This is a genomic window from Mesorhizobium sp. 1B3 (assembly GCF_050958605.1).
Classification (GTDB): Bacteria; Pseudomonadota; Alphaproteobacteria; order Rhizobiales; family Rhizobiaceae.
In genome coordinates this window covers 505,638-561,957 of the sequence record NZ_JBJHDO010000003.1, presented here as the reverse complement: position 1 = coordinate 561,957, position 56,320 = coordinate 505,638, and the positions used below count along the sequence as shown (strand labels likewise).

General features: G+C 62.5%; 52 protein-coding genes and 1 tRNA gene (2 of these 53 only partly in view). 33 read left to right on the top strand and 20 right to left on the bottom strand.

Annotated elements, in window-relative coordinates:
• The 7 genes from ACCO56_RS11805 to ACCO56_RS11775 all read left to right on the top strand — a co-directional run.
• On the top strand, positions 1–234 hold the 3' portion of the coding sequence (locus ACCO56_RS11805; protein ID WP_433640777.1) for a DUF2218 domain-containing protein. Its footprint begins 48 nt before the window's first position; only the last 234 of its 282 coding nucleotides appear in the window; its start codon lies beyond the left edge, outside the window; it ends in the stop codon at positions 232–234.
• Between the two features lie 78 nt (positions 235–312).
• The gene (locus tag ACCO56_RS11800; protein ID WP_433640775.1) at positions 313–783 is read left to right on the top strand and encodes a hypothetical protein; all 471 of its coding nucleotides are present in this window, start codon (positions 313–315) and stop codon (positions 781–783) included.
• A gap of 207 nt (positions 784–990) precedes the next feature.
• Positions 991–1,239, top strand: a complete 249-nt coding sequence (locus ACCO56_RS11795; protein ID WP_433640773.1) for a hypothetical protein — start codon at positions 991–993, stop codon at positions 1,237–1,239.
• 122 nt (positions 1,240–1,361) lie between these two features.
• Complete coding sequence (locus tag ACCO56_RS11790; protein ID WP_433640771.1) at positions 1,362–2,414, top strand: aldo/keto reductase; 1,053 nt, start codon at positions 1,362–1,364, stop codon at positions 2,412–2,414.
• 26 nt (positions 2,415–2,440) lie between these two features.
• On the top strand, positions 2,441–3,703 hold the full coding sequence (locus tag ACCO56_RS11785) for a cysteine desulfurase-like protein (RefSeq protein WP_433640770.1): 1,263 nt from the start codon (positions 2,441–2,443) through the stop codon (positions 3,701–3,703).
• A 57-nt stretch (positions 3,704–3,760) separates the two neighbouring features.
• A complete protein-coding gene (locus ACCO56_RS11780) occupies positions 3,761–4,009 on the top strand; it encodes a ParB N-terminal domain-containing protein (RefSeq protein ID WP_433640768.1) in 249 nt (82 codons plus the stop codon).
• Positions 4,010–4,108: 99 nt separating this feature from the next.
• A complete protein-coding gene (locus ACCO56_RS11775; RefSeq protein ID WP_433640903.1) occupies positions 4,109–4,579 on the top strand; it encodes an SRPBCC family protein in 471 nt (156 codons plus the stop codon).
• Between the two features lie 253 nt (positions 4,580–4,832).
• On the opposite strand, the gene ACCO56_RS11770 is transcribed toward ACCO56_RS11775, so the two are convergent.
• From ACCO56_RS11770 to ACCO56_RS11735, 8 genes are all read right to left on the bottom strand, one after another.
• Entirely contained in the window at positions 4,833–6,020 is a 1,188-nt protein-coding gene (locus tag ACCO56_RS11770) for a CAP domain-containing protein (RefSeq protein ID WP_433640767.1), read from the bottom strand.
• Between the two features lie 442 nt (positions 6,021–6,462).
• Positions 6,463–8,037 carry a class I adenylate-forming enzyme family protein gene (locus tag ACCO56_RS11765; protein WP_433640766.1) on the bottom strand — a complete coding sequence of 525 codons (1,575 nt, stop codon included), beginning with the start codon at positions 8,035–8,037 and terminating at the stop codon, positions 6,463–6,465.
• Between the two features lie 2 nt (positions 8,038–8,039).
• Entirely contained in the window at positions 8,040–8,960 is a 921-nt protein-coding gene (locus ACCO56_RS11760) for a MaoC/PaaZ C-terminal domain-containing protein (protein WP_433640764.1), read from the bottom strand.
• Positions 8,961–8,970: 10 nt separating this feature from the next.
• Positions 8,971–9,759 carry an SDR family NAD(P)-dependent oxidoreductase gene (locus tag ACCO56_RS11755; RefSeq protein WP_433640762.1) on the bottom strand — a complete coding sequence of 263 codons (789 nt, stop codon included), beginning with the start codon at positions 9,757–9,759 and terminating at the stop codon, positions 8,971–8,973.
• Between the two features lie 22 nt (positions 9,760–9,781).
• Entirely contained in the window at positions 9,782–10,744 is a 963-nt protein-coding gene (locus ACCO56_RS11750; RefSeq protein WP_433640760.1) for a cyclase family protein, read from the bottom strand.
• 31 nt (positions 10,745–10,775) lie between these two features.
• The gene (locus ACCO56_RS11745) at positions 10,776–12,092 is read right to left on the bottom strand and encodes a TRAP transporter large permease (protein WP_433640759.1); all 1,317 of its coding nucleotides are present in this window, start codon (positions 12,090–12,092) and stop codon (positions 10,776–10,778) included.
• The gene (locus ACCO56_RS11740; protein ID WP_433640758.1) at positions 12,092–12,607 is read right to left on the bottom strand and encodes a TRAP transporter small permease; all 516 of its coding nucleotides are present in this window, start codon (positions 12,605–12,607) and stop codon (positions 12,092–12,094) included. The genes ACCO56_RS11745 and ACCO56_RS11740 overlap by 1 nt, the downstream gene beginning before the upstream one ends.
• Positions 12,608–12,646: 39 nt before the next feature.
• On the bottom strand, positions 12,647–13,705 hold the full coding sequence (locus tag ACCO56_RS11735; protein ID WP_433640756.1) for a C4-dicarboxylate TRAP transporter substrate-binding protein: 1,059 nt from the start codon (positions 13,703–13,705) through the stop codon (positions 12,647–12,649).
• Positions 13,706–13,870: 165 nt separating this feature from the next.
• Between ACCO56_RS11735 and ACCO56_RS11730 the strand changes: the two genes are divergently transcribed.
• The gene (locus ACCO56_RS11730; protein WP_433640755.1) at positions 13,871–14,575 is read left to right on the top strand and encodes a TetR/AcrR family transcriptional regulator; all 705 of its coding nucleotides are present in this window, start codon (positions 13,871–13,873) and stop codon (positions 14,573–14,575) included.
• Positions 14,576–14,856: 281 nt separating this feature from the next.
• Here the strand turns inward: ACCO56_RS11730 and ACCO56_RS11725 are convergent.
• Positions 14,857–14,947, bottom strand: a tRNA-Ser gene (locus tag ACCO56_RS11725).
• 483 nt (positions 14,948–15,430) lie between these two features.
• Here ACCO56_RS11725 and ACCO56_RS11720 point away from each other — a divergent pair.
• Entirely contained in the window at positions 15,431–16,663 is a 1,233-nt protein-coding gene (locus ACCO56_RS11720) for a porin (RefSeq protein WP_433640754.1), read from the top strand.
• 131 nt (positions 16,664–16,794) lie between these two features.
• On the opposite strand, the gene ACCO56_RS11715 is transcribed toward ACCO56_RS11720, so the two are convergent.
• Complete coding sequence (locus ACCO56_RS11715; protein ID WP_433640752.1) at positions 16,795–18,894, bottom strand: lytic transglycosylase domain-containing protein; 2,100 nt, start codon at positions 18,892–18,894, stop codon at positions 16,795–16,797.
• 578 nt (positions 18,895–19,472) lie between these two features.
• Between ACCO56_RS11715 and ACCO56_RS11710 the strand changes: the two genes are divergently transcribed.
• From ACCO56_RS11710 to smpB, 6 genes are all read left to right on the top strand, one after another.
• Positions 19,473–19,730, top strand: a complete 258-nt coding sequence (locus ACCO56_RS11710) for a hypothetical protein (RefSeq protein WP_433640751.1) — start codon at positions 19,473–19,475, stop codon at positions 19,728–19,730.
• Positions 19,731–19,925: 195 nt separating this feature from the next.
• Positions 19,926–21,677, top strand: a complete 1,752-nt coding sequence (locus tag ACCO56_RS11705) for a tetratricopeptide repeat protein (protein ID WP_433640749.1) — start codon at positions 19,926–19,928, stop codon at positions 21,675–21,677.
• Positions 21,678–21,819: 142 nt separating this feature from the next.
• Positions 21,820–24,294, top strand: a complete 2,475-nt coding sequence (locus ACCO56_RS11700; protein WP_433640747.1) for an SH3 domain-containing protein — start codon at positions 21,820–21,822, stop codon at positions 24,292–24,294.
• A 107-nt stretch (positions 24,295–24,401) separates the two neighbouring features.
• Positions 24,402–24,761 (top strand): hypothetical protein, encoded by a 360-nt coding sequence (locus ACCO56_RS11695; protein ID WP_433640745.1) that lies wholly within the window; start codon positions 24,402–24,404, stop codon positions 24,759–24,761.
• A 297-nt stretch (positions 24,762–25,058) separates the two neighbouring features.
• Complete coding sequence (gene dapA / locus ACCO56_RS11690; protein WP_433640901.1) at positions 25,059–25,940, top strand: 4-hydroxy-tetrahydrodipicolinate synthase; 882 nt, start codon at positions 25,059–25,061, stop codon at positions 25,938–25,940.
• A gap of 25 nt (positions 25,941–25,965) precedes the next feature.
• On the top strand, positions 25,966–26,442 hold the full coding sequence (smpB, locus tag ACCO56_RS11685; protein ID WP_433640744.1) for an SsrA-binding protein SmpB: 477 nt from the start codon (positions 25,966–25,968) through the stop codon (positions 26,440–26,442).
• A 68-nt stretch (positions 26,443–26,510) separates the two neighbouring features.
• Here the strand turns inward: smpB and ACCO56_RS11680 are convergent, their stop codons facing one another.
• Positions 26,511–27,182, bottom strand: coding sequence for a uracil-DNA glycosylase (locus ACCO56_RS11680; protein ID WP_433640742.1), 672 nt, complete (start codon positions 27,180–27,182; stop codon positions 26,511–26,513).
• The gene (locus ACCO56_RS11675) at positions 27,182–27,763 is read right to left on the bottom strand and encodes an NYN domain-containing protein (protein ID WP_433640741.1); all 582 of its coding nucleotides are present in this window, start codon (positions 27,761–27,763) and stop codon (positions 27,182–27,184) included. The genes ACCO56_RS11680 and ACCO56_RS11675 overlap by 1 nt, the downstream gene beginning before the upstream one ends.
• 357 nt (positions 27,764–28,120) lie before the next feature.
• Here ACCO56_RS11675 and rpoZ point away from each other — a divergent pair, with 357 nt between their 5' ends.
• The 13 genes from rpoZ to ACCO56_RS11610 all read left to right on the top strand — a co-directional run bounded on the left by rpoZ (position 28,121) and on the right by ACCO56_RS11610 (position 44,133).
• The gene (gene rpoZ / locus ACCO56_RS11670; RefSeq protein ID WP_433640739.1) at positions 28,121–28,516 is read left to right on the top strand and encodes a DNA-directed RNA polymerase subunit omega; all 396 of its coding nucleotides are present in this window, start codon (positions 28,121–28,123) and stop codon (positions 28,514–28,516) included.
• 111 nt (positions 28,517–28,627) lie between these two features.
• Positions 28,628–30,856, top strand: coding sequence for a RelA/SpoT family protein (locus tag ACCO56_RS11665; RefSeq protein WP_433640737.1), 2,229 nt, complete (start codon positions 28,628–28,630; stop codon positions 30,854–30,856).
• A gap of 15 nt (positions 30,857–30,871) precedes the next feature.
• Positions 30,872–31,450: an orotate phosphoribosyltransferase gene (gene pyrE / locus ACCO56_RS11660; protein WP_433640736.1), complete on the top strand. Its 579-nt coding sequence runs from the start codon at positions 30,872–30,874 to the stop codon at positions 31,448–31,450.
• A 12-nt stretch (positions 31,451–31,462) separates the two neighbouring features.
• A complete protein-coding gene (gene acpS / locus ACCO56_RS11655; protein WP_433640734.1) occupies positions 31,463–31,864 on the top strand; it encodes a holo-ACP synthase in 402 nt (133 codons plus the stop codon).
• A 98-nt stretch (positions 31,865–31,962) separates the two neighbouring features.
• The gene (lepB, locus tag ACCO56_RS11650) at positions 31,963–32,712 is read left to right on the top strand and encodes a signal peptidase I (RefSeq protein WP_433640732.1); all 750 of its coding nucleotides are present in this window, start codon (positions 31,963–31,965) and stop codon (positions 32,710–32,712) included.
• 13 nt (positions 32,713–32,725) lie between these two features.
• The gene (gene rnc, locus ACCO56_RS11645; protein WP_433640731.1) at positions 32,726–33,442 is read left to right on the top strand and encodes a ribonuclease III; all 717 of its coding nucleotides are present in this window, start codon (positions 32,726–32,728) and stop codon (positions 33,440–33,442) included.
• Entirely contained in the window at positions 33,439–34,353 is a 915-nt protein-coding gene (gene era, locus ACCO56_RS11640) for a GTPase Era (protein WP_433640729.1), read from the top strand. Before rnc ends, era begins: the two co-directional genes overlap by 4 nt.
• A gap of 127 nt (positions 34,354–34,480) precedes the next feature.
• Positions 34,481–35,746: a metallophosphoesterase family protein gene (locus tag ACCO56_RS11635; RefSeq protein WP_433640728.1), complete on the top strand. Its 1,266-nt coding sequence runs from the start codon at positions 34,481–34,483 to the stop codon at positions 35,744–35,746.
• Entirely contained in the window at positions 35,743–39,246 is a 3,504-nt protein-coding gene (locus tag ACCO56_RS11630; RefSeq protein WP_433640726.1) for an AAA family ATPase, read from the top strand. The genes ACCO56_RS11635 and ACCO56_RS11630 overlap by 4 nt, the downstream gene beginning before the upstream one ends.
• A gap of 32 nt (positions 39,247–39,278) precedes the next feature.
• The gene (recO, locus tag ACCO56_RS11625) at positions 39,279–40,028 is read left to right on the top strand and encodes a DNA repair protein RecO (protein ID WP_433640723.1); all 750 of its coding nucleotides are present in this window, start codon (positions 39,279–39,281) and stop codon (positions 40,026–40,028) included.
• Positions 40,029–40,033: 5 nt separating this feature from the next.
• Positions 40,034–40,552: a PaaI family thioesterase gene (locus ACCO56_RS11620; protein WP_433640721.1), complete on the top strand. Its 519-nt coding sequence runs from the start codon at positions 40,034–40,036 to the stop codon at positions 40,550–40,552.
• Between the two features lie 15 nt (positions 40,553–40,567).
• Complete coding sequence (locus tag ACCO56_RS11615; RefSeq protein WP_433640718.1) at positions 40,568–43,261, top strand: DUF2339 domain-containing protein; 2,694 nt, start codon at positions 40,568–40,570, stop codon at positions 43,259–43,261.
• 236 nt (positions 43,262–43,497) lie between these two features.
• Positions 43,498–44,133: an outer membrane protein gene (locus ACCO56_RS11610; protein ID WP_433640716.1), complete on the top strand. Its 636-nt coding sequence runs from the start codon at positions 43,498–43,500 to the stop codon at positions 44,131–44,133.
• Positions 44,134–44,412: 279 nt separating this feature from the next.
• On the opposite strand, the gene ACCO56_RS11605 is transcribed toward ACCO56_RS11610, so the two are convergent.
• Complete coding sequence (locus ACCO56_RS11605) at positions 44,413–45,651, bottom strand: MFS transporter (protein ID WP_433640714.1); 1,239 nt, start codon at positions 45,649–45,651, stop codon at positions 44,413–44,415.
• 192 nt (positions 45,652–45,843) lie between these two features.
• Between ACCO56_RS11605 and ACCO56_RS11600 the strand changes: the two genes are divergently transcribed.
• The 4 genes from ACCO56_RS11600 (at position 45,844) to ACCO56_RS11585 (ending at position 49,328) form a co-directional block, all read left to right on the top strand.
• Positions 45,844–46,356, top strand: a complete 513-nt coding sequence (locus tag ACCO56_RS11600; RefSeq protein ID WP_433640712.1) for a sigma-70 family RNA polymerase sigma factor — start codon at positions 45,844–45,846, stop codon at positions 46,354–46,356.
• Positions 46,353–47,138 carry an anti-sigma factor family protein gene (locus tag ACCO56_RS11595; protein ID WP_433640710.1) on the top strand — a complete coding sequence of 262 codons (786 nt, stop codon included), beginning with the start codon at positions 46,353–46,355 and terminating at the stop codon, positions 47,136–47,138. The genes ACCO56_RS11600 and ACCO56_RS11595 overlap by 4 nt, the downstream gene beginning before the upstream one ends.
• A gap of 147 nt (positions 47,139–47,285) precedes the next feature.
• Positions 47,286–47,756, top strand: a complete 471-nt coding sequence (locus ACCO56_RS11590) for a GNAT family N-acetyltransferase (protein WP_433640708.1) — start codon at positions 47,286–47,288, stop codon at positions 47,754–47,756.
• Between the two features lie 108 nt (positions 47,757–47,864).
• A complete protein-coding gene (locus tag ACCO56_RS11585; RefSeq protein WP_433640706.1) occupies positions 47,865–49,328 on the top strand; it encodes a RimK family protein in 1,464 nt (487 codons plus the stop codon).
• A gap of 44 nt (positions 49,329–49,372) precedes the next feature.
• Here ACCO56_RS11585 and ACCO56_RS11580 read toward each other — a convergent pair whose 3' ends face one another.
• The 7 genes from ACCO56_RS11580 to ACCO56_RS11550 form a co-directional block, all read right to left on the bottom strand.
• Positions 49,373–50,116, bottom strand: coding sequence for an energy-coupling factor transporter transmembrane component T family protein (locus ACCO56_RS11580; RefSeq protein WP_433640704.1), 744 nt, complete (start codon positions 50,114–50,116; stop codon positions 49,373–49,375).
• On the bottom strand, positions 50,110–51,783 hold the full coding sequence (locus ACCO56_RS11575) for an ABC transporter ATP-binding protein (RefSeq protein WP_433640702.1): 1,674 nt from the start codon (positions 51,781–51,783) through the stop codon (positions 50,110–50,112). Before ACCO56_RS11575 ends, ACCO56_RS11580 begins: the two co-directional genes overlap by 7 nt.
• Positions 51,758–52,342 (bottom strand): ECF transporter S component, encoded by a 585-nt coding sequence (locus ACCO56_RS11570; RefSeq protein WP_433640701.1) that lies wholly within the window; start codon positions 52,340–52,342, stop codon positions 51,758–51,760. The genes ACCO56_RS11575 and ACCO56_RS11570 overlap by 26 nt, the downstream gene beginning before the upstream one ends.
• A gap of 20 nt (positions 52,343–52,362) precedes the next feature.
• On the bottom strand, positions 52,363–52,971 hold the full coding sequence (locus ACCO56_RS11565; RefSeq protein WP_433640699.1) for a YkoF family thiamine/hydroxymethylpyrimidine-binding protein: 609 nt from the start codon (positions 52,969–52,971) through the stop codon (positions 52,363–52,365).
• 218 nt (positions 52,972–53,189) lie between these two features.
• Complete coding sequence (locus ACCO56_RS11560; protein ID WP_433640697.1) at positions 53,190–54,380, bottom strand: MFS transporter; 1,191 nt, start codon at positions 54,378–54,380, stop codon at positions 53,190–53,192.
• 155 nt (positions 54,381–54,535) lie between these two features.
• Entirely contained in the window at positions 54,536–55,150 is a 615-nt protein-coding gene (locus ACCO56_RS11555; protein WP_433640696.1) for a YfbR-like 5'-deoxynucleotidase, read from the bottom strand.
• The gene (locus ACCO56_RS11550) at positions 55,150–56,025 is read right to left on the bottom strand and encodes a YgfZ/GcvT domain-containing protein (protein WP_433640694.1); all 876 of its coding nucleotides are present in this window, start codon (positions 56,023–56,025) and stop codon (positions 55,150–55,152) included. The genes ACCO56_RS11555 and ACCO56_RS11550 overlap by 1 nt, the downstream gene beginning before the upstream one ends.
• Before the next feature lie 105 nt (positions 56,026–56,130).
• On the opposite strand from ACCO56_RS11550, the gene ACCO56_RS11545 reads away from it, so the two are divergent.
• Positions 56,131–56,320, top strand: partial view of a dihydroorotase gene (locus ACCO56_RS11545; RefSeq protein WP_433640692.1) — the start only. 1,145 nt of this gene lie beyond the right edge of the window; only the first 190 of its 1,335 coding nucleotides appear in the window; its start codon is at positions 56,131–56,133; its stop codon lies off the right edge, out of view.

The following is a 56,320-nucleotide window of genomic DNA, read 5'->3' as shown; positions in this document are numbered from 1 at the left end:
TATCTGCAGCAGCTCTGCAAGCATTTTGCCCACAAGGTGCCGGCCGAGTTCTCACCCGAGGCGGGTACGATCACATTTCCCATGGGCAAATGCACGCTCAAAGCGCAAGGCAATCTGCTCGCCATGACGGTGGCCGCCCAGACCGACGCCGACCTCGAGCGGATGAAGGAGGTCATCGGCAATCATCTGGAACGATTTGCCTTCCGCGACAAGCCGGTGATTGTCTGGGGTTGAAGTGATTTTTAACGCGCCGACCCTAGGGTGCTGGAAAAGCGGCAATCGCCGCGCGGGTCCAGGGTCGGAGGAACAATCGTGGGTGCAGGAACGGGCCGGGACTTCGCCTCGCTGCTTGACGAGTTGCTGGTCGAAGCCCGCATGGAAGACCATGGCGTGCCTCGCCCAGCCGTATCCTTCGACTATCTTGCCGTAGCCGAGGAACTCCTGTCGGGCCGCATCAAGGTCGCCGACGACAAGGTTGTATCGGAATATTCCGCAACGTCGGGGAGTTCCGACGAAAGGGTCGATGCGCTGTTCGAAGCAGCCGCCAGCTCGATAGAGTCCGCCGATCTTCCGCCTGTGGAGCCCGAGGCTATCTTGCGGGAGCTTGGGCTGAAGGCCTCGAGCAACGCCGCCGAGCTTGCCCGGATCCGGCGTGCCTTTGCCTTCAAGAACCACCCCGATCGAGTGGCTCCGCACCTGCGCCAGCGGGCCATGGTGCGCATGCAGGTCGCCAATATGCTCATAGACGATGCACGCCGCCGTGCCGGCCGCAAGCCTCGCTGAGGCTTCGCTGCCACGCTCGGGAACTTTTCGTGGTCGCCAGCCCGCGCGGGCTGGCTTCGCATCCGCTAACCGTGCAAAGCTGAGCATGTGAGGCTCTCCTCACCCGAATTTGACACAAGGCCGTGGGACGGGTTTTGTCGTGCGCGACGAACGACTCGCCGCGCCGGGCCGGAGCCGGCCAAGCTGGACGATCGCAAGAGGATCCGAATGGAAGACAACTACGAAAAATACGCTATCGCGGTGATAATCGTTTTCGGAGCGGTGATCGTCGGCGGGCTGATGGGAGCCACGATCGGCTTCGGCAACCGTACCGGATTCCTGTTTGCCTTGGGTTCCGCCACGGCTGGATGGATTGCGGGCCATGCCATGCTGTTCGACCGCCCACGCATCTACGGCGTCCTTATTGCTGTCGCGACGCTGATGGCGATCGCTTCGACTCTGGCGCTGGTGAGCTGATAGCAGGCGTGCATCGAAACACCGGCCATCGCAATTCGTAAACAAAAAACGGGCGGGTTCTGTCCGTTAGCCCCCCGACTCGAACGACTTGGCCGCTCGGCCGCAGATCAATGGAGCTGTCGATGCAAAAGCGCCGCCTGGGACGGACCGACCTTCATGTGTCCGCTATCTGCCTGGGCACGATGACGTGGGGCCAGCAGAATACGGAGGCCGAGGCTCATGCGCAGATGGACCTCGCCTTCGAGCATGGCGTGAATTTCCTTGATACGGCCGAACTCTACTCCATACCGCCGAAGCCCGAAACGCAGGGCAGCACGGAACGGATCGTCGGCGGTTGGATGAAGGCACGCGCCAATCGCGACCGCGTGGTGCTGGCAACGAAAGTCGTTGGCCGCACGGCCAACGACTGGTTCCGCGGCGGGCGGCCATCGAAGCTGGTGCGTGCCGATATATTCGACGCGGTCGACAAATCGCTCGCCCGACTTCAGACCGACTACATCGATCTCTACCAGATACACTGGCCCGAGCGGCAGATCCCATGGGGCGCCAACCCGACGCGTGTTGGTGCGTGGCCGGCACCGCGCGATGCCGACGAGACGCCGATTGCCGAGATCCTCGCTGTCTTCAACGAACTCGTGAAGGCAGGCAAGATCCGGCACATGGGTCTATCCAACGAAAGCGCCTGGGGCGTGATGCGCTTCGTGTTCGAAAGCGAGAGAGGGGCTGGGCCGCGTCCGATCTCGCTGCAGAACGCCTACAATCTCGTGAACCGGACCTTTGAGGTCAACCTGGCCGAAGTCTGCGACCGGGAGCAGGTGAGCTTGCTCGCTTATTCGCCGCTGGCACAAGGCTATCTCACCGGAAAATACGATCACGGCGCGCGTCCCGTCGGCGCCCGCTCCACGCTCTTCAATCGGGGGCAGCGTTACGAGACACCCAATGCGGCCGAAGCGCTTCTGGAATACAATACGCTTGCGCGGAAGTTCGGCATGGAGCCGGCGCTTTTCGCCAACGCCTTTGTCATCAATCGTCCCTTCGTCATTTCGAACATCATCGGTGCGACGTCGATCCCGCAGCTGCACACAGCCTTGGCATCGATCGAGGTGAAATGGACGGAGGAGATGCAGAAGTCGGTCGATGCAGTCCATCAGCGGGTCGGCAATCCCTGTCCGTAGCCGAGAGAGCGGGGGAGGAGCCCAGGATGTTTCCGATCGACGCGCAGCGAAACGAATTCCCGGCGCTCGCCATCAGGGACGGGGGCCGAAGACGCATCTACCTCGACAATCCGGCGGGAACGCAGGTGCCGCGTTCGGTGGCTGATGCTGTCGTCCGTTGCCTTCTCGAAACCAATGCCAATCTCGGCGGCTTCTTTGCCACGACGCTGGCCGCGCAACGAATTGTAGAAGCCGCGCATGAGGCGGCCGCCGATTTCCTGGGCGCCTCGAGCAGCGAGGAGATCATCATCGGCGCCAATATGACGACGCTCACCTACCACATGTCGCGAACGGTCGGGCGGCATTGGACGGCGGGCGACGAAATCATCGTGACGCGCATGGATCATGAAGGCAATGTTTCGCCCTGGCTACAGCTTGCCGAGGATCGTGGACTGACCGTGCGTTTCCTTCCCTTCGACCAGCAGAGCTGGCAAGTCGAGGAAAATGCGCTGTCGGCTCTGCTGTCGGAACGGACGAAGCTGGTTGCCCTCAACTATGCCAGCAACCTGACCGGTTCCATCAACCGTGTGAAGGAATTGACAGCGCGCGCCAAAGCGGCTGGCGCCATGGTCTATGTCGACGCCGTGCAGTTCGCGCCGCACGGCCTTGTCGACGTCCAGGCGCTCGGCTGCGATTTTCTCGCCTGCTCGGCATATAAGTTCTTCGGTCCCCACATGGGCATTCTATGGGGGCGACGGGCCTTGATCGACACGCTCGTCCCCTACAAATGCCGGTGCTCGTCCAATGACCTGCCTGAACGTTTCGAACTGGGAACACCGCAAATCGAGCTCATGGCGGGGCTTTCCGCCGCCATCGCATATTTCCAGGAGCTCGGCGAGCGTTTCGGCGCTACCGGTTCCCGCCGGGAGAAGATCGCGGCCGCATTCGAGGCGTCGATCGCCTACGAAGCCGGGCTGGCGCGGCGGCTGATCGACGGACTTTCGGCTGTACCTGGCTTGACGATCCATGGCATCACCGATCCGCGCCGCATCGATGAACGCGTTCCGACCGTTTCCTTCACGGTAGACGGCGTGGCGCCTGACGAGATCGCGCGCGGGCTGGCTGACGGCAATATTTTCGTCTGGTCCGGCCACAACTACGCCTGGGAGATCGTGCATCAGCTCGGCATTGCCGCCGACAAGGGGGTGGTGCGCATCGGCATCGCTCACTACAACACGGCCGAGGAGATCGAGGAAACGATCGGGGCCGTCATGCGCGTTGTATCGATGTTGAGGCAGAGGCACTCCTGACAAGATTGCCGGGCTTTTTCTTGCGGCAAGAAGAGGCTGAACGAGGAGAACAGACCTATGCTGCGCGTGCAGAAAGTCAGGATCGCCGACATCTATGTGCCGGCGGCGCGGCGAAAAACGTTGCATCCGGAGACAGTTCGGCTGCTCGCCGAGGACATCCTCGAAAACGGCATGAAGACGCCGATCCAGGTGCGTGCCGACGACAAGCGCTATGTTCTGGTCGAAGGGCTGCATCGGCTCGAGGCGGCCAAGTGGCTCGGGGAGGACACGATCGAAGCCTATCTCGTGCAGGCGCGAAAGCACTGAGCGCAGGCAGGGCCAGAACGCGCACAAAAAATCTGCTTGGCCTGTCGATTCCGGAGTTGGTCGCACGACGTACGATTGAATGAAATCAACGAGGAGACGATGATGGTTGCCCAGACTTCAGATCGCGAACTGGTCCTTTCCCGCCTGATCGATGCCCCGCGCGAGAAGGTCTACCGCGCGTGGACGGAAGCAGACATTCTCAAGCAATGGTTCGCGCCAAAGCCTTGGACGACGCCGCGGGCCGAACTGGACGTTCGGCCGGGTGGCACCAGCTTTGTCGTCATGCGTGACCCCGACGGAAACGAATATCCGAACCAGGGCATCTACCTGGAGGTCGTACCGAATGAGCGGCTGGTGTTCACGGACGCTTATACAACTGCCTGGCAGCCATCGGAGAAAGCTTTCTTCACTGCCGTTTTGACCTTCGCGGACGAGGACGGCAAAACGCGCTACGTGGCGCGCGCCCTTCATTGGACGGTCGAGGACAAGGAGACCCATGAGAAGATGGGTTTCCATGAGGGCTGGGGCCAATGTGCGGATCAGCTCGAAGCGGTGGCGAGGACGCTGTGATTGGGGGAGAGCGACATGCCGAGATCGACGCTTGTTGCTCGTGCCATAACATAAGTCTTGGCCTTGGTGACCACGCCCCTTCTGAATGAGGAACATCCTGGCTCTCGGATGGGCGAAGAACCGTCGCGTCGCCGATTCGATCGAAGCGGCGACGCCAAATTCCGCTGCTGCCATGCGCATCGGCTTGGGGATGTAGGCGCCGGGCTGGTGATTTTCGGTGCCGCCGGCACTTCGGCTACCAATCGGCAGTCGATCAGATCAACTGATCGGAATGGAACGTCGCAGTATGTGCCGCCTGGGCGAGGATTTTGGCCAAGGCGGCGTCGACGGCCGGAATATCCCACGATGCATCGTCAAGGATGCCATCGTCTGGCATGGTGCTCGCATCATCATTCGGGTCGAAGCCCCCGTGTCCTGCCAGATCGGATAGTTCTTCCGCGTCGGAGGGAGCCTCCCCAGACCATTTGAAGCGCAATGGGCCACCGTCCGGCGCGGTAGGACCGGCAGCCTCGGCCTGTTCGAAGCTCGGCAAGTGGTCGTTGCTTGCATCGCCGCCGTTGTCATGTCCGAGGAACCGGGCAAGCCACGCCGCGGTCGCGGCACTTGGCCCGTCGCTCTCCGGTATAGCGTTGGCGATGGGTGCCGGCTCCGACCCAGACGTGGCATCCGGCGCTGTTCCAGGCACGGCCTCCTGTGCCGTCTCCTGTGCGGCCTTTGCGGCTGCCGAAGCCTTTGGTACGGGATCGACCAGGTCCTGCTTGATGTTTTGGGTGCTGATGGTGACAGTCTGGCTGGAGGTCGCGATATCGGGTCCCGAGAATGTGACTGTATAGGTGCCAGGCTCCAGCGCCAGGTCGTAGCCGCCGGCATCCATCGTAGCGGTCTTGAACGTGCCGGCCGAGTTGCTGGCTGTCACTGTAATATCTTTCAGACCCTCTCCCGGATCGTAAAAACGATCACCGTCCCGGTCGTCGAACGCTACCCCCGTCAGGAAAAGGTCGGAACCGGACTTCGCGAAATCCTCGGTGGCGAAAGCGCTCGGCCGGCCGCGATAGTCGCCCACTTCGAAACCGAGTCCGATTTCACGGAAATTGGGATTGAGAAGGTTCGCGCGATGACCAGACGAGTTCATCAGGTTCGTGTGGAGCAGCATCACCTCGTCCTGATGGCCCGTAGGTGCTCTGGTGGTCGCCCAGGCGATGTTTTCACCCGTTGCCCAGCTCCCGGAGAATCCATAGCCGGCAGCCTTCATGCGCTCCGTGGAGTTTGATCCGTCCGATCCGGTATGGGAGAAGGTGTCGGTTGCGAGCATCCAGCGGCTGTGTCCGCCCGCGGCCTCGCTCAAATCATTGTCGAAGGCCAGTGGCTGCGCCTTCGCCTTGGCCCGTTCTGCATTGACGAGTTCAAGCAGGTATTGTTCGTTTGCACTGTGTTGCGGCATGCGGTTTCCACTCCTCCGTGGTCTTTTGATTGGGGTACCGCAAGCCCCCTCCATCACCCCGAGCCGCTCTTAGGAGCGAAGCGTGTCCGACGTGCGGCGCGACAAAGGCCATTTCAGGAAATGCATATACGCTTGATCGCGCTCCCGGCGCGACTTGCACTCTGGATTGCAAGCTGAGGAAGTAGAGGTTCGCTCAGCCGCTGGCGTCGATCATTGCTCCGGACCGCTTGGGTAGCGGCGCTGCTGTTCTGAGTGCTTCGAGGCCAGGAAGATGCTGACGAGTGCGGCGATTGAGCCCTTCGAGCAGAGCGGGTTTGCTTTCGCAGCCGGTTCGCGAACCAGCGCAGCGACGCCGGTTCATGCCCGATTGGTGGCGGGTTTAATGCATGTCGCTCGAAAGTGTGCAGCGGTTTGGCAAAAACAACAGCTATTTCGAGCAAGCCTACGGGAGAAGATCACGAAGCGCGGTTTTCAGAATCTTGCCGTTGGCATTGCGCGGCAACGGCTCGCCGAGATTGATGATGCTGTCCGGCACCTTGTAGTCCGACAGCCGCTCGGCGCAGAACCGCTTGATGTCAGCTTCTTCGAAGGGGCGATTGTCGGCGAAGATGAAGGCGTGCGCGCGCTCGCCCAACACCGGGTCGGGCATGCCGACCACCGCCGCCTCGACCACCGACGGATGGTGAGTGAGCACGCTTTCCACCTCGATGCAGTAGATCTTGAATCCTGCGCGGTTGATCATGTCCTTCTTGCGATCGAAGACATAGACATAGCCGTCCTCGTCCTTCGAGCCGATGTCGCCCGAGACCCAATAGCCCCCGACGAAGCCGTTGCGGTTACCTTCGACGTTGTCCCAGTACCCCGGTACAACCATGGAGCCGGCGATCAGGAGTTCGCCGGACTCGCCCGGCGGCACCTCGCGTCCCTGGTCGTCGACGACGATGATGTCGGCGCAGGGCAGCATCTTCCCGACGGACCTGGGCTTCTTAGCGATGTCGCCGGGAGGCAGCAACGTCACTGGCGAGGTGGTCTCGGTCGAGCCGTAGGCGTTGCAGAGCGACAGGTTTGGCAGCGCTTCGGCGAGCCGCTCGATCGTGGCACCAGGCATCGGCGCTCCGCCGAAGCCTGCGACGCGCCATGCCGAGAGGTCGAAGTCGCGGAAATCGGGGTCGAGCAGGCAAAGATTGTACATGGCCGGCACGATGAGCGTGTAGCTCATCCTCTCGGCTGCGGCGAGCTCAAGGAAACTGCGCGCCTTGAAGGCGGGCATCACTACCGTGCGGCCGCCGAGATAGATCATGGTGAGGATGATCGCCACCAATCCGGTAACATGCGAGGCCGGCACCGCAAGCATGGCGATTTCGCCGCGACCCAGGCCCCAGGCGGCCTGGAAATGGATCAGTGAATGGATGGTGCTGACATGGGTCAGCATAGCGCCCTTCGGCTTGCCCGTGGTGCCGGAGGTATAAAGCAGGCAGAGCGTATCCGTCTCGGCAACGCCGGGAAAATCCACGGGTTCGGACTCGACCAGAAGCTCGCTGAATGAGGTTCCCGCACCGTGGCCCACGACGAAAACCTCGCGTAGCGACGGCACAGCCGCACGCTCCGGCAGATTGGCCTCGTGCTCGGCGGCGTAGACGATCGCCGTCGCGTGGCACTGGTTGAGCACGAATTCGATCTCCGGCCTGCGCTGGCGGGTATTCATCGGTACCGAAATCAATCCCGCACGCGCGGCGGCCATGAAGGTGTAGAAGAACTCGAGTCCGTTGCCGAGGAGCAGCGCGATGCGGTCGCCAGGGTTTAGCCCGCGGGCAACCAGGTTGCGCGCAACCGCTTCCACCCGCTCGCCAAAAGCGCGGTAGGTGATGCGTTCTTCACCGAGCACGATCGCCACCTCTTCGGCCGAGCGCTCGATGGTCGCACGGAACATCGCGTCGAGAGAGGCCGGGCGATCCGGAAAGCAGCGCACGACGCGCTCGCCGTATAGCGTTTCGTAACGGGTCGCAGGAAAGGCCATGTCTATTCTCCCAAAGCAGTGACCTTGGCGTGTTCAGCATCTGGACGGGCGTCCACAACATGCGGCTCCCCAGAGGCCAAATTGCCCAAGGTGGCCTCGCCATTGTCGATAACCCTGCGGTCTCCGACGAACGCACGGAACGACACTTGCTCGCCTTCGCGCCAGAGTTCGATAGAGAGCGTTTCGCCCGGATAGACGACGCCCACGAAGCGGCAGCCCATCAAGGTTATGTCCGGCCCGTCGCAGAAGGTGCGGCGGATCGCGCGCGCAACATGTCCGTAGCTCGCCAGCCCATGCAGGATGGGCGCGGCGAAGCCGGCACCTTGGGCGAAGCCAGGATCGATGTGCAGCGGGTTGTCGTCGCCGGAGAGGCGGTAGATCAGCGCAGCGCGCCGCGACGTGGGCATGTCGACGAAGACATCTGGCGCGCGCGCCGGCATCTCATGCGGGGCGGGCGGCGCTAAGATGCGGCCGCCGAGACCGCCATCAGCGCGGCAGAAGGCGGTCTGACGCACGGTGGCAAGCAAGAGCCGGTCCTGCTTGCGACGGATCTCGCGTTCGCTCTCGACGAGCGCGCCGCGCCCTTCCCCCTTGTCGTAGATGGCGGTGATGCGAGGCCGGGCCACCACGGTCGCCGCAACCGGAAGCCGGTGGTGGATCTGGAGGTGCTCGGAGGCATGCACCACGCGCATGAAGTCGAGCCCGGTCGGCAGGTTGCGATACCAGAATCCGGGATATGCGAGAGTCACCGCCATGGAGGGCAGAACGCTCAACCGCTCCTCGAATACGAGGTCGAGTTCATGGTCGTCGAGCGGATCTTCGCCCGCGCCGACGCCTAGCGCATAAAGCACCGTATCGCGCCAGCCATAGGAATGCTCGATCTCAGGGAAGGTGAGACCAAGCAACTCTTCGTAGCGCGACATGGCGGCCGGCCTATTTCGACACTTTCGCCGGCCGGCCGAGCATGAACCCGGCGTCCACCGTCAAGAACTGGCCGGTCATCTTCAGCGCGTCGCAGACAAGGAAGGTGGCGGCGTCGGCGATGTCGTCGGCCGAGCAGACCGCGCCGAGTGCGGACGAGTTGGCGAAATTCTGCTTCACCGTCTCGAAGGTCTCGCTGCCGAGACCGGCCGGCAGCCAGCGCGTATCGATCAGCCCGGGCAACACGACGTTGACCCGGACCTCGGGCGAGAGCAGCCGGGCAAGCGTCAACGTCAGCGTGTTGAGCGCACCCTTGGACGCGATATAGGCGATCGAACTGCCATTGCCGTTGACGCCGGCAATGGACGAGATGTTGACCACCGCGCCATTGTCGCTCTTCCTCAAATACGGCTCGGCGGCGCGGACCATCTGGTAGACGCCGATCACGTTGACGCCGTAGACCCGGAGGAAGTCTTCGGCATTCTGTTTCTCCAGATCGGCAAGGGCGGCGAACTGAGTGGTACCGGCGCTGTTGATCAGCGCGTCAATCCTGCCCCAGCGTGCGACCGCCTGGCCAACCATCCTGCGACAGTCGGCGTCCTCGGCGACCGTGCCTTTCACAGCCACCGCATCGACGCCGCAGGCGCGAGCCGCCGCGGCCGTCTCTTCCGCCTCAGCCTGGCTGCGGCTATAGTTGATGGCTACGTTGTAGCCGCGCTTGGCCAGTTGCAGCGCTGAAGCTGCGCCCACGCCGGTGCCGCCTCCGGTGATGAGGGCGACGGGATGTCCGGTTCCGGTCATTTCTGCCTCCCGTCGTGTCCGGTCACTTGATCGCCTGCGGATTGATCGGCGAGCCGGTGCCACCGGTAATGATGAGTGGCGGTGCGCAGAAAAAGAATTCGTAGACGCAGTCTTCTGCGCAATCGGCTGCGAGTTCGGAAAGGTCGAACATTTCGCCCATCGTGAGGCCCATTGCAGGAATGACAACCTGATGCCAAGGCTGCGCCGTCTCGGGGGTTCCGTTGGGACGGACCTCGACCCCCCAAGTGTCGGTGCAAATCGCGGCAATGTCCTTCTCGTGGCACCAATAGCAATTCTCGAACGCTACGCCTGGGGCGTCGCCGCCGGCATAGGTGCCCCAGTCGCCCGCCTTGCGAACGCGCTCCATGTGGCCGGTGCGGACCATGACGAAATCTCCCCGACGGATCTCGACGCCCTGCGCTTTTGCCGCGCTGTCGAGATCGGCATTGGTGATCGCATAGCCGTCGTCGAGATCGTCGACGCCCTTGCAGCGCGCCACGTCAAGGAGGACGCCGCGCCCAACCATCTTATCGCGCGTATGTTCGATGCCGTTCTTGTGCACGCCGAGCGCGTCCACCAGAGCGGCGGAATAGCCGTTGTACATTGTATCGCCGTAGAAGACATGACCGAGAGCGTCCCAATGGGTGGCGCACTGGATGGGCATGCTGATCGCATCGTCGGCGTAACGGATCTTCGGCTTTTCATCGTAGCGGCCGGCGAGGCCATCGGTGCCGGTGGCGAGCATGGTGTGAATCGGATTCCAGCGCGGGGGCCCGTCGAAGGCGCCCCTCTGAGGACCGTTCTTGTCGAGCGGCAGGCCCATTGCGAAGACCTTGCCCTTCCGGACGAGCTTAGCCGCGGCGATGATGTCTTCGGGCGCAACCAGGTTCAACGTGCCGATCTCGTCATCCTTCCCCCAGCGATTCCAGTTGGACAGCTTCTCGGTCGCTTCGTCGATGGCGGCGATGCCAGGCTTGATATTCATCAATACTACTCCGTTGGAATGAAGGACCGCGTCAACCGTAGATGAGGCGCGGGAAGAACAGGGAGATTTCGGGGATCGCGATCACAACGGCGAGCGCGATGAGCAGGATAGCGAAGAAGGGGAGGACGCCGCGGAATATCTCCTCGAGCGGAACCGCTTCGGCAAGCGAGGCTCGCATGGCGAAGACCACCATCCCAAACGGTGGGGTGATCAGCCCCAACTCGATCGTGAGGATCGCCACCATGCCGAACCAGATCGGGTCGTAGCCGAGATTGATCACCACCGGCACCATGATCGGCATGGCGAGCAGGAGGATCGAGACGGAGTCGATTATGCAGCCGAGCAGAAGCAGGACCAGGACGAAAGCGAGGATCACGACGATCGCGGGCAGTTCGAGGCCGATCGCCCAGATCGTCAGGCTGTCTGGCAGGCGCGAAAGCGTGAGCATGCGGCTGTACATCTGCGCCGTGATCAGGAGGAAGAAGATTGCGCCGCAGGCCCGGCCCGTATCGAGCAGCGTATCGATAAGGGAGGTCCCGGCGAACCGATGCTTGAGCGCGGCCAGGACCAGGGCGCCGAGCGCCCCGATCGCCCCAGCTTCGGTGGGGGTGAATAGCCCGCCGTAGATGCCACCGAGGACAAGCAGGATGAGAATGCCGATCGGTCCCATCTTGACGACAAGCTGCGTCGGCGACATGCGTTGCTTCGCGGCCGTTTGTACGCCGCCCGCCAGTTGCGGATTGGCGCGTACCCGAAGCATGATCGCGAGCATGAGGACCACTGTCACGAGAAGGCCGGGGCCGATGCCTGCCGCAAAGAGACGGCCGATCGATTGCTCCGCGACGACGCCGTATATGATCATCAGCACCGAAGGCGGGATCAGCATGCCAAGCAGCGCGCTGGCAGCAACGATGCCGAGGCCGAAGCGCCGGTCGTATCCAAGCCGGTTCATCTCCGGTATGGCAATCTTGGAGAAGACTGCGGCCGAGGCGACCGAGACGCCGGTGACCGCGGCGAAAATAGCGTTGGCGAAGACGGTGGAGACGCCGATCCCGCCATGCAGCTTGCGCGTCAAGGTCTCGGCGGCGTCGAACAGATCGCGCACGACACCGGCCCGCATCGCGAAGAGCCCCATGACCACGAAGAGTGGGATGACTGCAAAGGCATAGTCCGCAATGCCGCTGTAGGCGGTCGACTGCAGAAGGCTCGCCGCCACGGTCATGCGACCGGTGATCATGTAGACGCCGATGAAGCTGACGGCGGCGAGCGCGACGCCTATATGCATGCCGAGCAGGATCAGGCCGAAGATGAGGCCGACAGACAAAAATCCGATGAGTTCAGGTGTCATCAGCCCACCAGTTCAGTTTTGTCGGTGGCATTGTCGGCGACGGTTCCGCCGCGCGCCACCGTGATGAAATCGAGCGTGAACTGGAGAGCGGTCAATGCTGCGCAGCAGACGATGACCGTCCAGATCGGCCAGACGGGTATACGAACGGGAAGGGCGCCCTCGAACTCACCGATCTCCCATGCATTGAGGAGTTCCGGCACGCCGAGCCAGACGATCATCAGCATGATTGCGCAGCCGATGGCGGCGTTGAGTAGGAGTACGCCCTTTTGTGCGAAACCGGGCAGCAGGTCAAAGACCAGCGTCGTTCTTAAATGCCCTCCCGCGCGGAGCACGTAGGCCATCTGGAGCCAGAACATGCAGACCACGGCGAACCGTACGAGTTCGGGAACCCCCGCGAGAGGATGCCCGAGTTGCCGACCGATCACGTCGGCCGAGATCAACGTCATCAGCAGAAGGATGCCGATGCTGGAGAGCAGGTTCAGGCGCTCCAGCACCTTGTGAAGGATGTCGCCCATCGCTTCGACCCGATTGGAGTTCTGGACAGGGTGGGCTCGTTAGCGTTCCGCAGCCCAGTCGCGCGGGAATTCGTGGCCCGCCGCTTTCAGCGCCTCGACATATTTGTAGACCACTTCACCCGGCTGGCCGGCGGCGCTGATCTCCCCCGAGCGCAGTTTCGGAATGTTCGGCAGGGCCTCGGCCCACGCCTTGCGCACAGCCGGATCAGGGTCGATGACTTTCAACGTCGCCGTCAGCGTCTTCACGGATTCGTCCTGCTTGGCGCCGATCCGCCGCGCAGTCTCCGCACCCCACTCGCGCCCGACCTCGACGACGATATCCCGAACCTCGGGCGGCAGGCTGTCGAAAGTGTCCTTGTTGATGGTGAGCAGCGGCGTGTGCACCGAGCCGAACCCCATGTCGACAAACTGCTTGGTCACCTCGTTGAGCTTGAAGGAGACGACAGCGTCCGCGAACATTATCCAACCTTCGTAGACCCCGGTCTGGAACGAGGTGTAGGCTTCGTTCAGCGTCGACTGGACGCCGACCACGCCGGTCGATTCCAGCCAGGGGATGTTCGGGCCTGCCGCGGCGATCTTCTGACCCTTGAGTTGATCGACGGTCCCCCATTCGAAGGTCGTCACGAGCCCGTAGTTGGCCACCACGCTGGCGCCGAGATAGATCTGGTTGTAGCGCTCGAACAGGGCCGTGAGTTCCGGCGTTGATTCATAGACGTCCGCCGCCGCTTTCTGCGCCACGACCGGGTCAGTAGCGCCGAACGGAACGAAATAGGAAAAATTCGCCGCCATGAGCTTGGCCGGCTCGAATGCGGCCTCGAGGTCTGCAATGTCGAGCAGTCCCGACTCGACCGCTTCAAGGCATTCGCCGAGCTTGCAGACTGTGCCGCCGAAGCCTTCTGTCCATGTGATGCTGTGATCCGTCCGCTCTTCGACCCGCTTGGCGACTTCCGCCATGAAGAAGTCCTTGATCGATCCGACCCAGAGCGAACCTAAGGGGTGGCCGGCGCCGATGCGAAGATTGAAGGTTTCCGCCTGGGCTGTCGTGGCGAGCGACAGAAGAGCGGCTGTTGCCACAGTGGTGATAAGATCCAGCTTCACACGCAATTCCTCCCTGTAAGCGGCAAGCAATGCTTGCGGCTGTGAAAAGCGTTTCTTAGGTGCCCGGTGGGGTCAATTGCTTCTTGACGAGCGTTAGTGACCCAATGTTCAATAAGGAAATGGGCTTGTCAAGGTCCTTTGTGGCGCGTAGGCGAACAGGCTGTGGTGACGGATTTCGAAGAAACGATGGAGCCGGTGAGACAACCCCGGCGGCAGGCGCGAAGCCGGACTCGTATGCCGCCTCAGATGCGGCGCGAAATGATTCTGGAAGCGGCGGTCGCCCATTTCGCCGACCACGGCTTCGAGGTGCAGATCAGGCAGCTCGCGCGCGAAATCGGCATCTCGCCGGCCTTGGTGTTCAAATATTTCGACGGCAAGGAAGCGCTGATCGAAGCGGTTTACGATGCCGTCTTCGAAGCGCGCTGGGATGAAGCGTGGGCCAGGGCGATAACGGATCGTAGCCGACCACTGCCCGAGCGGCTATTGGAATTCTACTTGTCATACTTGGCGGTGGTAGACGACCGCAACTGGATCCGCATCGCCATGCGCGCGAGTCTGGACGGCAACGGCATGACGCGTCGCTACCTTGGCGATCACGTCTCGAAGATCCTAGGCCTGATCGCCGATGAAATCGATCACTGGCAGGGATCCAAAGCGGAGCTGCTGGGCCACGACCGGCGCGTCGAACGAGTCTGGCATCTTCACTCGACCGTAATTTACTACCTCATCCGCAAGCACATCCATCAGACGCCAGTGATGTCTGACCGCGAAGCCTTCGTCGAGGAGGTGATCGCTCTGTTCCTGGAGCGGCTGGACGTCCCGAATCCAGGACGATCAGAGCAAGAGGCGGCACAACGATCTGGCCGCTGATAGGTTGGGTTCCGGCGAGCGGAGCAGGAATGCGAGCCGCCGCCGCCCGGAACTCTGACCAAAAGCAATTTCTTGAGGACGAACCGCAGGCTCTCCTCGCTCCCGATATCCCACTTAGAGCATTTCGCAGCCGACCGGATTCGGTCGGCGTCGCGAGAATGCGGCAAAAACAAAGACCTAAAGCGTGTCACCCGAATCCGATTGCCGCGACACGCTTTAGGAGCACTGGGCCGATCTTGTCGGGGCGCCCGGACCAAGCCGTTGTCGCAGGTCACGTTGGATGGCGGAGAGGAAGGGATTCGAACCCTCGAGAAGCTTTTGACCTCTACTCCCTTAGCAGGGGAGCGCCTTCGACCACTCGGCCACCTCTCCGGTGCCCGCTGGATAAAGAAAAGCTCCGAGACAATCAACCTGCCAAACAGGGTCTCCGAGAGAAATAAATTGCCCGCCGCGCTGTCACGATATGCGGCTACCGGAACGGGACATGCGGCGGATCGCGGTCAAGGCCCATGTCGCCAAACCACGGCCATCGATTCGGTTTGCCATCGAACTCCCGGCAACAAGCCTCAATAGCCAGATTGCAGCTTTCAAGGGCAACGCGCACCTCATGGTTAAGTCATTCTTACTCAAGGGGCTCAAATCGTGTCATTTGTGCAACATACCTGTGGGATAGCATCGTAGAAGGCTTTATTGCGGTGCGATGTCTGTTGAACGGGTCATTATCATGAGTAATGTCGATGAAGAAATCGAGGCGTTGCAGTCGCCGAGGTTTCGACATTGGGGATGGGGCAGGGAACGCTGTCCTTCAGCATAAAAAGCCCAGACCCGTTTTAAACTTTGACTGGAGGTCAGAAAATGAACATTAAGAGCCTACTTTTTGGCTCGGCTGCGGCGCTCGTCGCCGTCAGTGGCGCGCGTGCCGCTGACGCCGTCGTCGTGGCGGAACCGGAGCCCGTTGAATATGTGCGGGTTTGCGACACCTACGGTAGTGGCTGGTTCTATATTCCGGGCACGGAAACCTGTCTTTCGATCAGCGGTTACGTTTGGTACCAGGTTGGCGCCAACGGCTACCAGACCGATTTCCAGCAGGTCGGTACTGCTCCGGACGGCTCGCCGATCTTTGAAGACGTCAGCAACGACACCCCCGGTTATGTCGGCGGCCGTACCGGCGACGGCTGGATCAAGTCGACTCGCGCTCGCGTCAACATCGAGTCCCGTTCGGAAACCGAATGGGGTACGCTGCGCGGCATGATCCGCTTCCAGGCCGACTGGGGTGGTCGTGAGCGTTCGACGCCGACCTCGCTGGCCGGAAGCCCGTTTGCTGACGGTCCGGTCGCGATCGACCAGGGCTGGCTGGCTCTCGGCGGCTTCTTCGCCGGTTACTCCGAATCGGCTTGGGCGGCTTCGTTCCGCGGTGGCGCGACCAACTTCGGATCGCACTCCTGGGGCGGCATGTACTACGGCTACGCACAGCGTCACCAGATGTCCTATACGTTCTTCGGCGGCAACGGCTTCTTCGCTACGCTGTCTCTCGAAGACGATGCGCTCGCTGGTGACGGCTACGTGCCGGATGTCGTGGCCAAGGTCGGTGTGAACCAGGGCTGGGGTTCGATCTGGGGCCGCTTCGGCTGGGAAGACGACATCACCGGTCTTCCGGACGACGTTCCTGGCTTCGACCACCAGAGCGGCTGGGGTGCATCGCTTGCGGCGCAGATCAACGTGCCGAACTCGCCGGGCTCCTCGCTGCGTCTCTTCGGTTACTATGCCAACAGCGACACCCGCTTCAGCACGGGTTCCGCGCTGGACGTTTCGCCGGAATGGTCGATCCTGGCTTCGTACAACCATCAGTTCACCGAAAACTTCGGTGTGTCGGTTGCCGGTCAGTATTTCGCCGGTCTGTACGAAGAGGGCACCGACATAAAGATGGTTGGCCTCGACGGCGACGACATCAACGCCTGGGGCGCCGAAATCTCGGCCGTGTGGACCCCGGTCACGAACTTCGAAGTTCGTCCGGAAATCCACTACGACAAGGTGGACGACCTCGACGGCACGGTGTCGGGCTTCCTGCGCTTCACCCGTTACTTCTAATCGGCCTCAAAACCGATCAGGCAAAACCCGGCGGCCATCCCGCCGGGTTTTGTTATTTGAGCGATGGTGTTGAGTGAGGGGGCTGAGGCGCTCTATTTCCCGCAACGACAGTGTCCACGCGCACGAGCGCGTCAACGACCGCTCACGAGGTCGCTGACGATGTCGAACTTGCCGGAAAGCCGCATCTTATAGACTTGGTAGTTCTCCATCACCCGCTGGACGTAGCTGCGCGTCTCCGCAAAGGGAATCCGCTCGATCCAATCCACTACCGTGTCGATGTCCTTGCCGCGGGGATCGCCATAGCGATCGATCCACTGCTGCGCTCGCCGCGGCCCGGCATTGTAGCCGGCGAAGGTCAGCACGTAGGAGCCCTGGAAACGCCCGAGCTGCTCGGCGAGGAACGCCGAGCCCAAGGTCGCGTTGTAGCCCGCGTCGGTCGTGAGACGCGTCTGGGAATAGGCCAGCCCGTTGCGCTTGGCGACTTCCTTGGCCGTGCTTGGAAGAAGCTGCAGCAGGCCCAGTGCACCGGCGCCTGACATAGCCCCCACATTGAATTCGCTTTCCTGCCGCGCCACGGCATAGGCGAGGGCCTTCCCCGCGCCGGAAATGTCCGTGCTTCCGGGAATGGCGCCCAGGGGGTGCGAGAGGGCGCCGACATCGATGCCCCGCGTGGCCGCGATCTTGCCGACGCGAAGCGCCAGGAAGTGGTTGCCGCGCTTCTCCGCCATGTCGGCCAGAAGCGCCAGCTCCCCGGGACTGGAGAGTTGCTCGCCGAGATCGCGGTAGAGGATTTCGGCTCGCGTCGGATATCCCGCCTCCTCAAGACGGCGGATGGCCTGGACCGCTTCGCGTCGCGCAAAATTCTGCCTGTCGCTCGCGCTCGGCGCGGGGTAGGTGAGGGCAATGGCCTTGCGCCCGATCCGGGCCGCGGCAAGCTGGCCGTAAAAGCTTGTACCGTAGGTCGACGCTTTCTCGAAATAGGTCTTGGCATCTCCAGGCCCACCGGCTTCGGCCGCGCGCCCCAGCCAATAATAGGCTCGTGAAAGCGAGATGGGGCTGCTGGCGAAGTCGGTGATCCGCGAGAAATGCCGAGCGGCGGTTGCCGGATCGCTCAAACCGCGAAGCGCGTACCAGCCAGCATGGAACTCGGCGTCGGCCGCATTGACGAGGCTTTCGGCGGAATGGGCCGCAACGATCTTATAGGCGTTGGCGATGTCGCCGACATCGACCAGGTCTCGCGACAATGCACGTCGCTCCAACCACCAGGCATCGGGAGCGATCAGCGTGGCCTTATCGCGCGGCGCCTCCAGCATCGTTGCGGCGGCTTCCGAAAGTCGTTCGGCGCGACGAAGATATTTGATCCGAGCGAAAAGCCAGCCTGCGGAGCGCTGTGCTTCCGGCACCGCGTCCAACAGCTTGCCGGCATCCTTGCCGTTGCGAATGACCGCTGCCCAGGCGCTCCAGAGTTCCGACGCACGGGCATGGACCGCTACCCGTCCCGCTGCATCGATGCGGTTGAGATAGAGCATCTTCTCCATGCGCATGCGATGGTCCGCGACGGGGATCAGCTTGCCGAATTCCTGGAGGATCGCCGCCTCCTCGCCGGCTTCGAGCCTCTCCGAACGCCACAAAGGCGAGAGCACCGCACGCGCCTTGTCCGGCTCGCTGCGCGCGGCATAGGCGCGCGCCAGCATGATCGTTCCCTGAGGCGTCTGTGGCGGAGAACCTTGAAAGGTCGCGATGACCGTCAAAGCATCGGGTTCTTCGCGGAACATGGCGCGTTCCCTGTTCTTGCGAAGGGTCGCGAGCCCAGGCCAGCCGGGAAGAGAACGCGCCGCCTCGGCAATCTCACCGCTCGACAGCTTGTCGCTGCCGCCGAGCGCGATGGCCCAGGCGAGAATGTGGCGATCCAGCGAGTCTGCCGGTAGGCTGTTTCGTATGACGAGAGCTTGATCCATCTCCCGCGCTGCGAGGGCGTCGAGCCCGGACTTCAGCATGACCGTGTCGCCCGACATCATCTCGCTGGCCTCCGGGATCGGAGCGATCCGCGGGAGGATCGAAGCCGTCGTCGTGGCATCGACCGCTTTGGCCGCTGCCTGTGGCCTCGGCTGGGGCAGAGGTGGACTGCTGGCGACCCGAGGTTCGCTCTGAGCCGCGAGCGGCATGAGGGCGAGCAACACGACCGCGAGGGATTGGCGGCCCAGTCGTGTCGGCGGCCTGAGCTTGTTCATTCCATGCACGCTGCGGAAGGAAACTGGTGCGGCAAGGGTCTGACCTTATCGGGTGAAGAGTTGCAACGGAACCTTGACGCTGGATTTCCGGGGCGGGGGGATTCTGACTGAATGCCGCCGATAAGAAATCGACATTGGGGAAAAACGAAGGCAGACCACGTTCCCAAGCGACCCGCGGTTTTACCGACGGCGTTGCGGGCAGCTTGTAACTGTAACGGTTTCCAAGAAATGCAACTTTCTTCAAGCACTCGTCTCTGCAGTCAAAGGTTGCAAAGGGATAAGCAGCGGCGCGTCTGGGTGCAGCGCAGGGTGTTTTGATACCTCCAAAGTGGGCGACGTAGCGGTCCTTGCAGGGTGCTTCGGCCAAATTGGCAGGGAAACCCCTTCTGTTACTGTTGCGTGCTGTCTTTGCCGGCTTTTTTCTTCCATCCTTTTCGCATGTCTGTGGAGGTGTGCAGCCGACCATGTGTCGCTCGGATAACACTTGCGTGATCGTTGCCTGGATCTGCTCGGCAGGCAAAGCCGAACCGTAAGAATGCCGACGATCCGCGTCTTATCCGTCGAGGAGGCGGGTGGCGATGGAAGCCGACCAGAATCGCCGGGGCCTCGTGAGGCTCATGCTCAAAATGCCGGCCCTGCGTGGCCAGCTTCAGCTGCTGAGTGCACGCAGCGAGGAAATGCGCAATCTCTGCGGCGCTTTCGATGACGCGAGCTCGACGCTCGAACGTTTGCGACGGGAGCGCGATGACCGCAACGCAGGCATGATCACGGAATACGAAAAAATTTGCGCGGATATCGAACATGATATCCTGATGATGTGCGCTGGCGACAGCTGATCTTCTTGTAGAGAGCCATCGAGCGAGGAATTTCAGAAGAACCCACATTTCCCAGAGATTGCCTGTGATTGGGCATGTCTTCTTGCTGTTAACCTAAGCACAGAATGAAATACGGCGACCTGGTTTACTTGCGTAAAAGCGCTCGCTATACAAAACAGGCGGGGATACGAGGCGCATGCATCCTGGGGGATTGCGGTGCACGGTGAGAGTATCGAGTCCCAGGCGCTGGACCCATCTGTCTCCGACGATGAGGCACGTGCCGAGTTGGAGCGCGTGCTTCAAGATCCCGCATTCCATTCGACTGAACGCAACAAGAAATTTCTCCGCTTCGTTGCGGAGGAGCTGTTCCAAGGCCGAAGCGAGGCGGTCAAAGCCTATTCGGTCGCTGTGGACGTATTCGGCCGCCCTCCGACATTCGATCCCGCGATCGATCCCATTGTGCGGATCGAGGCGACGCGCTTGCGGGCGTCATTGACGCGCTACTACGAACGGCACGGTCGGAAAGGCGGGGTCTATGTCGACCTTCCGAAGGGACGCTACGTGCCTGTGTTCGGCAGGCTCGAAGCAGACGGCAGCGGCAACTCACAGCCGCTGCAGCCTTCAGTATCGTCTGTGAGGGAGGAGCCTCCAGAGGAGAGCGGGAGCGCGCCGAGGCTGCAAACAGGTCGGAGGAGGAAATGGGCGATCGCCTCGCTGATGGCTGTCGGCTTGGCGTTGCCCGCTGCTATCACGCTTTTCCAGATTTTCGGCGGGGCAGGGGGGGGAGTTCTTTCCGACAAGCCGCGGCTGCTTGTCGAGGCGAGGCTGTCCGGCGACGCAACCGATGCGGATGCATTGCAAATACAGGATCTCCTGCTGAGCGCCCTTTCGAAATTCCAGACCCTGAGAGTGGTCGCGGATCGACGAACCTCCTTGAATGAAGCCGATCTGGCGGATACCTCCCTGTTTACCAATGCTGCCTCACCGATGCAGCAATCCAGCTACCGGGTGACGATCAGGTATCCGAAGGATGGAAGCAGCCGATCCGCTTCGTGGCAGTTGCTGGACGTCGCCAATGGAGAGATCCTGATGTCGGGCGAGGAACGGACGCGCGGCGACGAGGACGCGCCCGGCGATGCCAGGGAACAACTGGCCGCGCAGGTCGCGGTTCGCCTGGCTGGTGTCCGCGGCGTGATCAACAGCCTCGAAACCGCGCGTGAGCTCGAGAATCCGACGCTGGGCAACGGATGCTTGCTCAGGTCATATCTTGCTCTCAGCCAGGCTGACACGAGGGCTCTGAATGCGGCCCGAGACTGCCTGGAGAGGACCTTGGCACTGCGCAAGGGCGCCCCCGACGTCCACGCTGCCTTGGCCCGCGTACTCCTGGCGATAGACCCGGTAGAGGCACCGTCGGGGCTCACGGAACGCGCCCTGCAGTTGGCGAACAAGGCAGCCTCCCTCGCGCCTTACTTCGATCGGGCCGCCGAGGCCCAGATGCTGGCTCTGCAACGTATCGGCCGAACCGACGCTGCGATCGCGGCTGGACGCCGGGCGCTGGCGCTCAATCCCAACAATGCCGATATTTCCGCCCGGCTGAGCGAAATCCTGCTGGCTTCGGGGCAATGGGACGATGCCGTCTCCATGGCGATCGGATCGCGACTGATCGAAAGCCGGCTCAATCCGGATGCGGAGCTGACGCTGGCCTTCGTCGATTATCGGCGCGGCCGTTTCGATACGGCATTCGAGCGCCTCCAACAGCTCGGGAATACTCACAGGTTCGAAGCGAGTTTGCTGCGCGCGGCGACGCTTGCGGAACTCGGCAGGGACAAGGACGCCATATCGGTGTTGAACCTGCTCGAGACGCACTCGCGCTCTCTCCGCTCGGCCATGGCAGCACGACACTTCACGCCGGAATTGATCGGCCTCGTCGAAACCGGACTGGCAAAGGCCGGTATTGTGATCGACTGACGCCCGACGGGCGCTTTCCTGGCGTGAGTTACAGTAACGTACTTGCCCTTCCCATGTGATTGGAGAGGCTGCCTGGCATGGCATTCCGAGTTCGACGATACGTGTCGACCGGTGGGTAGCCGCGGCGTTTGGGAGTTCCGGCATGCGCAGGTTTTCATTCGCGATCGTCATCCACCATTTTCTGGTCGCTGCCGCCCTTGCCGCGCCGGCCGTGACGACGGCGCAGGTGAATTTCCGATCCGGACCCGGCACAGGTTTCGCCAGCCAGGGAACCATTCCCGAAGGCGCAGAGGTCGATCTCGGTGAATGCGATACAGCCGGCGGCTGGTGCTCGGTGACCTTCGGCGACAAGCAAGGGTTCGTCAGCGCGAAATATCTGAATGAGAGCGAACCGGATCGGCCGGGATGGCCGAGAAGCTACACCACCCAGCAAGGCGCCGAAGTGATCCTCTACCAGCCGCAAGTCACGGAGTGGAAGGATTTCACTGGTCTGAAGGCGCTTGTGGCCGCCGAATACAAGGCCGGCAAGGATGCCAAGCCGGTCTACGGCGTTGTTGGCCTCGAAGGAAGGACGACGCTCGATCGCGAGGCGGGAGAAGTCGTCCTGAGCGACGTCAAGGTTACGGAGCTCAATTTCTCCGCTCTCGATCGCGAGCAGCTCTCCGACCTCTCGCTCGAAGTCGACAAGGCCATCCCGACAGGCGCAATCACGCTGGCCGAGGAACGTCTGACAGCCAGCCTGACCGATTACGGCCGAATGAGCAATGTCGAAGGGCTGAAATCCGATCCGCCGCCGATCTTCATCAGCAATATCCGGGCGGTTTTGGTGCAGACTGACGGCAAGGAGGTGCTCGCGCCCGTGAAAGGCGTGGACGGCCTGTCTTTTGTGGTCAACAGCAACTGGGATATCTTCAAGGTCGATGCCGGCGGCACGTATTTTCTGCGTGACGAGAAGTCATGGCTGACGGCCAAGTCGCTCACGGGGGACTGGCAAGCCGTCCCTGCCTTGCCGGACCTGCTGTCCAAGCTTCCCAACGAGGAAAGCTGGAAGGATGCCCTCGCGGCGATGCCGCCGGCGCCATTCCAGGGTGGCATCACCCCGAAAGTCTTTTATTCCGACATGCCGGCCGAACTCATCCAGTTCGACGGCGAGCCCAAGCTCGAGGAAGTGCCGGGCACAGGATTGCAGTGGGCGTCGAACAGCAACGGAGACGTCTTTTATGACAAGGGCGACGGAAACTGGTATGTCCTGCTTTCCGGACGCTGGTTCTCCGCCAAATCGCTCGATGGCCCCTGGGCCTTCGCCACGCCCGACCTGCCCTCCGACTTCAAGAACATCCCCGACGATACGCCCTATTACAATGTACGCTCGTCCGTCCCCGGCACCTCGGAAAATCTCGAAGCCCGACTGAAGGCGAGCATCCCGGAGATGGCGCGTGTGGCAACGGATGGTTCGGTCCAGGCCGAGGTGGCCTATAGCGGCGATCCGAAATTCGAGCCGATCGCGGGAACGTCAGTCTCCTACGCAGTCAACACCAATGACCAGGTTTTCCAGGTCGGATCCAAATATTACGTGCTGAAGGACGGTGTTTGGTTCGTCGGCGACAGCCCAAACGGGCCCTTCGCGGTGGCACGATCCGTGCCGGACGAGATCTACAAGATCCCGCCTTCCTCACCGGTCTACAACGCGACTTACGTCAGGGTTTACGACACGGAGGATGACGCCGTCTGGTTCGGCTATGCGATGGGGTATCTCGGCGCCTTCCTCGCATGGGATACCTTCGTCTACGGAACCGGCTGGTACTATCCAGCCTATTGGGACTTCGGTTGGGCGAACGGCTACTGGCCATATTACCCTCGGCCCGCGACCTATGGCGTCGGTGCATTCTACAATCCCGCCCGAGGAACTTTCGGCCGTTATGGCTATGCCTATGGCCCTTATCGGGGCATAGTCGGCGGTGCCGCCTACAATCCGCGTACCGGAACCTACTTTCGCGGCGGCGCGGTGGCCGGTCCGCTCGGCGAACGTGGCTTTATTTCAGCCTACAATCCACGCACCGATACGGGAGCCATCGCCCGCGGCGGTCACAACATCTACGGTTCTTGGGGCACAGCCGGAGTGAGGCGTGGGTCGGACTGGGCCCGCGCGACCGGCGGAGCGATTGCCGGCGGAGAGGGCGCGCACTGGCGCACCTCGGCCGGCAATCATGGCTTCGTCGCACGCGGAGACAGCGGGAACATCTATGCCGGCCGCGACGGCAATGTCTATCGCCGGCAGAATGGTCAGTGGCAAAAACACTCCGATGGGGGGTGGAGCCCGGTTCAGCGTCCTGCGTCGGAGAATCTCCGCAGTGCCGGTCAGCGCGCGGCAACGGCGCATCCACAGGCGGCGCAGCAGCTTAGGGATCGAGCGAATGCACAGCGCGCGGCGCCCCCGCGGCCGCAGGTCCGCGCGGTGGCTCCCGATCATCTGAATTTCGACTATACTCAGCGGTTGCGCGGCAACCAGCTTTCAATCGGTCGGAGAGCCGAATTTCATCCGCAGTTCGGCGGTGGTGGCTTTGCCCGTGGCGGCGGCTTTCATGGCGGCGGGTTCCATGGCGGTTTCAGGCGTTGATTGTCTCCCACCGCGAGCGAGACGAATGACTTAGACCAGAAAGGCTTGTTACGATGAGGAAAGTCAATATCGCCACTTTTGCCGGCGTCGCGATGTCGATGGCCTGCTTGTCCAATGCCTTTGCTGCATCGCTTGACGCCTTGCAGGGCGCCTGGATGATCAGCAGCCAGGATTGCGCCGCCACCTTTGAGCAGAAGAACGGATCGATCCGCTTTCGTGATGCGGCATCGTCCCTCACCACGGGTATCATCATTTCCGGCGACAAGATCACCGGCGCCAATGGCGAGTGCAGAGTGAAGCGGGTCCGGGAAGACAAGGGACGGCTTTCCCTGAGCATGAGCTGCGCCGATGCGGTCTTGGCGACCAGCATGTCAGTATCCCTACGGATCGTCGATCGTGACACCATAGAGATTTCCGATTTTGTCTTTCCCGACGAGATGCAGAGTTATCAGCGCTGCGCTCTTTGACAGCGTGCGACCGGGACGTCTTCGAGATAAGCGGCATTGCCTTCACGGCCATGCATCGAGTTCTCAACCGACCGCCCAAGTGCCGGCGGCGAGGGGGACTGCCGCAAGCGCCGCCGCGACAGCCTCGCATTCGGCCCAGAACGTCGCTACCCGGCGGGTGGCTGGCTGTCATGAAATCGTCATTGGTCCTGTTGCGGAAGCCGCCAGGACTATGGCGCATAGCCTTGCTTTCGGCTAGAAGGTGCGCCCAACTCCGCGTTCAGTGCTGTCGCCGGAGGTCCCAAGGAGTAGATGAAAATGCTGAGAGGCTCGATGACTGCGCTCGTGACACCGTTCCGCAAGGACGGAAGTCTCGACGAGAAAGCCTTTCGTTCTTTCATCGAATGGCAGATCGCCGAGGGAACGAAGGGCCTTGTGCCGGTCGGAACAACGGGCGAATCTCCGACGCTTACCCATGAAGAGCACCGAGAGGTGGTGAAGATCTGCGTGGAGGTAGCGAAGGGGAGAGTGCCGGTGATCGCCGGCGCTGGATCGAACAATACCGCCGAAGCAGTCGGTCTGGTCAGGCACGCCGAAGAGGTTGGCGCCAACGCGGTATTGGTCGTCACGCCTTACTACAACAAGCCCACTCAGCGCGGCCTTTATGCCCACTTCGCGGCCGTGGCGAATGCCACCAGGCTTCCGATTGTCATCTACAACATTCCGCCGCGCTCGGTGATCGACATGTTGCCGGAGACGATGGGCAAGCTGGCGCGTGATTTCGACAACATCGTCGGCGTCAAGGACGCAACCGGCAAAGTCGAGCGCGTCTCCGAGCAGCGCCTGACCTGTGGCAAGGACTTCATCCAGCTCTCGGGAGAGGATGCTTCGGCGCTGGGCTTCAACGCCCATGGCGGCGTTGGCGTTATCTCGGTGACGTCGAATGTCGCTCCACGGCTTTGCGCGGAGTTCCAGGAAGCGTCGCTGGGGGGCGACAAGGAACGGGCGCTCGAGCTCCAGGACAGGCTCATGCCGCTTCACAAGGCGCTGTTCATCGAGCCGGGTGTGTCGGGTGCGAAATATGCGCTCGCCCGCCTCGGCAGGATCGAGAACGTCGTGCGTTCGCCGCTCGTTACCGTCGAGGAGTCGACGGCGAAGGCCATCGAATCGGCAATGAAGCACGCCGGTCTGATCAACTGACGCTGCTCTCGCGCATTTGCCAGAGATGACACAGAAAAAGAACGATCCGAACAACCGGACTGTCGCGGAGAACCGCAAGGCTCGTTTCGCCTATGAGGTGACAGACACCGTCGAAGCGGGGCTCGTGCTCACCGGTACGGAAGTGAAGTCGCTGCGTCAGGGCCAGGCGAACATCCAGGAATCCTATGCCTCGGTCGAGGGTGGCGAGATCTGGCTGATCAATTCCTATCTGCCGGAATATCTGCAGGGCAACCGCTTCAATCACGAGCCTCGGCGCCGCCGCAAGCTCCTGCTCAGCAAGCGCGAGATGGCGCGGCTCGCCCAGGCGGTCGAGCGCGAGGGCATGACCATGGTGCCCCTGAAGATCTATTTCAACGATCGCGGCCGCGCCAAGCTGCTGCTTGCGATTGCGCGCGGCAAGAAGCTGCACGACAAGCGTCAATCCGAGAAGCAGCGGGACTGGGCGCGCGAAAAGGGTCGCCTCCTCAAGACAAGGGGGTAGCGACCCGGCCGGCTCACGGTTGAAGAGTTGAAGCGCCTGGGCTTCTTCTCGCCGGGTGGCAAGGAAGCCTATTCCCGAAGGTACTTCGCGATCTCCGCGAAGACGTTGACGAACATCTCCTCTGTCAGCACCCCGGTATTGGTATTGTAGCGGGAGCAATGATAGCTGGAGAATAGCGCGATCGGGTCATCGTATCGTCCGCCATGCCTGAAGGGTTGCGCGGCCACCCGCTTGCCCAAGGCACGCACCACCGACTGATGCGCGATGGCGCCGAGCGCCAGAATGGCCCGCAACCGCGGGAAACGTGCAATGGTCGGAACGAGAAAGGTCCGGCAGGTCGATATCTCTTCGCCGGTCGGCTTGTTGGCCGGGGGGACGCAGCGCACCGCATTGGTGATAGCGGCGCCGACAAGTTCCAGGCCGTCGTCCGGGCGCGCCTCGTAATGTCCGCGCGCGAAACCGAAGCGGATCAGCGTCTGGTAAAGGAGGTCGCCGGCATAGTCGCCCGTGAATGGCCGTCCAGTCCGGTTGGCTCCGCGCAGGCCGGGTCCCAGCCCGACGACAAGCAGGCGCACATCTGCTTCCCCTTCGCGGGGCATGAATGTAGGGACCGGCGCGTTGAACCAAGTGGGTTCCTTTGCACGCCATTCAGCTATGAAATCATGAAGCCGCGGACAAAGCGGGCAGTCGCGGTCGGGCTCCGGAGAGCCGGCGGGCAGGGCAGGCATTGCGACTGTCATTAAAACTCTTCGTCATTGGTTTCAGCAGGCTCCTGCTTGCGCACCGGTCGGTCGGAGGGGTCTCGGCCGACTTCGTTCTTTAGGGTGACGAGGTCGATGAAGTGGTCGGCCTGGCGGCGCAGGTCATCGGAGATCATGGGCGGTTGCGAAGCCATGGTGGAGACGATGCTGACCTTGCGGCCGCGACGCTGCAGAGCGTCGACCAGCGTGCGGAAATCGCCGTCGCCGGAAAAGATGACATAGTGGTCCACGATATCGGCGAGCTCTAGCGCATCGATCGTCAACTCGATATCCATGTTGCCCTTGATCTTCCGCCGGCCGGTGGAATCGGTGAATTCCTTGGCCGGCTTGGTCACGACCTTGTAGCCGTTGTAGTCGAGCCAATCGATCAGGGGTCGGATCGAGGAATACTCCTGATCCTCGACAAGAGCCGTATAGTAATAGGCGCGCAGCAGATAGCCGCGTTTCTGGAAACTGCCGAGCAGCTTGCGGTAGTCGATGTCGAAGCCGAGCGCCCGCGAAGTTGCATAGAGATTGGCGCCGTCGATGAAGAGGGCGATCTTCTCACGGGGGTCGAACATGTCGAAAATTCCTTGATCCAAATAACGAAACGGCAAACATACGAACTGTAAAGCCCGGTCTAGCAACGATGCCGACCGGACCTTCAGGAATTAGCGCCCAAACCCTGCCATTCCAAGTGGCGTGAAGCGCCAACGCAAGAAAATGTGAAGATAGGTCATCCCACTGGCGCGAGCTTTCCCTCTGACCGTGTGCTTTCCTGTCCACTTCCACCTGATGTGGCTGCCGACTGTGCTTCGACCGCGGTCCGCATCCGCAAGCGACGGCCCGCTTCCTTGGCTTCGCGCTTGTATTTGGGGCGTTTTCGCTGTATGGACCGACCAGTTTTCCAGAAATCCCAGGAATGAAAGGGGCACTTCATGGCCCGCGTAACTGTTGAAGATTGCATCGACAAGGTCGACAACCGTTTCGAACTCGTTCTGCTCGCCGGGCATCGCGCCCGCCAGATCAGCCAGGGCGCGCCGATTACCGTCGATCGCGACAACGACAAGAATCCGGTCGTGGCCCTGCGCGAAATCGCCGACGAGACTCTCTCGCCCGGTGACCTCAAGGAAGATTTGATCCATTCGCTGCAGAAGCACGTCGAGGTGGACGAGCCAGAGGCCGATGGTCAGGAGCTCATCGATCAGGCTGCTTCCACGAGCGACGATGCCGATCGTGAAGACGATACCGTCGCATTCGACCGTATGAGCGAGGAAGATCTGCTCGCCGGCATCGAAGGGTTGGTGCCGCCGGAGAAAAGCGACGACTACTGATTGAGGACCGCATCGCCGCATCTTTCGCGGCGGCGGTTTCGTGGCTATCTATTGCATGCGCCGGGCGACACGCGCGGCGCATGATTCTTTTGCGGACACCGGAACAGCACCATGATGCGTCAGTATGAGCTTGTCGAGCGCGTGCAGCGCTACAAGCCCGACGTGAATGAGGCGCTGCTCAACAAGGCTTACGTCTATGCCATGCAGAAGCATGGGCACCAGAAGCGGGCTTCCGGCGATCCCTACTTCTCTCATCCGCTGGAAGTCGCGGCGATCCTGACCGAGATGCACATGGACGAGGCGACCATTGCCGTCGCCCTGCTGCACGACACCATCGAGGACACGACGGCCACGCGTCAGGAGATCGACGAGCTGTTCGGCCCCGATCTTGGCAAGCTGGTGGAAGGCCTGACCAAGCTCAAGAAGCTCGACCTCGTCTCCAAGAAGGCGGAGCAGGCCGAAAACCTGCGCAAGCTCCTGCTGGCGATCTCGGAAGACGTGCGCGTGCTGCTCGTCAAGCTGGCCGACCGTCTCCACAACATGCGTACCCTCGACCATATGCGCGAGGACAAGAAGCTGCGCATCGCCGAAGAGACAATGGAGATCTACGCTCCGCTCGCCGGCCGCATGGGCATGCAGGACATGCGTGAGGAACTGGAGGAGCACGCGTTCCGTACAATCAATCCGGAAGCGCATCGCGCGGTGACCGAGCGGCTGAAGGATGTCTTCGAGCGCAATCGCGGGGTAATCGGCGAGATCGAGAAGGCGCTGTCGGCCCTGTTCGAGAAATACCAAATCAAAGCACAAGTGAAGAGCCGGCAGAAGAAAGCCTGGTCGGTCTTCCGCAAGATGGAGACCAAAGGGCTGTCTTTCGAGCAGCTTTCCGACATCTTCGGTTTCCGTGTTATCGTGGACACCGTCGAGGACTGCTATCGCGCGCTCGGCGCCATCCATACGAGCTGGTCGATGGTTCCGGGGCGCTTTAAAGACTACATCTCGACACCAAAGCAGAACGACTATCGCTCCATTCACACCACCATAGTGGGACCGTCGCGCCAGCGTGTCGAACTGCAGATCCGCACGAAGGAGATGAACAGCGTCGCCGAATACGGTGTCGCGGCGCATTCCGTCTACAAAGACACCGGCGGAAAGACCAATGGCAACGCGACGGGGCTTTCCAAGGACACCAATGCCTATGCCTGGTTGCGGCGGACCATTGAACAGCTTGCCGAAGGCGACAACCCTGAGGACTTTCTGGAGAACACCAAGCTGGAGCTCTTTCAGGACCAGGTCTTCTGCTTCACGCCCAAGGGCATGCTGATTGCCCTGCCGCGCGGGGCAACGCCGATCGACTTTGCATATGCCGTGCATACCGATGTCGGAGACACCTGCGTCGGCGCCAAGGTCAACGGCCGCATCATGCCGCTGATGACGGAGCTCAAGAACGGCGACGAGGTCGAGATCATCCGCTCCAAGGCTCAGGTTCCGCCGGCCGCCTGGGAGTCGATCGTGGTGACCGGCAAGGCGCGGGCCGCAATCAGACGCGCCACCAAAAATGCGATCCGCAAGCAATATTCCGGGCTGGGCATGCGTATCCTGGAGCGCGCCTTCGAGCGCGCCGGCAAGAGCTTCTCCAAGGACAAGCTCAAGCCCGTGCTCCATCGGCTGGCGCGCAAGGACATCGAGGACGTTCTGGCATCTGTCGGGCGCGGCGAGCTCGCCTCCGGCGATGTCGTGAAGGCGGTCTTCCCCGACTACAAGGAAGAGCGCATCACCCAGGCGCCGAAGCAACGTGAGGAAGGCTGGTACAATCTGCGCAATGCCGCCGGCATGCTGTTCCAGTTCCCTGGCAGGACTTCCAAGAAGCAGGCCAAGACCGCGAATTCCGACGGGGCCGTGCCGATCCGCGGCGTGCGCGGCGATCTTCCCGTGCGTTTTGCGCCGGAAGGAGCGGTCCCAGGCGACCGCATCGTGGGCATCATTCAGCCTGGCTCAGGCATCACCATCTATCCCATCCAGTCGCCGTCGCTCACCGCCTTCGACGACCAGCCGGAACGCTGGATCGACGTGCGCTGGGACATCGACGAGACGACGAGAGAACGTTTCCCGGCGCGGGTCTCGGTGACCGCGATCAACGCGCCGGGCTCGCTCGCCGAGATCACGCAGGTGGTGGCGGCGAACGACGCCAACATCCACACGCTGTCGATGGTGCGCACGGCGCCGGATTTCACGGAGATGCTGATCGATCTCGAAGTATGGGATCTCAAGCATCTGAACAGGCTGATTTCGCAATTGAAAGACAACTCGATGGTCAGCGACGCGCGTCGCGTGAACGGATAGGAAGGGCAAGGCGGCATGACAACCGAGGAAGTGCTGGGGATCTTTCGCGAGGCCGGCGCGGTCCTGGAGGGCCATTTCATCCTGACGTCAGGGCTCAGGAGCCCGGTCTTTCTGCAGAAGGCCCGGGTCTTCATGCATGCCGACAAGACCGAAAAGCTGTGCCGGGCATTGGCTGCCAGGATCAGGCAGGAAGTATCCGGCAGCATAGACTATGTGGTCGGTCCTGCCGTCGGGGGGCTGATCCCCGCTTATGAAACGTCGCGCCATCTCGGCGTTCCCGCCATTTGGGTGGAGCGCGAAGGGGGCGTCTTCCGCTTGCGCCGCTTCGAGATCCCGCAAGGCGCGCGGGTTGTCATCGTCGAGGACATCGTCACCACGGGCCTGTCGATCCGCGAGACAGTGGAGTGTCTGCGCGGAATCGGCGTCGAAGTCGTCGCGGCCGCGTGCATCATCGACCGGTCGGCCGGCAAGGCCGATGTAGGTGTGCCGCTTGTCGCGCTCGCCGAATACGAGGTCCCCGCCTATCCGGCAGACCAGTTGCCGCCGGAGCTCGCGAAGATCCCGCCGGTGAAGCCCGGCAGCCGCAACATCTGAGGCGGAGACCGGATGATCCTCGGCATCGGCAGCGACCTGATCGATATCAGACGCATCGAAAAATCGCTGGAGCGGCACGGCGAACGGTTCATTGCGCGCATCTATACCGAGGTCGAGAAGGCGCGGTCGGAACGCCGCCGGCAGCGCGCCGCCTCCTATGCCAAGCGTTTCGCCGCCAAGGAGGCCTGTGCCAAGGCGCTGGGAACCGGCATGGCCGACGGCGTCTTCTGGCGCGACATGGGCGTGGTCAATCTCCCGGACGGCAAGCCGACCATGCATCTGACCAATGGCGCGGCGGCGCGGCTCGAACGAATGCTTCCGGCCGGCACGCGGCCCGTGATCCATCTCACGATCACCGACGACTACCCGATTGCTCAGGCTTTTGTGATCATCGAGGCACTTCCGGTCGAATAACCGCCATTGTTGCGGTGTTGGACCGTCCGCGGTCCACCGACCACCGTTGCCCGCGGGCGCGCAAGCCGATAAGACGGACCGACCCAATTGAGGACGACATGAGCGTGGCAGACAAATCGGTAAAGAAGAAAGGCGGTCTGGGCGAGACCGTCAGCGTGATCGTTCAGGCATTGCTGCTCGCCCTGGTGATCCGTACGCTCCTGTTCCAGCCATTCTCCATTCCGTCCGGATCGATGCGTCCGACCCTTCTCGAGGGCGATTATCTGTTCGTGACCAAATGGGCCTATGGCTATTCCCGCTATTCCATGCCGTTCTCGCCTAACTTGTTCTCGGGCCGGATCTGGGGCAGCTCGCCCGAGCGCGGCGACGTGGTCGTTTTCAAATATCCGCCCAACCCTTCGCTCGACTACATCAAGCGAGTCGTCGGCCTGCCGGGCGATCGAATCCAGATGCGGGAGGGCCAGCTCTTCATCAACGGCGTTGCGGTGCCGCGCGCGAAGGTCGGCCAGATCGACAATCCGGACATCACCGAGGTCGACCGGCCCGTGGACGTCTACCGCGAAACCCTGCCGAATGGCGTGTCTTACGACACGCTCGACCTGACGCCGAATTCCATTGGGGACAACACGCGTGAATTCGTCGTGCCGGCCGGCCACTACTTCATGATGGGCGACAACCGCGACAATTCGACCGACAGCCGCTTCACCGTGGGCTTCGTGCCCGAGGAGAACCTCGTTGGCCGCGCCAACATCATCTTCTTCTCGATTGCCGACGGCGCCAGCCCGCTCGAACTCTGGAAGTGGCCGGGTTCGCTGCGGCCGGGGCGGCTCTTTACCATGGTGAATTGATCCGGGCGGTGTGATGGCCACGAAGAAGCTGACCGGGGAAGCGCTGGCCCAGAAGTTGGCCGGTCCGACCGGTCATCTGTTCCGGGATCACGACCGGCTGCGTCGGGCGCTCACCCATGCCAGCGCCCGTCAAAGTCGCGGCGTGGACTACGAGCGCATGGAGTTCCTGGGTGACCGGGTGCTCGGCCTAGTCGTTGCCGATTTCGTCTTCAACGCCTTTCCCGACGCTCCCGAGGGTGAGTTGTCGCTGCGCCTCAACGCGCTGGTCAATGCCGAGACGCTCGCCGAGATCGCCGACGAGATCGGCCTGACCGACCTCATCCACACCGGTAGCGAAATCCGCAAGCTCGCCGGCAGCAAGCGCGTCAACATCCGGGCCGACGCGCTGGAGGCGCTCATCGCGGCGATCTATCTGGAAGGCGGGCTGGAAGCCGCGCAGGGCTTCGTCATGCGCTATTGGGAACCCCGCTCGCGTTCGGCCGTCGCCGCGCGGCGCGATCCCAAGACCGAGCTTCAGGAGTGGGCGCATCAGGTTTCCGGCGGTCCGCCCGTCTACGTTGTCGAAGGCCGCGAAGGGCCTGACCACGACCCCGTTTTCACCATCAGCGTTCGCGTCGGCACCTACGAGCCCGCCGTCGCAAGCGGCCGATCGAAGCGCGAAGCCGAGCAGGCTGCTGCTTCCGCCGTGCTGATCCGCGAGGGGGTCTGGGCTGCTGAGGAGAGCACATGAGCGAGAACGTGGCCGAAGTGCCGACACGCTCCGGCTTCGTTGCGCTGATCGGCGCGCCGAACGCGGGCAAGTCGACGCTTGTCAACCAGTTGGTCGGCACCAAGGTTTCGATCGTCACGCACAAGGTTCAGACCACGCGGGCGATCGTGCGCGGCATCGCCACGCATGACAGGACCCAGATCGTCTTCGTCGACACGCCGGGTATCTTCCGGCCGCGTCGCCGGCTCGACAAGGCAATGGTGATGACGGCCTGGGGTGGGGCCAAGGACGCCGACCTTGTCCTGGTGCTGATCGATGCCGAACGCGGCATTCGCGGCGATGCCGAGACGATCCTCGACAACCTGGCCGGCATGGCCCAGCCCAAGATCCTCGTCCTCAACAAGGTCGACCGGGTCAAACCCGAGACGCTGCTTAAGCTGACGGCCGATGCGAACGCCCGCGCTGGCTTCGAGCGTACTTTCATGATCTCCGCGCTCACTGGCTCCGGCTGCGCCGATCTTCTCGACTTTCTTGCGACGCGGCTGCCGGAAGGCCCTTGGTACTATCCGGAAGACCAGATCTCGGACCTGCCGATGCGCCAGCTCGCAGCGGAGATCACCCGCGAGAAGCTCTATCTGCGCCTGCACCAGGAATTGCCTTACTCTTCCCATGTCGAAACGGAGAAATGGGAGGAGAAGAAGGATGGCTCGGTCCGGATCGAGCAGGTGATCTACGTCGAGCGCGACAGTCAGAAGAAGATCCTGCTCGGCCACAAGGGGGAGACGATCCGGGCGATCGGCGAGGCCGCCCGCAAGGAGATAGCCGAGATTCTCGAACAGAAGGTGCACCTCTTCCTGTTCGTGAAGGTGCGCGAGAATTGGGGGGACGACCCCGAGCGTTACCGCGAGATGGGGCTCGAGTTTCCCCACTGAATCCGTGCCTTTCGACTGGTTGCCAAACGCTCTGTCCACCGGCCGAGCTTGCCGGGGCGCCGCGAATCGGCGCTTGTGATGACGAATATGTCTCCCTGTCGTTCCCCTGACGCTGGGAAGGAAGCCGATGGCCTACAGATTCGTCCATGCCGCCGATCTTCACCTGGACTCGCCCCTAAAGTCCCTCGCGTTGCGCGACCCCGATCTTGCTAATCTGGTCGGCGACGCGACCCGGCGCGCCCTCGTCAATATCGTCGATCTGTGCATCGACGAGCAGGTAGATGCGTTGCTCCTGGCGGGCGATCTCTATGACGGCGATCAGACCTCCATGAAGACGGCCCGCTTCCTGGCCGATCAGGTGCGGCGGCTGCACGAGGCAGGTATCCGCGTCTTTGTCATTCGCGGCAATCATGATGCGATTTCGCGCATCACCAGGGAACTCGTGTTTCCGGAAAGCGTGAAGGTTTTCGGTGGTCGCGCCGAAGTCTTGGAAATGGAACATCCCGGCGGTTTTCCGGTGGCGATCCACGGCTTGAGCTTTGCACAGCCTTACGCTCCCGAGAGCCTGCTCGGCAAATACAGACCTCCAGTGGAGGGGGCGGTGAATATCGGGCTGATGCACACGAGCCTCGGCGGCGCCTCGCGCCACGACCCCTATGCGCCCTGCAGCATGGGCGATCTCGATGCATCGGGCTTCCGCTATTGGGCGCTTGGCCATGTCCACAAGAGGTTCGTGGCAGAGAGCCTTTGCGCCGTCGTCATGCCCGGCATGCCGCAGGGGCGCGATATCGGGGAGGCGGGCCCGAAATCCGTCACTCTCGTCACGATCGGCGACGACCGTTCGATCTCCCTCGAGGAGCGGCTTACAAGCGTCGCCGAATTCGACCGGGTCGAGGTGGACGTCAGCGGCGCGGAGGATTGGCGCAAGGTCGTCCTGGCGATCGAGAGGGCGCTCGCCGCCACGCGTGCGTGCGTGCGGTCGGAACATCTGGTCGCTCGACTGTCGCTCCGTGGGACGACGCCGCTGGCTTGGCGCATCCGTCGCGATGCCGATCTGCTTAAAGCGGAGGCGGACGAGCGTGCGGCCGGCATCGGCCGGACCTGGGTCGAGAAGCTGGAGATCGGATGCCAGGCGCCCGGCTGTGATGTTTCGCACCCCGGCGACCCGCTTGCCGAATTGCGGAATCTTATCGTCAGCGAGATTGCCAGGGATGCCGGGCACCTAGCGGCCCTCGTTGAAATCGCCGAGGAGTTGCGTGGCCAACTCCCGGCCGAGTGCCGGAACATGTTCGGAGACGACGACGCAAGTTTCAGGGCAGTGCTGACGGAACTCGGCAGGGAAGGAGCGGAAGAGGTGCTTGCGCGCCTGAGGCCCGCTGAGATCGTCGAATGAGGCTTTCGCGGCTGGATCTCACACGCTACGGCAAGTTTACCGACTTCAGCGTCGACTTTGGCAAGGTGGAGGCAGGCCGACCAGACCTTCACGTGATCTACGGGCCGAACGAAGCGGGGAAGTCGACCTCCTTCGCAGCCTATCTCGACTTGCTCTTCGGTATCGAGCAGCGCACCCGCTACGCCTTTCTCCATCCCTATCCCAGCATGCGGATCGGCGGCGTCCTGGATTTCGAGGACGGCGAAAGGGAGGTGATCCGCATCAAGCGACCGCAAAACAGCCTGCTCGATCAAAACGCCCAACCGGTAGACGAGGCGATCGTGCTTGGCGGGCTGAGAGCGATCGACCGTGAAGCCTACAGGACCATGTTCTCCCTCGACGACGATTCGATCGAGGCGGGCGGCGAGAGCATCCTCGCCAGCAAAGGAGACCTGGGCCAGCTTCTCTTTTCGGCAAGCGCGGGGCTGGCGCATCTCAGTCAGGCCCTCGCACAGCTTCGGGCCGAGGCGGACGTTTTTTACAGGTACCGCGCCCGCAGCGGTGAATTGGTCGAGTTGAAGACCCGTCTTGCTGCCCTGAAGGAAGAGCGCGAAAAAATCGATACGCTGGCGATCGACTACGCCCGGCTTGTCGAAGCGCGCGATATTGCGCTGACGCAATACGAGGCGGCGCTGCGTGATCGCGCGGCGGTCCAGTCGCGCATGGAGGAGGCGAGCCGCCACTTTCATGCGATACCACGGTTGGCCGAACTGCGCTCGCGGCAGCAGGTATTGGCTTCGCTCGATGGCCTGCCGCAGCCCCCCTCTCAGTGGGCTGCCGAGCTGCCGCGCCTGCAAAAGGCGGAGATCGAATTTTCGGCGAGGCGGGACGCCGTTGCAGCGGAAATTCAGACGCTCGAATGCGAGATTTCCGGTATCACGGTGGATGAGGGCGCCTTGGCGCTGACTGGCCAGCTCGAACATCTGGCCGATCTGCGCGCTCGGCACGTGACGGCTGACAAGGACCTTCCCGATCGATGCCTTCGGCTTGCCGAGCTCGAGCGTGAGATTGCCGCGACTGCGCGCAGCCTCGACTGGCCCGGGGAGCCGTCGGAGCTGCTGCTCGATACGCTCAGGATTGCCCGGCTTCGTGATCTGATAGAGCGTCGGTCGGGCATAGATGCGGCGCTGGCTTCGGCCAGGACCGAACATGCCAAGGCCGAGCGCCTGTTTGCGGACGTGGAGAGACAGGCGGCCGATGGCGGATTGGATATCGACGCGGGAGCGGACATGACGGCGCCGATGATCGCTTTGACGTCGGCCCTGGCGGCATTCCGGGCCGACGATCACGCAGCGCGGCGTCGGCTGGCCGAAAGGGCCTGCGCCGCGCATCGGCAGATGCTTTCAGACCGCCTGGCCGCCCTCGCGCCTTGGAAAGGCGACGTCGACGCGCTTGCCGCCATACGAGCGCCGCTGCATCGCGAGATAGAGAGTTTGTCGGAACGCCTGGCCAGCGCCGAAAGGAACATCGCCGACACCGGAAAGGAAACGGCGCGCCTGAGGTCGGAAGAACGCCGCCTTCGGACGGAACTGCAATCATCGATGCAGGCGACGGGGCTCGTGACCGATCAGCAGGCCGCCGCCGCGAGGATGGAGCGCGAGCAGGCCTGGGCAAGGCACCGCGCAGCCCTCGACGGGGCTACGGCCGATGCGTTCGAAGCTTTGCTGCGGAACGACGACATCGTAACGAGCGCACGGCTGGGCAGGGCTGTCGAAGTGGAGCGGCTCAACCAGGTTGCAAAAGCGCTTGCGCTCGTCGAAGCAGCCTTGGCCGACCAGATTCAGGCGAGGTCCGCCGCCGAGGGAGAGTTGCGGGTGGCGCGCGAGACGATAGCACTCGTTCTGGCTGCCACCTCTCCGGCATTGCCCTGTGATATGGAACTCCATCACCTGGAAGATTGGCTGCGCCGAAGGGAAGAGGCGCTGGAAGCCGGGCGGCTTTTGCGGCAGGCCGAGCGAGACCTCGGCGAGGCAGTGACGGATGGCGAGGCGCTTGCCGGCCAACTGAGCCGGGCACTCGACGAGGCGAGGGTGTCCTATCCGACGGACGCGTCGCCGGAGATGCTGATGGCGGCGGCTCAATCGGCTCTGGACAAGGGAGCCCAGCGCGCCGCGCTCAGAAGACGCCTTGTTGATTGTCGGGATGCGCGCGACGCGCGCTTGGTCGCTCTGGCGGAAGCGGAAGCGGCGGATGCGGAATGGCAGGCCGCGCTGATAGAGGCTTGCGCCGGTTGTTGGCTGGCGGAGCGGGTGCCCGATGTCGCGGGATTGCGCGCCATCCTGGCGCGGCTCGCCGATCTGGAGCCGGTGCTGCGGGAGCGATCCGGTCTTGCCGATCGAATCGCCAAGATGGAACAGGATCAGGCCGCCTTCGCCGGCGAGCTGGCGCTGGTCGCGCAAAAACTCGGGATCCCGGCCACGGGCACTGTGATGGAGACCTATCGCGATCTCTGCACCCGCGTCGGGCAGGCGAGGACCGGCGCGGAGTTGCTGGCCGACCGGACGAAGCGACTGGAGGATGCAAGGCGGCGTGCTGCCGATATCGAAGCCCAGACCGGGATCGATGCCGCGCACCGCGCCGAGATGATGGCGCTATTCGAAGTCGAAACATTGAGTGAGGTGGCCGAGCGGCTGCGCGCCGTCGAGCAGCGGGCAGGATTGCGCGAACAGATCGGTGCCCTCTCACGCGGGCTTCTCGAAGCCGTGGGCGTCCGGTCGATCGAAGAGGTCGAGGCGCTGCTGGAAGGAATGGATCGCTCATTGCTGGAGCAGCAGCTTGCGGAGCTCAAGGCGCGTTTTGACGATCTCGACCAACGTTCGCGCGAGTTGTTCACCGCACATAGCAAAGCCGTGGAACGCGTCGAAGCGATCGGCGGCGACGATGCTGTGGCGCGGATCGAGCAGGAGCGACGTACGCTTCTCCTGGAGATCGAGGAAAAGGCGCGCGCCTATTTCCGATTGCGCGCCGGCACCGTTGCCGCCGAGGCTGCATTGCGGACTTACCGGGAGCGCCATCGGAGCGCGATGATGGAACGCGCTTCCGAAGCGTTCGTGACGATGAGCCGCGGCGCATATTCGGGCCTTGCGGCTCAGCCGGAGCGGGATAGCGAAATCCTGATCGCGAAGGCCGCCGACGGAACCTCGAAAGTGGCGTCCGACCTGTCCAGAGGAACCCGCTTTCAGCTTTACCTGGCGCTGCGTGTCGCAGGGTACCTGGAGTTCGCCAAGGCCCGGCGTCCCGTGCCCTTCGTGGCCGACGATATCATGGAAACCTTTGACGACTTTCGTGCCGAGGAGGCTTTCCGCTTGTTCGGCGAGATGGCCAAGGTCGGGCAAGTGATCTATCTCACCCATCACCAGCATTTGTGCGGCATCGCGCAACGCGTATGCCCGGGTACCCGCATCCATGAATTGCCCGGCGCGAAGGTAACCGGACAGCCTGCAGTTGCGGCGGCTCCTTGATTTTGACGCTCTACCAGTGAAAAGCTTCGCCCATGGAATGGCGCGACGAAGGAATCATCCTGGGCACTCGCAGGCACGGCGAGACGAGTGCGATTCTGGAAGTTATGACCAGGGCCCATGGCCGCCACCTCGGTATCGTCCGGGGTGGACGATCCCGCAGGCAGCAACCGGTTCTTCAGGCAGGCAACCGCGTCGATTTGGCTTGGCGCGCCCGGCTCGACGAGCATCTCGGCACGTTTCAGGCCGAGCCGCTGGAACTCAATGCGGCGCGCCTGTTCGACAGCGCCGTAGCGGTTTATGGTCTCCAGACGCTCGCAGCACATCTCAGGCTCCTGCCGGAGCGTGATCCGCATCAGGCACTCTACGATACCTTGCTCGTCATGCTGGGCCATCTCGATGATCCGGCGTCGGCGGCCGAACTCGTCGTCCGTTTCGAGCTCCTTGTCCTGGAAGAACTCGGCTTCGGACTCGATCTTTCCTGCTGCGCCGCGACCGGCACACGCGAGGAACTCGTCTACGTCTCACCGAAGTCGGGCCGTGCTGTGTCTAGGACGGCCGGGGAGCCCTGGCGGGAACGGATGCTGCCGTTGCCTGAATTCCTGCTCCGCTCCGGTCTGCGCGGGAGTGCGTGCGACATCGAAGACGCCTTCCGCCTGACCGGGTTTTTCCTGACCCGCCACGTTTATGAGCCGCGCGGCCTCGGCGAGCCGGAGGCCCGGACGGGCTTCATCGTCGCGTTGCGCAAGACCTTCGCCGGACACCCGGCCTCCGACGGAGAATGAGCTGCATGAGCGAAGTCGAGCTGTTCCCGGGCTATGTATCGTCGCTCGGCCTGGGGACGATCCCCCATGAGGACCTCGCCGAGTATACGGGACTTGAGATTCTCCAGCGTATGGTCGACCGGAAATATCCCGCGCCCAGCATCGGAGCCAGGCTGAACTTCGCGTTGACCGAAGTGTCGGAGGGGCGTGCGGTATTCCGCGGCCTGCCGGGCGAACGGCACCTCAATCCGCTGGGCGCCGTGCATGGCGGATGGGCCGCAACCATCCTCGATTCGGCATTGGCGTGCTCCGTTCAGACACTGCTCGCGAAAGGAGAGGCCTATACGACGGCCGAGTTCAAGGTGAATCTCACGAGACCGATCACGCCCAGAACGGGGGAAGTCGTTTGCGAGGGGAGGGTCGTCCACAGGGGCAAGACGCTGGCCGTTTCGGAAGCGACGCTCAAGGACAAGGAAGGCAAGCTGCTTGCCTTCGGAACCGAGACCTGCTCGATCTTTCCGGCGGCCAGGCTGGCGGCACGATAATTCAGGGGCGTCGCGATGCTCGGCTTGATTTCCTTTATTGCCGTGATCGCCCTTGCTGTGACGGTCACGCGCCAGCAGCGGCGCATCAGGACGCTCGAATTGGATCTCGACGGGTTGCGCAAGGCCTTCCTTACGTATCGCGAGATCCGGCCGGAACAGTCAAACGTGGCGGCCGAGACGGTTCCGGCGGAAATGTCTGTTTCGGCCTCGTCTGAGTCAAAGGATGTCGCGCCGGAACCGGAAAGGGCGTCTGCAGCCAAGTCGCTGGCAAGCGAAGAACCAGGCAAGCCGGATGATCCTACAGCAGGGCAGGGTGCGGAGCCGACGGTCCCGGCCAGGGCACCCGATATCGAGACTGCCCTCGGCACGCGCTGGGCGGTATGGGTCGGCGGTCTCGCCCTGGCTCTCGGCGGTATTTTCCTGGTCCGCTATTCCATCGAAGCCGGCATCTTCGGACCTGGCGTGCGCCTTGTCATGGCGGCATTGCTCGGCCTCCTCCTTGCAATCGGGGGCGAGTTTATCAGGCGGACGGGCGTGCGTGTCCCCGTTGAAGGGCTCCAGCATGCCTATGTGCCGGCGGTGCTGACCGCTGCCGGAGCCTTCACCCTTTTCGGCACGACCTATGCCGCGCATGGCATCTACGGCTTTATCGGCCCGGTCGCAGCTTTCGTCCTGTTGGGCGTGATCGGCGTTGCGACGATCGTCGCCGCGCTCCTGCACGGCCAGGCGCTGGCCGGCGTCGGCCTTCTCGGCTCCTACTTGACGCCCCTGCTCGTTGCTTCCGAGGCCCCTAATCACTGGGCGCTCTTCGTCTTTGTGGCCGTCGTCCTCGTGTCGACGGCTGTGATCGCGAGACTGCGCAGCTGGGCGCCGCTCATGGCTGCCGCCTCCGCCGGCGCGGGGATCTGGACCCTCGTCTATCTCCTGAGTGCGCCCGAGATCGACCTCCCTGTCCTGATCTTCATCAACGCGGCGACGCTGGGCACGCTGGCCTTCGTCTGGCTCGGAGGTCGCATCCTGCCGGTGGCATCCACGATAGGTAAAGGGATCGACGGTTCTTCGATCGCGCCAGCAATCTTCGTGGGACTAACCGCACTTCTCCTCTTCATCCTTCCTTCGGTGAGAGAAGCGGGCGGCATGGCCGTTGCCACGCTATCGATCGCGGCTCTTGTCGCGACCGCCTTCTACCGGGCACCGGCACTCCCTACGCTTTTCGGGGCGGGCGTGGCTTGCGTGCTCGCCTATGCCTATTTGGCGTTCGGCGGCTCGGTAGCCATGGAATTTTTTGCCGGGGGACTTGCGATCGAGCAAGACCTCGCGGGATTGTACAGCACTGGGGTGATCCGCTACGGGGCGGTGCTTTGCGCCATCTTCGTCCTGGCCGGATTCTGGAAAGCCAATCGTTTCGCTGGTTTCGACGGGTTCCGGGCCGCCGCCTGGATGGCCTCTGCCGTCATCGTGCCGCTCGTCATCCTGGCCGCTCTCTGGTTCGCCTTCGGCAATCTCGACCGGGACTACGTCTATGCGCTTGTCGGTTTCTTCCTCGCGGTGATCTTCACGGTCGGCGCCGAATGGGTCGGCCGTGCCGAGGTGCCGCCGCTCCATGGCGGGCCGGCCGTCTCCTTCGGACTTGCGGGCGCGACGGCTGCCGCACTTATTGCGATCCACATGGCGTTTAGCGGTGGAATGACGACCGTGCTCGCCGGCGGCTTCGCCGCACTTCCCGCCTTTGCCACCCGGTTCAGAACTTATCCGGCGCTTGGCTGGTTGAGCGTGGCCATCGCCGCTATCGTGACCGGTCGGATCGCCTTCGATCCGACGATTGTCGGTGCCGAGTTCCTGGGCACGATACCGGTGTTCAACTGGCTGCTTCCTGGCTACGGCGTCCCGGCACTCGCCTGCGGATACGCGGCCTGGCAATTGGCGGGTTCGCCCGGCGCGAGACCGCGTCTTGCCGTCGAAGCCTTCGCGTCGCTCTTCGCGCTCGTCGGCATCGCGATGCTGGTGCGCCATGTCATGAACGGCGGCATCATCTACGCCGGCGCGCCGACGCTAGCCGAGCAGTCGATCTATTCGCTGATTGCCCTCGGAGGCGGTGCGGTCATGGTGGCGCTCGATCGGCGTTCGCCGAGCCCTGTCTTCCGCTACGGCTCTCTGGCGCTCGGCGTGCTTTCCGTGGCCTTTATCGTGCTTCAGCATTTCGCGAATCTGAATCCGCTTTACACCGACGAGTCGACCGGTCGGATCCCGGTCCTCAACCTGCTGCTGCTCGGCTATCTCTTGCCCGGCGTGGCGATGGGGGCGCTCGCCTGGTATGCGCGCAGGACACGGCCACGTTGGTATGTCGCCATGCTGGCGCTGGCCGCGTCGCTGCTCGCCTTCGCCTACGCGACGCTTTCGGTACGGCGTCTTTTCCACGGCGAGTTCATCGGCTTCTGGAAAGGGCTGTCGCAACTCGAAACCTACTCCTATTCCGCGCTGTGGCTGGTACTCGGCGTCGCCCTGCTCACCCTTGGCGTGAGGCTCAACTCCCATTTCCTGCGCATCGCCTCGGCCGGCCTGGTGGTGGTGGCCGTGGCAAAGGTTTTCCTGTTCGACATGTCGGAACTGGAAGGCGTGCTGCGGGCACTCTCCTTCATAGGCCTCGGGGCCGTCCTGATCGGTATCGGACTTTTCTACCAGCGCATGCTGACGTCGGCCGCGAAATAGTCTTGGGATCGCGATCCCAAGACAAGGCGTAGGGCGACGACCGGCGCGTTAACAAGTATTGATAGGTAATTAACGATAAGTCCCTATTTTTATTTAAGTTTGTGCAATGCTCGCACAATGCCGCTATGCCAGATTCGCCGCCTACCAAGCGGCGCGGGGCCCAAGTCGTTCAAAACGCGGTCGAGAGGAAACCGTCACCGGCGGGGCATCCATTTGTGATGGGTACGGAGTTTTTAATGTCCAGAAAGTATCTCGTGTTGGTCGCCCTGGCGAGCTTGGCTTCGTCGGTCGCTTCCTTTGCAGCCGCTGCCGATCTCGGAACTGATTATGCGCCAGCCGATTCGGGAAGCGCCGGCCATGACTGGTCGGGCACCTATGTCGGCATTCAAGCCGGCGCCCAATCGCCGAGCACGGTCAATCCGTTCTCCTCGCGTCGCGGTTGGACGATGGGGGCACAGGCCGGCATGAATTTCCAGACCGGCCCGCTCGTTTACGGCGGAGAGGTTGAGGGCAATCTTTCTTCGGGCACGCATCACCGGCGGAGCGGGGGAGCGGAATTCGAGCAGCGGTCCACGGTGGCGGCAAAGGCGCGGGCAGGCGCAACGCTGGATCGGACCCTCATCTACGGCACGGCTGGCTATGGCCTGACCAAGCTGAAGTCGAAGGGCAGTGTGATTTCGGGCGACCAGTGGGAAGGGGGCTTCCTATACGGCGCGGGCGTCGAGCAGGCCTTCGCGGGCGGAACTTCGGTTCGGGCCGAATACACGGTCCACAAGCTGAACGGCGTCGATTCGATCACGACCGGCGGGGTTCGCCGCTCGGACAACCTCAGCAGCCACAACCTGAAGCTCGGCCTTAACTATCGCTTTTAACCTACCGAATAGGGGTTCTGGATTTCGCTAGCCGGCAAGGTAGCTTCCCGGAATTGGTTGAATCCCTCGGACAAATCAGCGCCCGAAGCACCCCTCTGACCTGGCGGCGATCTCCCCCTCAAGTGGGGAGATCTGCTAATCGGTGGAGTTTTTCGTAAAATTGCTGCGTGGCAGAAGAGCCAACCTCATATGTCACAGCCAATCTCACCCCTTGAGGCCCTTGAGGGGGAGATGTCCGGCAGGACAGAGGGGGCATCGTAGGGAGCCCTGTGAAAGCGATCATTCGGCTGCGGCGAGCGCGGGCCGTTCGACGGGCTTCTCGCGGATCGGCCAGTGGACGACCGCGGCGAACAGGCCGAGCAGAACGCCGAGCCACCAGACCGGATCGTAGCTGCCGAACTGGTCGTAGAGATAGCCGCCAAGCCACACGCCGAGAAACGAACCGATCTGGTGCGAGAAGAATACGATGCCGCCCAGCATACCGAGGTGACGTGTCCCGAACATGATGGCGACCAGCGCGTTGGTCGGCGGCACGGTGGACAACCAAAGCAGGCCCATAAGGACGGCGAAGACGATCACCGAGGTCGGGGTCTGCGGGAGCAGCAGGAAGGCCGTCACCAGGATCGAGCGCCCGAGATAGATAAGGGCAAGGAAAATCGGTTTTGAATATTTCTGCCCGATGACTCCCGAGGCCAGCGAGCCGATGATGTTGAAGAAGCCGACGAGTGCGAGTGCGATCACCGCGTAACGCGCGTCGATGCCGATATCGGCGATATAGGCGGGGAAATGCGCGGTGATGAAGGCCACCTGGAACCCGCAGACGAAGAACCCCGACGTGAGGAGCAGGAAACTCTGGTGGCCCAGCGCTTCCCTGAGCGCTTGTCCGGCGGACTGGTTCATCTCGGCTATCGCCACTTTGCTGGTGGCGGCATTGCCGACCAGCGGAATGGCCAGGACAGGTATGATCAGCATCGCGATCGCCATGTAGACCAGCGAATCCGACCAGCCATAGGCGTCGATCATGCCCTGGCTGATGGGCGCGAAGAGGAACATGCCGGCGGAGCCGGCTGCCGTGCCGATGCCGAAGACGAAACTGCGGCGTTCGGCCGGGACGCTACGGGCGAAGGCGGCGAGAACGATGCCGAAGCCGCCGGCCGCAACGCCCAAACCGACAAGTACGCCACCCCCGATATGGAGCATCGTCGGGCTGGTCGCGGTCGCCATGAGTACCAGGCCGAGCGCATAGAGAATGCCTGAGAGGGTCAGCACGCGCCAGGTGCCGTATTTGTCGGCGATGGCGCCGAAAAAGGGCAGGCCGGCGCCCCAGAAGAAGTTCTGGATCGCCATGGCGAGGCCGAAGGTCGTACGATCCCATCCCTTCTCCGTCAGCATCGGCAACTGGAAGAATCCCATGGCCGAACGAGGGCCGAAGGTGAGGGCCGCGATCAGGCAGCCACAGATGATCATGAGCCACGGCAGGCTGGGTGCCGGACGCGCTGAAGCCTGAGGGATCGTCATCGGAAGCTCCTGTGTAGATACACGATTGATAGACGATCCGATATGCCGGTCCAATGAATAGATTGGATCGGACCTTTCAGTTTCGTTGATGCGAACCAGCGGCGGTGGCCTTCGACGAGGGAATATTTTCACAGGCGTATCGTTATAGTCTATGGTTTCCCGATCAAGGAAACCGGCCGCCAGCGGGGCCCGATGGACGAAAAGAGGACGGCGATATTGGCGGAAATACCCCGTCTGCGGCGTTACGCGCGCGCGTTGATGCGCGACCGGGATGCCGCAGACGATCTGGTTCAGGATTGTCTGGAACGTGCGTTGGGCCGTTTGGAGAACTGGCGCACCGGCGAAAACCCGCGGCGTTGGCTTTTCACCATTATGCACCATCTGTTTGTCGACCAGACGCGCAAGGTCAAGCGCCGCAGCGAGACGATGCCCATCGATGCGGTCCAGGACGTGGCCCTGCCGGCCACGCAGGTCGATAGTCTCGCTTCACGGGAAATACTTGAGGCACTCCAGGCGATTACCCCCGAAAGGCGGGCCGCTCTGGTGATGGTGGCGATCGAAGGATTTTCATACGCTGAAGCGGCCGACGTGCTTGGTATACCCGCGGGGACGCTGATGTCGCGCATCTCGCGGGGCCGCGAGGAACTTCGTGGTCTTCTCGATGACGCTGAACGCCGGCGAGCGATCAGGGTGGTCGGCAAATGAGCGACCGTCCGTTCGGCGAACGCGATATCCACATGGCGCTTGACGGCGAACTGCCGATAGAGGAGCGCGGCCAATTCGAGGCCTGGCTCGAAGCCAATCCCGAGATGAAGGTCAGGAGCGAGCGCTTGGCCGACGATATCGCAGAATTGCGCAAAGCCGTCGCCGGCGTTGTCGACGAACCACTACCCGACAGGCTCACCACATTGGTGAAATCCGGGCGTGGTGCAGGCGCGGCGACGTGGTGGAACTGGAAGGCAGCGGCCGCCGCGGCAGCTATCTTCGTCGTTGGTGGCATCGCGGGCTACGTCACAGGCACCGGTCTGCCTTTTGCCGGCCGGCAGGAGGAATGGCTGGCTGAGCAGGCAATCGGCGCCTACGCGACTTATCCTGCCGATTTGCCGCATACCGTCGAAGTGGGTGGCGACGACAAGGACTACCTCGACGGATGGCTTTCCAAACGGACCGGTTTGAAGGTCGTGGCACCCGACCTCACAGGCCAGGGTTTCGAGCTTCTGGGTGGCCGCGTCTTGCCGGGCGGCAATCTACCGGCCGCGCTGCTGGTATATAAGGACCAAGCCGGGAACCAGTTGTCGATCTACATGACGCCGCAGCCTGGGAACAACATCCGAGGGACCTACACGGCGGAGGCAGGGGGACCAAACGCCATCTACTGGCTGAACAAAGGCTTCGGTTGCGCCATCGTAAGCAATCTGTCTCAGGATCAGATGAGGGACGTGGCGCGAAACGCCTGGCGTCAGTTGCTGGCGGCAGCCGAAGCATAGCCTCAGAAGACCAAACAGACCTCGTGGCCGCTGTCACAATTCGGCCGATTTCGACAGCGAAAGCGCGAGTGATGCGGCAGCCGGGCAGGTTGCGGCAGGATCTTCCGTCACATCGATCAACCCTTCGATCGAGGCTTCCTGGTCGTCATGAAAGTCGACATCCGCCCGGCAAGCGAGTCCGATGCCGATGCGCTCGTCGCCATCGAGAACGAGTCCTTCAAGACTGACCGAATATCGCGACGATCCTTCCAGCGATTGCTTGGCCGGGGTTCCTGCGCTCTGCTTGTCGCTCGTTCGGAGATCGGTCTCCTCGGCTATTGCCTGGTGCTGTTCCGGGAAGGGGCATCGGCCGCCCGTCTTTATTCTATCGCCGTAAATGGGGCCGGTGGCGCCGGTCTCGGGCGAGCGCTGCTGCAAGCAGCGGAACAAGCCGCCCTGCTGCGTGGGAAAAAGCGGCTGCGATTGGAAGTGCGCGAAGACAACAACCGCGCGCGCCATCTCTACGAGCGCAACGGCTATCGCTATATCGGCACGAAGCAGGATTATTATGCCGACGGGATGCCGGCGTTGCGTTATGAAAAACAACTGGACGCGACCGCGGGGGGAACAAGTCCATGACATCGTTGTTGTTACGACCTGTCGCTCGTCGGGCGTACGATTCGGCGTAGCTGTTCTCCCGCCGCCGGCTTTTCTCTCCCACGCCGTTTCTGGAAAGCGCGTGATATCATGACCTGGGTTATCCTTACCGGCCGCCAGAGCGATCTCGATCAGGTGGCCACGCCGCACAAGATCATCACCAATCGCGATTACCTGGCTCACCCCGCGTTGTTTCGCGGGCAGCGGCCGAAAGTCATCAATCTTTCCAACAACTATGGCTATCAGAGCCGCGGCTATTATGCCTCTCTCCTGGCCAGCTCGAGAGGGCATCGGGTGATCCCGACCGTCGAAACGATGATCGACCTTTCCGAGCACAAGCTCTACGAGCATGCCTTGCCGGAGCTGGAACTGGCCCTGAACAAGTGCCGCAAGGATCTTGGCGGGGTTTTCCCGGCGCGCGTTTCCGTTTTCTTCGGCATCGGGCCGTCCAAGGCCTGGGATCGTTTCGCCAAGCTCCTGTTCGACTGGTTCCGGGCACCCGCCCTGGAGGTATCCCTGCGGGACGGGGCCGAATGGGTGTCGATCCGCAAAATCGGCTTCCTGCCGCTTGCCCGCATGAATGAAGAGGACAAGAAGCGTTTCCTTGGCTGCATGGAGATCTATACGGGTCGCGAATGGCGGGACAGCAAGGCTCGTACGCCTGCACGGTACACATTCGCGACGCTGATCGATCCGCAGGAACAACTGCCGCCCTCAGCGGTTTCCTCGCTCCGTCATTGGGCCCGCATCGCCGAAAAAATGGGGGTAGAAGTCGAGCCCATCACACGCAAGGATCTGGCCAAGCTCGCCAACTACGATGCCCTGTTCATCCGCGAGACGACGTCGATCTCCAATCACACTTACCGCTTTGCCCGTCGCGCACAGCAGGAGAACATGCCGGTCATCGATGATCCCTTGTCGATGATCCGCTGCACCAACAAGGTCTATCTGAACGAGCTGATGGCCTACAACAAAGTGCCGATGCCGCCGACGGTGATGATCGCAAGTCCGGCCGATTTCGAGGTCGCGGCTCAGACGCTGGGCTTCCCGCTCGTGCTCAAGATTCCTGACAGCTCCTTTTCGCGGGGCGTGAAGAAGGTCCGGAACATGGACGAGCTCAAGGTTCTGGCAGCGCAATGGATGGAGGATTCCGACCTGCTAATCGCCCAGAAATATATTCCAACCGATTATGATTGGCGCGTCGGCGTGCTTGGCGGCCAGCCATTGTTTGCCGTCCACTACCTCATGGCGAAAAAGCACTGGCAGATCGTCAATCACGACCGCGCCGGCAAGCCGGACCAGGGTGGCATCAAAACCTTTACCCTGAAGCAAACGCCAGCCCATGTCGTGGAGACCGCCGTTCGCGCGGCACGTTGCATCGGCGATGGGCTCTATGGAGTCGACCTGAAGGAGACCAAGGACGGCGTTTTCGTCATCGAAGTCAACGACAATCCCAACCTGGACCACGGGTGCGAGGATACAGGCGAGAAGGACGAGGTCTGGGTCCGCCTGACCCAGTGGTTCCTGGATCGTCTCGACCGGCCAGGACGATAGGTGGAACAAGCCATCGTTTCCGGCAAAACGACGAGTGCGCATCGTCAGGTGGGGTAGAGCCATATCCATGCCAAGGAAAGCATGAGCCCCGAAACTGCCGCGGCAACAAAGAACAGGTCGCCGCGCCTCAGTTTCGGTGCATCGGCGATCGTGCGAGGCACGCCACCAGCCAAGCCCCTCGATTCCATAGCGATGGCCGCACGACTGGCGCGGCGGATCGAGTAGGCGAGGAGCGGGATCAGCAACGTGACGGTCTCGACAGGACCGGGGAAGCGCCGGGGCGGTCGGCCACGCTTCATTGCCCGCGCGAGCCTGATCTGCTGGGCCTCCGAGGCAAGGTCCGGCACGAGCTGCAGAACCGAAAACAGCGAATATCCGATACGCGCAGATAGGCGCCAGTCTGCCATCAATGCCTTGATGAACTGGGTGGGGTCGGTTGTCAGGGCAAAAAGGGCGGAGACCATGCCGCAGGCGATCGCCCGCAAAAACAGGACGAGACCGGCGGAAAAGGCTTCCGAAGCGAACGGGGCTTCTTCAGCCATGCGCTGCGCAAAGTCGCTTTCCGTGCGGAAAAGAACGCTGGTCGTCAGGAAGCCAAGGCCAAACAGTGCAAAAGGCAGTGTCAGCGTTGCCACGGTAAGCAGAGGCTTCCGTTCCAGGAGCACGAGGGCGCTGCAGCAGATCAGGATCGTGACCAGTTGGAAGCGCATGTCGAAGACGACAATCGCGGCCGCAATCCAGACAAGGCATACGCATAGCTTGGCCAGCGGGTGAACCCGGCTCAGCATGTTGCCCCCACATGGTCCAACCAGCGTAGAGCCGGCGCGATCGTCGGCTCGGCAAGCCCGGCGCGAGCAAGCAGATCCCTGTCCTGGAGCAACTCGGCGGTTCGGCCTTCGGCGAGGATACGGCCTTCGCCGACGATGATCGATCGGTGACAGAGCCGAAGCGCCAAATCCATGTCGTGCGTGATAACCGCGACCGCCCTGCCATCGTCGAGGATCTTTTCCACCTGCGCCGAGACCATCGAGGCTCCATGCGCATCGAGACCGGCGGTCGGCTCGTCCAATACCAGCAATCGCCAGCGGTCCGTCGCGGTCAGCGTCGCCAGCGCAAGCCGACGTTTCTGACCTTGCGACAACTCGAAGGGGTGAAGACATTCCAGGCCCGCCAGGTTCCATGAAGCCGCGATCCGGTCTGCTTCCGAGAGACGCTCAGGAACCGGGCTTGCTCGATCGAGCGCAGCAACGATCTCGTCGCGGACGGAACCCGTGACAAACTGGTTCTCGGAATTCTGAAAGGCGATGGCTCCGGGCGCTCCTTGACGGCGCCCGCCCTTGAGCCGAAGCAGGCCAGCGAGGCTGGCCCCCAGCGTCGACTTGCCAGCGCCGTTTGCTCCCAGAATGCCGAGGCATTCCCCCGCGCGAATCTCGACCGAAATTTCCTTGAGTACGGCGGGGCCGAATAGTGGCGCGCAGTCGGCTCCGATCAATCGGGCCACGACTTCTCCATCCGAGGGATCGGGCGCGGCAGAATGTTCTGCCACGAAAGCCTCGATCAATGGCTGCGCCCTTTCCCTTTCGGGGTGTCGATCGAGATTGCGAAGGACGTGTTCCATCGTCAACGAGGGCTCGGGAGCCGCCAACCCGGCCCTGCGGAGCGCGGCGTCGAGCCGGCTGGCCAAGGGCAGCCAAATGCCAAGCGAATCCAATTCGTCATGATGATCGCGAAAGAAAGACGCTGGCGGTCCCTCGGCAAAAATCCGACCGTCACTTCCGAGCACGGCGACCCGGTCCACGGACCCGATGAGGCCATCCAGCCGATGATCGATGATCAGCACCGTTCGCGCAGCACCGCGCGCCATGAGTATCTGGTGCAGACGGGTGGCTGCTGCCGGAGCCAGATGGGCAGTCGGCTCGTCGGCCACGAAGAGCGGTGCCCCCTGGGCCAACGTCGCTGCAAGCGCGACGAGCTGCTTTTCTCCGCCGGACAATGTCCCGGTCCGGCGCTTGCGCCAATCCTTCGGCAGCCCGACCTCCGCCATCGCGGCCGTCACCTTGGTCGCGATAACGTCCTCGGGCAACGCCCGGTTCTCCAGGGCGAAGGCGATCTCGTCCTCGACACGCATCCCGCATAAGGTCAGTGCGGCATCCTGAAAGAAACGGGCGACAGTGGTCGCCCACTGCGCCGGCTGGCGCGTCCAGACATCCTCTCCGAACAGACTGATCGATCCGCCGACACGGGCAGGAATGGTCTGCGGAACGAGGCCCGTCAGGGCGCTGAGCAAGGTCGATTTTCCGGAGCCGGATGGTCCGAGAAGCAGGAGCCTCTCGCCTACTACGAGCTTGAGGCTCGCCGGCCCGACCGCATCATGATGCGCATAGGGGTAACGGACGGAAACGTCGCGCCACTCGGCAGCCCAACCCCCGTCAGGCGTGTGCTTCGCGCTTTGCATGGTCGATGGCGAGACCCGACAGTACGCCGGTGCGATAGAGCGCCTCAACGACGACATGCCCTAGCAGGCCACCGAGCAGCGCGCCGCTCACGCAGCGCAGGATGAACATGCTGATCAGCAAGCCTGGGGCGAGGGCGCCGTAGTCGAAGCGGATCCAGGTATAGGCGAAGGAAAAGATCGAGGCCCCGACACCTGCGGCGATCAGAACCGGCAGGCGGTAATTGCGCCAGCGGGTAGCCGCGAACACCGCTTCTGCCCCGGCCCCCTGTATGAGGCCAGTCAAGAGCAGGAGCAGGCCGGCCGGGCTGCCGAGCAGAATCTGCATCACCGCAGCGAGCAGCTCCGACGCAAGTGCCGCTCCGGGCTTGCGGATGATGGCAGCGGCGACGATCGAGACGATGAACCAGAAGCCCATCACCACATCCATCGTGATGGGGCCGAAAATCGCCTGGGCGATCAGCCACACCTGGACCCAGGCCAGGTACAGGATGCCGAAAACCGCGCCGAGAACGGTGACGATAAGGATCTCGCGAAGAGTCCAGGCGTACCGGTTGTCCATGGCTTGTCTCCAGGATGAGTTCAGACGGCCGAGGGGCTGTTCGCGGAAACGGTCATGTCGAGCGCAACGTGGCCCTGGGGTGCTCCGAAGCGCAGGAAAGCCTCCGACAAGGTGGCGAAAACCGGCCCCGCGTCTCCGCGCAGCTTGGTGCAGAAGTTTTTCGACCGGTCGAAGACGCCCGATGATTTCAGGAAATCGATGCAGCCGTAGATCTCGTCCATGTGGTGGCCGGCACCGAGCGGATAAAGCGAGAACTGCGCGGCGACGGCCTGGCCGCTGAGCGCCGCGCCGTCGACCGATTCGCGTGCCTGGCGGATACGTTCTTCAAGAGGACTGTCCGCTATGCTGGCTGAAATCGGCGTGCAAATTGGATCGTCGGGCTCGCCGGGACAGCCACGCGACACGGTTGCCGACAGGACGCAATGCTTGCCGCTGGCCGCAGCCGCGACGAACAAGTCGCGCATAGCAGGGAAAAGCTGCTCCGGAGGGCCGACAAGCAATGTAGAGATATCGTCGGTTTCTATCCTGAAATTGGCACGGTAGGGCTCCAGCGCCTTGATGGCGCCGAGGATGATGGCGACGAAATCGTCGGACATCGGATAGAGGGAAATCTGTGCGCCGGAAAACATCGTCTGTCTCGCTCCGCTGGCATTATCCAGATCAGCTTGAGGGTCCGGAGGCATGACGCCTCACATCTCAGCCCCGGCGATACGGAGCACCCCTGTCGAATGACGCAAGCTCTATGCTGCTTCGTGTCGCGATGCAAGCCTTGCTAAGCCTGAGGACCACGGATTTGGATCCAAGGCACAGCCTGCTCGCCCTTGCGCCTTCATGTTCCGAGGGACGCCTAGCCGGCGTTGCCGCTTCGTACTTCGAGGCTCGGCAGCAGTATCAGCAGAGCGACGGAGCCAAGCGCCAAGATGGCAGCGCCACAGGCGAGCGGGGCAAGCCCGGCCGTGATGAATGGGGCGACGGCGGCTGTGCCGATCGCCGTGGTGACAAGGATGGCGACAACCACCAGCGCGGCGCCACGTGCATCGTCGCCACGTGCGGCAATGACGGCTAGGTGAAAGCCAGGCGGTCCGCGCAGCCCGAGACCGGCGTTGAACGGGATGAACAGGGCCGTGACCACCAAAACGTCGCCGACGCCAAGCAGGGCATGAGCGAGCATAGCAAGCGCACCGGCTGCAGATAACAGCGTACCAATCCAGATCATGCGTTCTGCGCCGAAGCGGCCGGCCAGCCGCCCGGTCAGGTTCGCTGTTACGATGAAGGTGGCGATGCCGATCATCTGCATGATGATGAAATCGGTGAGGGTGGCGTCGAGGGCCGCAACGAACAGGGTCGGCGCGCCAAACACGAAGACGAGGAGCGCGCCCAGCGTGAAGGCGTGGCTCACGGCATAACGCAGGAACACCGGATCGGTCAGCAGATGGCTGTATCCACGGCCTGTGCGGCGGGTGACCACGGGAGGGATGTGGCGGTGCCAGATGCCGATCGTGCCGGCCAGGAGCAGGGCGAGAATTGCGATCACCTGGAAAGAGGAGTTCCAGCCGAAGAGCTGCATCAGCCACAGGCCGGCGACCGGAGCCAGGGCCGGCGTCAGCGCCTCGACGCTGCCGAGGAAGCCAAGAGCGCTGACGGCACGCTGGTCGCCGAACAGCGCGCGGATGATCCCGGGCGCGAAAACCGCAGCCGCCGAGCCTGCGGCCCCCTGCAGAAAGCGCAGGCCGATCAACGCTTCCAATGAGGGGCTTATTCCGGCAAGTCCGGAAATCAAGCCGTAGGCGGCGAGGGAACCGATCAACAAGGTGCGCTGATCGAACCTTGCGCCCAGAGAGCCGAAGAGGAGCAGGCCGAAAGCGGAGCCGGCGACGAAGGCGGCGAGCACCAATTGGGCACGTTCGAGGGTGCCGCCGAGCACGTCCGGCAGCGCAGGCACGGCGGGCAACACAAGGTCCGTGCCCGCGATTCCGAGCACAGTTCCGCAGACGATCATCACGAAGGCCGGCACATGGCTGCCGCCGGTCTCTTTCATGGAATGCACTCCGTCACCTGATGGGCGGGCTGCGCGCAGTGCACCGGGCATAACGTAAAGTCAAGCTTCCGACATTAGGCCAAACGGCAATCGGCCGTCGAGTATCCTTGACGACGCGACCCGGTCACTGCCTTCCCGCGGCAGCGGGCGGCTCCTTATGCGGCAGCCCGTGTCCTTTCGATCGCGGCGAACCGCTCGAGAAAGGCCGACTGGACGGCCTTCGCCGGGTGCGGCGACAGGTCGAAGCGGTCGACGCTGATGCCGCGCGGGCGCCCGAAGAACTGGGTGGCCTCCGGCACCGAGAAGCCTGCGAGTTCCGTCGCCTCGAAATAGGCCGCGATCTGGTCGGCGCGCTTGATATCCTGCTTCAGCCTTTCCGGCAGCGTCGCGGGCAAGGAGAAGCGGAGATGGATCGCGTGCTGGAGACGTTGCTCGCAGGATCTGTAGCCGCCGCCGACCACCGATTTGAACGGCGAGATCATGTCGCCGATGACATATTCCGGCGCGTCGTGCAGCAGGGCGGCGAGTTGTGTCTCCGGGCCTACTTCCTTGCCGATGGCCGAGTAGATCTCCTCGACCAGCAGTGAATGCTGCGCGACGGAAAAGGCATGATCACCCTTTGTCTGTCCGTTCCAGCGGGCGACTCGCGCCAAGCCGTGGGCTATGTCCGAGATTTCGACGTCCAGCGGAGAGGGATCCAATAGGTCAAGACGGCGCCCCGACAACATGCGTTGCCAGGCCCTGGCCGGCGCGCCGGCCCGATCCGCCATCAATTGCTCTCCGTGGGTGTCGTCTGGGGAAAGGTGAATTTCGCCCAGGCGGGAATGGAAAGACTGAGCTCGATTCCGCCGGCGGTGATCGGAACCCCGGCATCGACGGCGTCCTTGACGCGGTCGATGCGGACCATTGCAAGGCCGGTCCTGCCGGTGACCGTACCCAGCGCGCCAAGGGGGCGCCCGTCCGCGACGATCTCTGTTCCGGCGGCAGGGAGTTGGCTTGCTCCTTCGGCAATCAGGATGCGTCTGCGCGCGGTGCCGCGATGCTGCATGCGCGACACGACTTCCTGCCCGACATAGCATCCCTTGCCGAAGCCGACGCCGCCGATCTGGTCGAAGAGCGCATCATGCGGGAAGGCGTCGCCCAGCGCATAGTCGCTGCCGCTCTCAGGAATGCCGTTTGCGGCGCGCAGCGCATTCCATGCGCCAGGATCGGCGCAGCCGAAACTCTTGCCGTAGTGCCGGACGACGCGGAGCCCTTCGGGAAAGCGCGTGTCGCGGACAGTTGATTCAGTTTGCGAAGGTGTTGAATCTCTGCCGGAAGAGATTGAATCCGAATTCCATGAAACCGCGACAAGCGGCTGATCCTGCACGGTAATCTGCGCCTTTGCGCGAAGGCGATAGAGCGTCAGCCGCTTGACAAAGTCACTGGCGGCATCGGCCGGGCAGTCGAGGCGGAAGCCGCCGGGCATCCTCGATACAAGGAAATCGAACAGGATTTTGCCTTGCGGCGAGAGCAGCGCGCCAGGCTTGATTTCGTCGCCCGCCAGTGTGTCGATATCGGTGGTTACGATGTTCTGGAGGAATGTCTCGGCGTCCTCGCCGGTGACGAGGACAAGGGCTCGGTCGTCGAGTTGAACGGTCGGCATCGGCTTGAAGACCTGAACTTGCAAATCGGATGGGCATTACGTAAGCCCTGACGCGCGGAGCGGCAAGCGCATCAGGCCTGCCGCGGAGAATGCAAAGGTGAGACCATGCCGACGGCGTTCGATCTGATCCTGACGGGCGGGACTGTCGTCAACCATGATGGGCAAGGGACGCGTGATATCGGCGTCACCGACGGTCGCATCGTTGCCATCGGCGATCTCTCGCGTGCGTCGGCGGGCGAGACGATCGACTGCAGTGGCCTTCATATTCTTCCCGGCGTCATCGACAGCCAGGTGC

What these genes read in the sequence shown, in the direction of transcription:
- ACCO56_RS11745 (WP_433640759.1), bottom strand. Translation starts at nt 12,092, where the DNA reads ATGACACCTGAACTCATCGGATTTTTGTCTGTCGGCCTCATCTTCGGC.
- rpoZ (WP_433640739.1), top strand. Translation starts at nt 28,121, where the DNA reads ATGGCCCGCGTAACTGTTGAAGATTGCATCGACAAGGTCGACAACCGT.
- ACCO56_RS11790 (WP_433640771.1), top strand. Translation starts at nt 1,362, where the DNA reads ATGCAAAAGCGCCGCCTGGGACGGACCGACCTTCATGTGTCCGCTATC.
- ACCO56_RS11785 (WP_433640770.1), top strand. Translation starts at nt 2,441, where the DNA reads ATGTTTCCGATCGACGCGCAGCGAAACGAATTCCCGGCGCTCGCCATC.
- ACCO56_RS11755 (WP_433640762.1), bottom strand. Translation starts at nt 9,759, where the DNA reads ATGACCGGAACCGGACATCCCGTCGCCCTCATCACCGGAGGCGGCACC.
- ACCO56_RS11710 (WP_433640751.1), top strand. Translation starts at nt 19,473, where the DNA reads ATGGAAGCCGACCAGAATCGCCGGGGCCTCGTGAGGCTCATGCTCAAA.
- ACCO56_RS11630 (WP_433640726.1), top strand. Translation starts at nt 35,743, where the DNA reads ATGAGGCTTTCGCGGCTGGATCTCACACGCTACGGCAAGTTTACCGAC.
- ACCO56_RS11740 (WP_433640758.1), bottom strand. Translation starts at nt 12,607, where the DNA reads ATGGGCGACATCCTTCACAAGGTGCTGGAGCGCCTGAACCTGCTCTCC.
- ACCO56_RS11620 (WP_433640721.1), top strand. Translation starts at nt 40,034, where the DNA reads ATGAGCGAAGTCGAGCTGTTCCCGGGCTATGTATCGTCGCTCGGCCTG.
- ACCO56_RS11600 (WP_433640712.1), top strand. Translation starts at nt 45,844, where the DNA reads ATGGACGAAAAGAGGACGGCGATATTGGCGGAAATACCCCGTCTGCGG.
- recO (WP_433640723.1), top strand. Translation starts at nt 39,279, where the DNA reads ATGGAATGGCGCGACGAAGGAATCATCCTGGGCACTCGCAGGCACGGC.
- ACCO56_RS11605 (WP_433640714.1), bottom strand. Translation starts at nt 45,651, where the DNA reads ATGACGATCCCTCAGGCTTCAGCGCGTCCGGCACCCAGCCTGCCGTGG.
- ACCO56_RS11595 (WP_433640710.1), top strand. Translation starts at nt 46,353, where the DNA reads ATGAGCGACCGTCCGTTCGGCGAACGCGATATCCACATGGCGCTTGAC.
- ACCO56_RS11675 (WP_433640741.1), bottom strand. Translation starts at nt 27,763, where the DNA reads ATGTTCGACCCCCGTGAGAAGATCGCCCTCTTCATCGACGGCGCCAAT.
- ACCO56_RS11550 (WP_433640694.1), bottom strand. Translation starts at nt 56,025, where the DNA reads ATGCCGACCGTTCAACTCGACGACCGAGCCCTTGTCCTCGTCACCGGC.
- era (WP_433640729.1), top strand. Translation starts at nt 33,439, where the DNA reads ATGAGCGAGAACGTGGCCGAAGTGCCGACACGCTCCGGCTTCGTTGCG.
- pyrE (WP_433640736.1), top strand. Translation starts at nt 30,872, where the DNA reads ATGACAACCGAGGAAGTGCTGGGGATCTTTCGCGAGGCCGGCGCGGTC.
- rnc (WP_433640731.1), top strand. Translation starts at nt 32,726, where the DNA reads ATGGCCACGAAGAAGCTGACCGGGGAAGCGCTGGCCCAGAAGTTGGCC.
- acpS (WP_433640734.1), top strand. Translation starts at nt 31,463, where the DNA reads ATGATCCTCGGCATCGGCAGCGACCTGATCGATATCAGACGCATCGAA.
- ACCO56_RS11580 (WP_433640704.1), bottom strand. Translation starts at nt 50,116, where the DNA reads ATGCTGAGCCGGGTTCACCCGCTGGCCAAGCTATGCGTATGCCTTGTC.
- ACCO56_RS11795 (WP_433640773.1), top strand. Translation starts at nt 991, where the DNA reads ATGGAAGACAACTACGAAAAATACGCTATCGCGGTGATAATCGTTTTC.
- ACCO56_RS11665 (WP_433640737.1), top strand. Translation starts at nt 28,628, where the DNA reads ATGATGCGTCAGTATGAGCTTGTCGAGCGCGTGCAGCGCTACAAGCCC.
- ACCO56_RS11635 (WP_433640728.1), top strand. Translation starts at nt 34,481, where the DNA reads ATGGCCTACAGATTCGTCCATGCCGCCGATCTTCACCTGGACTCGCCC.
- ACCO56_RS11750 (WP_433640760.1), bottom strand. Translation starts at nt 10,744, where the DNA reads ATGAATATCAAGCCTGGCATCGCCGCCATCGACGAAGCGACCGAGAAG.
- ACCO56_RS11780 (WP_433640768.1), top strand. Translation starts at nt 3,761, where the DNA reads ATGCTGCGCGTGCAGAAAGTCAGGATCGCCGACATCTATGTGCCGGCG.
- ACCO56_RS11700 (WP_433640747.1), top strand. Translation starts at nt 21,820, where the DNA reads ATGCGCAGGTTTTCATTCGCGATCGTCATCCACCATTTTCTGGTCGCT.
- ACCO56_RS11560 (WP_433640697.1), bottom strand. Translation starts at nt 54,380, where the DNA reads ATGAAAGAGACCGGCGGCAGCCATGTGCCGGCCTTCGTGATGATCGTC.
- ACCO56_RS11770 (WP_433640767.1), bottom strand. Translation starts at nt 6,020, where the DNA reads ATGCCGCAACACAGTGCAAACGAACAATACCTGCTTGAACTCGTCAAT.
- ACCO56_RS11570 (WP_433640701.1), bottom strand. Translation starts at nt 52,342, where the DNA reads ATGGACAACCGGTACGCCTGGACTCTTCGCGAGATCCTTATCGTCACC.
- ACCO56_RS11720 (WP_433640754.1), top strand. Translation starts at nt 15,431, where the DNA reads ATGAACATTAAGAGCCTACTTTTTGGCTCGGCTGCGGCGCTCGTCGCC.
- ACCO56_RS11775 (WP_433640903.1), top strand. Translation starts at nt 4,109, where the DNA reads ATGATGGTTGCCCAGACTTCAGATCGCGAACTGGTCCTTTCCCGCCTG.
- ACCO56_RS11715 (WP_433640752.1), bottom strand. Translation starts at nt 18,894, where the DNA reads ATGAACAAGCTCAGGCCGCCGACACGACTGGGCCGCCAATCCCTCGCG.
- dapA (WP_433640901.1), top strand. Translation starts at nt 25,059, where the DNA reads ATGCTGAGAGGCTCGATGACTGCGCTCGTGACACCGTTCCGCAAGGAC.
- ACCO56_RS11765 (WP_433640766.1), bottom strand. Translation starts at nt 8,037, where the DNA reads ATGGCCTTTCCTGCGACCCGTTACGAAACGCTATACGGCGAGCGCGTC.
- ACCO56_RS11610 (WP_433640716.1), top strand. Translation starts at nt 43,498, where the DNA reads ATGTCCAGAAAGTATCTCGTGTTGGTCGCCCTGGCGAGCTTGGCTTCG.
- smpB (WP_433640744.1), top strand. Translation starts at nt 25,966, where the DNA reads ATGACACAGAAAAAGAACGATCCGAACAACCGGACTGTCGCGGAGAAC.
- ACCO56_RS11575 (WP_433640702.1), bottom strand. Translation starts at nt 51,783, where the DNA reads ATGCAAAGCGCGAAGCACACGCCTGACGGGGGTTGGGCTGCCGAGTGG.
- ACCO56_RS11555 (WP_433640696.1), bottom strand. Translation starts at nt 55,150, where the DNA reads ATGGCGGATCGGGCCGGCGCGCCGGCCAGGGCCTGGCAACGCATGTTG.
- ACCO56_RS11760 (WP_433640764.1), bottom strand. Translation starts at nt 8,960, where the DNA reads ATGTCGCGCTACGAAGAGTTGCTTGGTCTCACCTTCCCTGAGATCGAG.
- ACCO56_RS11565 (WP_433640699.1), bottom strand. Translation starts at nt 52,971, where the DNA reads ATGTTTTCCGGCGCACAGATTTCCCTCTATCCGATGTCCGACGATTTC.
- ACCO56_RS11615 (WP_433640718.1), top strand. Translation starts at nt 40,568, where the DNA reads ATGCTCGGCTTGATTTCCTTTATTGCCGTGATCGCCCTTGCTGTGACG.
- ACCO56_RS11680 (WP_433640742.1), bottom strand. Translation starts at nt 27,182, where the DNA reads ATGACAGTCGCAATGCCTGCCCTGCCCGCCGGCTCTCCGGAGCCCGAC.
- ACCO56_RS11585 (WP_433640706.1), top strand. Translation starts at nt 47,865, where the DNA reads ATGACCTGGGTTATCCTTACCGGCCGCCAGAGCGATCTCGATCAGGTG.
- lepB (WP_433640732.1), top strand. Translation starts at nt 31,963, where the DNA reads ATGAGCGTGGCAGACAAATCGGTAAAGAAGAAAGGCGGTCTGGGCGAG.
- ACCO56_RS11590 (WP_433640708.1), top strand. Translation starts at nt 47,286, where the DNA reads ATGAAAGTCGACATCCGCCCGGCAAGCGAGTCCGATGCCGATGCGCTC.